Raw genomic sequence first — 57,671 nt, 5'->3', positions numbered from 1 at the left:
TGAGGTTCAAAGTACCAAAGAAAACGGTAATGATGGTACACAGAATATATGGGATAGCGTACTTCTCAATGGGCTTGGCAAAAGCAAGTAATCTAAAATATGTCTTCATTCAAGGCACTAATACAAAAGGTCAAAGGTAAGAAAAAGTGCTATAGCTGAAAGTAAAGAATCCATTATATAAACGTAATGATGGCATTGCCGTGATTTATTTGCCTCCTACTGCATAAATATCTATTTTCCTTCCTAACTTAGTCGCAAAAAAAAGAGCTTATCATGCAGATTAATGTCGCTGCTCGTCTACAGCACACCCAAGAATATTTTTTTTCCAAGAAACTGCGGGAAATTGACGCGCTCAACAAGGCTGGGCATCAGGTAATCAACCTGGGTATTGGCAGCCCCGACCTACCTCCCCATCCAAGGGTTATTGAAACCTTGAGCCACTATGCTTCCCTAGACAATAGTCATGGCTACCAAAACTACAAGGGCATTCCGGCATTGAGGACTGCCATCGCCGAATGGTACGGCAGGTACTACAAGGTATCTTTGGATCCCGAGACCGAAATATTGCCACTCATGGGATCTAAAGAGGGCATCATGCATATCTGCATGACCTACCTGCAAGAAGGAGACGAGGCACTCATTCCCAATCCCGGTTATCCCACCTATCGCTCCGCTGTACAGCTGAGTGGGGCCACACCAATAAGCTATTCGCTAAATGCCGAGAACGATTGGCTGCCCAATTTGGCTGAACTGGAAAAAAGAGATCTGTCTAAAGTAAAGTTGATGTGGATCAACTACCCGCACATGCCCACGGGAGCGGAAGCAAATGACGATTTTTTTGATCAACTGATCGCCTTTGGCTTGAAGTACAACATCTTGATTTGCCATGACAACCCGTATAGCTTTATTTTGACAGAACGTCCAAGAAGCCTCCTTTCCAGGCCCTTTGCCAAGGAGTGCGTCATTGAGCTCAACTCTTTGAGCAAATCGAGCAATATGGCCGGCTGGCGCATTGGCATGTTATCTGCACACGCAGATCGGATAAATGAAATCCTACGTTTCAAAAGCAACATGGACTCAGGCATGTTCTTGCCTTTGCAAATGGCTGCTGCCACGGCACTGGAACTAGGTCCCGACTGGTATAGCTCTCTGCACGAAATCTACCTCCTGAGGAGACAAAAAGCAGAAGAGCTTCTGAATGTACTGCACTGCACCTACAGCACCAAACAGGTGGGCTTGTTTCTATGGGCGCATATTCCGGATGATTATGCGAATGCCTACGAGCTCAGCGATCATATACTGCAACAGGCAAAGGTATTCATTACTCCCGGCGGAATTTTTGGCTCGGAAGGAGATAAATATATCAGGATAAGCCTTTGCGCCAAAGAACCCATTTTTGAACAAGCTATCAACAGAATAAAGGACATACAGTAAATGAACATCGCCATAATAGGAACCGGACTCATTGGCGGATCCCTAGCCATCAGCTTAAAGGAAAAAGGTTTCCCCGCCAAAATAATTGGCGTAGACAAGAGTGAACAGCACCTGAAAAAGGCCCTGGAGAAAGGTTTTATAGACCAGGGAATGCCCCTGAAGGAGGCCATTGCCAATGCTCGGGTCATTATACTCACCGTTCCCGTAGATGTCATCCAAAGCCTACTCCCTCAGATACTAGACCAAGTAGACACACAGGTGGTAATGGAAATGGGATCTACCAAGGAGCATATCTTGGAACATGTCAAAGACCACCCGAAACGTGGGAGGCTGGTAGCCATGCACCCTATGGCCGGTACGGAATATTCGGGACCTGATGCAGCCATTCCCAATCTCTTTAAGGGCAAGGTAATGATCTATTGCGACGCGACAGACAGTGATGAGGATGCCTTTGAGGTGGCCGAAAGCATCGTCGAACAGTTGGAGGCACGCACCATCTTCATGAACGCCAAGGAACACGATACCCATACTGCCTATGTGTCGCATATCTCCCACATCACCTCATTTGCGCTTGCATTGACGGTGTTGGAGAAGGAGAAATCGCAGGGAAGAATTTTTGAACTAGCGAGTTCCGGCTTTGAATCTACCGTAAGGTTGGCCAAAAGCTCTGCGGATATGTGGGTGCCGATCTTTCGGCAGAACAAGGAAAATATACTAGAAGTATTGGAAGAACACATCAAACAACTACAGCATTTCCATGATGCCATAGAGGGAGGCGATACCAGCACGATGAATAAGCTGATAAAAAAATCCAACAAGATAAGGCGTATATTGAAATAAACGCCCTTAGCCCCTGTTCAGCAGGTTTACCTCCATGCAAGCATAGAGGGCAGCGGTCTCTGTCCTCAATCTCGTAGGTCCCAAATGGATGGCCTGAGCCCCAGACTTCAAGGCCAAATCTATTTCAGCTGCGCTGAAATCTCCTTCTGGACCGATGAGTATGGTAGCGGCCTGCCCGGGAACCAATAGCTTGGACAAGGTGGATTTGCTCCCTTCTGCGCAATGTGCGATGAACAGCTCACTGCCTTCATGCTGGGCCAGAAAATCCTTTATTTTAACGGTTTCGTTGAGCAAGGGATGGTAGGCTGTCATGGATTGCTTCATGGCCGCCGTGATGACCTTGTCCAGCCGCTCTAGTTTCACTTCTTTCCGTTCGGAGTGATCGCATAGGATCGGGGTAATCTCATCAATCCCTATTTCGGTAGCCTTTTCCAGAAACCATTCCAGGCGATCTATATTTTTCGTGGGGGCAATAGCAATATGAAGGCGATGGTTTCGCTTGCCGTAGGCTGGCGTCACCTGTAAGAGTTCTACTTCGGTATGCTTGTTATGCACAAGAGCAATGCGCGACCTGATCAGATTTCCTTTACCGTCTATAAGATGTATTTCATCTCCTGCTGACAAACGAAGTACCCGGGTAGCATGCCGGCTCTCTTCTTCATTCAGCACATATCTTTTGCTATCTAGGTCTATTTGTGGAGTATAAAACAGATGCACTTTTACCCTTGTCAATCATTATCTTCCTTATCCTTATCTTCTTTTGGGTTCCACTCTAGCCGCACATATTCAATATTTTGCTGAGTTTTCTTAAGGATAGTAAAAATATAGTTATTCAATTCCTTATGCTCTCCCACATCTGGAATCTTGTCAAAGACATTGATCACCAAACCCGAAACACTATCGTACTCTGGGCTTAATGGCAGTTCCTCTGGCAAATACTCATTTACATCGTGCACACTTGCCGAGGCGTCCACTATATATTCATGGTCGGAAGCCTTTTCTACAATAGGCTTTTCCTCATCGTATTCATCCTGAATTTCGCCTACGAGTTCTTCCACGATATCCTCTAGCGTGACCATACCAGCGGTGCCGCCAAATTCGTCCAGCACAATGGCAATCTGAATCCTTTTGAGCTGAAACTCGCCCATCAGATCGTTGATTTTCTTGTTCTCCGCAATGAAATAGGGCTTTCTAATGATGGTCTTCATGTTGAAATCCTTATTCTTCACCATAAGCGGCAAGATATCCTTGGCATGAATAATGCCCACAATCTTGTCTATCGTCTCATCATATACCGGGATACGGCTATACCCCTCGCTGATAATGGTATCCAGCAATTCTTCCTTGGTACTGTTTATCTCCACTCCCACCATCTTGGTACGGGGCACCATGATGTTCTTCACTACGCGCTCGTTGAAATCGAACACGTTCTTGATAAGCTCATGCTCTGCGATATTTAGCACTCCACTTTCCTTTCCTTGGTCCAACAAATATTGCAGTTCCTCGGATGTATGGGTGGTCTCGGTAGGATGAGTGGAAAATCCCAGCATCTTGATAATGACATTGGCAAAGCCATTGAGCACCCATATAAAGGGGCGAAACAATAGGTAGATGAACCGCAGGGGCATAGCGATGATCATGGTCGTATTTACCGGCCTTTGAATGGCGATGGATTTGGGGGCCAACTCGCCAAATACGATATGCATGATGGTAATGATCACGAAAGCAAGCACATGCCCCAAATTGGTTGCCAGCTTGCCTTCCAACACTACCCCAAAAAGCCCAAATAGCTTTTCGATAATCTCGGTCATGACCGACTCGCCGACCCATCCCAGTCCCAGGGAAGCCAAGGTAATGCCCAGTTGGGTAGCGGCAAGATAGGCATCCATATGCTGTATTATATGTTTAGCAATGTTTGCTACCGCGCTCCCCGTTTTTGCCTTCAATTCTATTTGCGAGGCTCTCACCTTCACAATAGCAAATTCGGCAGCTACAAAGAACCCATTCAGCAATACCAAAAATATAGTTACAAAAACCTGGAATGCCATTTTTGGGGATTATCTACTTTTCAAAAGTTTCATTATAAAGACTGATACTGTCTTTGACGGCACTGAAAGCGGTCTCTTTTCCCATCAACCTATCCACTGTGACGTTCTTTCCTTCCAAAGCCTTATAATCTTGGAAAAAGCGTACAATCTCTTTCATCGTATGGGGAGGAAGTTCAGATAGGTCATTGATATAGTTTACAGACATATCATTCTTTGCTACCGCAATTATTTTATCGTCCTGCTCGCCTCCGTCAATCATCTGCATCACGCCAATCACCTTGGCCTCTATTAAAGTCATGGGAACTACATCCACAGAACAGATAACGAGAATATCCAGAGGGTCATTATCATCACAATAGGTCCTAGGAATGAATCCATAGTTGGCAGGATACATCACGGAAGAGAAAAGCACTCTATCCAGTTTGATCAAGCCGCTATCTTTGTCTAACTCATACTTTGCTTTTGATCCTTTTGGAATCTCAATGATGGCATTTACGGTTGATGGAATATCGTCGCCGGGCGACACACTGTGCCAAGGGTTACTTTTGGTCATTGGTATAATCTAATTTATTTATTTTTTTCTTCTCTATAATTTTTTTTATTTCTCGCTGTCCTTTTTCTTAAAGAATTTCTTGATAACAGCAATCGCTATGGGAGCTGTAGCTATGACAATAAAGCCAATAACAATATATTCAATATATTCAACAATCTGTGGAAACTCGCGCCCCAAAAAATAGCCTAGAAGCGTGAGTAAAGACACCCATAGTATACACCCAAGAATGTTGTAAAGCACGAAACGCTTAAAATCTAAGCGGACTATGCCAGCAAATATCGGTGCAAATGTACGTATTATTGGCATAAATCTGCCCAAAATCAATGCAGTGCCACCATATTTGTTATAGAACTCTTCTGCCATCACGATGTACTTGCGTTTGAAAAACCAGCTATCGTCTCGTTTGAACAGCATGGGTCCAGCTTTCATTCCAAAATAATAACCTACAAAATTGCCTGCGGTACCCGCTATTATTAATCCACCGCAAAGCGTATAAATACTCACGTCCATCATGCCGCTAGCAACAAAAAGCCCCGCCAAGAAAAGCAGGTAGTCGCCCGGTAGAAAGAAACCGAAGAAAAGACCTGTTTCTGCAAAGACAATGAATAAAACTAGGTAAAACCCTCCAGAACGGATTAGGTTTTCTGCATCTAGGTATTCGAATATATTAGCTAATAGCTCGTGCATATAGTATGATGGGAGACAATGCTTCCAAGCAAAGCCCCGGATTAATTCTTTTGGAAGGACTAATATAGGTAATATTTAACATCCATATTCTGTTTTGAAAAAATAGGTTGAGACAAGGATAGAAATAAAGCGGGAAAGATGCGTTCTCAGCATCCTTCCCGCCTTGTTATAACCCTTTAAGAAATACTGAATCAGTAAACTTTAATTGTCTTTATTTGCCAAAGCCTTGATAGCATAGTTGGCAAATTCATCTTCTGGGTCGAGTTCAAGCAACCTGGTAAAGATTTTCTTTGCCTTTTCCTGATCTGTATTCAAGTACTTATAGCCAATATAGCCATAGGCTTCTACCAATTGTGCCTTGGTAGCAGCATCCAGCTCCTTACCTTCATTCTGCTTTTCCGTCAGCTCGGCAAACTTCTCATAATGGGGGACACTTAATCCTTCTTGATTTTCCGTATCATCGCCGTTCTTTGCCATATCGATCAGGCCATTTACACGAGCACGGAAAAAATACGCTATTACATTACTGCCTTCTTCCGACTCCTTGTTTACCACGTCAAAAGCCTTGTCTGCTTTATGCAAAAGCTCAACTTCCTTTTCCGGATCGCCATCAGGGAGTGTTTGGTAATAGAACATGTAAGATAGGCCTGCATAAAAATCAGCTAAAACTTCATCTCGGAAATCCTTGGTCTGACCTGCCACATAATATAAAGGAGCACTTAGTTTATAATACTTCCTTCCATAGTATCCTTTAGCTATTTCTTCCAGATCGTAGGCTAGCGTAGGTTCCTTTGCCAAAGCTAGTTTTAGATCAGCGAATGCAGTTGTATCTACATTGACCGTATCTGCCTTAATTTTTGAAAGGCCAAGAATATAATAATCTTGTGCAATAATACGGCTGGTATCTACCTTGCTGATAAAGCTGTTCAAATTCCCAATACCTTCCGTATAGTGCCCTTGCTCGTAATTGGCATAGCCCAAATAACGCAAGATCCTTGGATTCACCTTATCTATCTTGGCCATTTCTGCTGCTTGCTCTTCTACAGCAGTATAATCCTTGGACAGGATAAGGAAATCCGCGTAGCGCATACGGGAATCAAGAGAGTAATCCGTACGATCCATATAGCCTTTATAGGCCTCTACCCCCTTCTTCATAAGTTCCTGGTAAGATGGCTCCTTAATACGGTTCCTGTCATTGTAAATAGCATTTTGATAATATGTTTCTGCCAGCTCACGATATGCAGGTGCAAAATCAGGATGCTCTTGGGTGATGGTAGTCAAATCTGGAATCACCACATCATATGCCTGAGACCTTCTACTAATGGTAGCCATTTTGACACGTGCTATCAAAAGTCCCTCATCTAAGCTATATGCTTCCTGATAATTCATATAAGCATTGTTGAGGTCGCTCAAACCCAAATAAGCGTCACCCAAAGCCAAATAAACATATGGATCCACCTTTTTCGGGTTTGACTCTTTAGCCTTGGTCAGGTAGCCCAAAGCCTTGTCATATTTTCCTTCATCGAGATAGGCCCTGCCTATATATAGCAGCTCCAGGTAATCTTTTTTCTTAATCTTTGATTCTACCTCGTTAAACTTAGACGCCGCACCCGTACTATCGCCTTTGGCCAATAGTGCAGCACCCAAGCCAACCGTATTCAAATTGATCTTGGGGTCTGCCGCAATACCTTGTTCAAATATCACCTGAGCAGAGTCTGGGTTTTCAGACAACAAATAAGCTTTCCCTAAATAGAAATAATTCTCACCCTTGTTCGCTTGGTTTTTCACCAAGGTACTCAAGATCCCCTTTGCCTTTGCATATTGCTCTTCATTGATCGCCTCTTGGGCATCCTTTAGACTCTGGGCCATCGCGCCAGAAGCCAGCAAAGCAATAGCAAAACCTAATCCAGTTGCTCTGTTTATCACTTTCATTTGTTTCTGTTTTATTTAAAGTCTAAATATTAATTTCTAATTATCAATTCCCTTGAAGGGATACTATCTGGCAGCAAGCCAGACTTGAGCACTACCTTCTGCCCACGCTCGTCATATAGGAAGGCTGCGAAGCCCATACCTACGGCATTTTTCCCTTGTACATTAACCAAGTACAGTTTCCTTTTAAAAGGATACAAATTCAAAGCCAAATTTGATTGCGACGGCTTATAATATACGGTACTATCTTTGCTCGCCTGTTTCAATCCCACTACTTGCACATTCTCCATTACAGTCCTCATCTCATCAGACGGCTGATACAACCAATTAAGCCCCATCACGCCATAAGCATTTTTGTGTCCCTCCACATACTTTAGCAATTCCAAAGTGCCATTTACAGCGTAAACCCCCTCTCGGTTGTTTATTGAATCGATCCCTGCCAACTCCATAAAATACCTTAATGCGCTCGAATTCTTATGATCAAAAACTAGTATTTTACCTTGTCTCTTACCTTTTACCATGTCTATCACATCTGTATCTGTCAACATGGAATCGGGATTGGCCTTACTTGTCACTATGGCTAAGGCATCCGTTGCGAAAGAAGACACTCTTGGCGTAATCTTCCTAGCCCTAAACATAGAGTCTTCCGTCGTTGTCAATTCCCTCGTTATCACTGCCAGCTGCGCATCACCCCTCCTAAGCCCATTAATCACTTCCATTTCCGGCATTGAAACGATATCAAGTCCTGTATTGCGATAAACGCCCTTAAACACGTTCGCTTCGTCCTCTATTATCGGAAAAACCGTCTCGTCGCAAAGCAACTCCGCACTTCCTGATAAAATACCCTGTGCATTTCCTTGCGAACCTTCGTTCGAAGATTGATTGCTGCAAGCATGTAAACCAAACATGCCAGCCAGTACGACGAGTAGGAATGGCGCTCGCTTCATTTTATAATGGCTAAAATTACAAAAAAAACAATAAATCAAAGCAAAAACAGAAAAACAAGCTACAAAATCTTTCCATCGCCTATGATTTTGAAAGACGCAAGAATCGGATAAAGGCATAGACAATCAGCAGAATACCAAATACAGTGCGCCAAAGGGGATCAATATTCAATGGTATGGATCGCCAAAACAACAACAGGAGGCCAAAGATCAGGTAAAAGATAAACATGAATAGCCCTAAAATGGACAGAAATCGCTTTTGAGGCGATTTCTGTCTTCTATTACCAACTTGGAATCTCTTTGACATCAACAGAATATCAGATTTATTGTCCCTGAAGGTTAAGCCTTATAGGCAATGAATAGGAAACGCGAACAGGGCGGCCATTTTGAACACCTGGCTTCCATTTTCCGGATTTCTTCAACATGCGCACAGCTTCATCTCCCGTTCCATACTTCAAATCCCTTAATACTTTGATGTCCGTAAGGCTTCCGTCACGTTCAACAACAAACTGTACGATAACTTGCCCGTTTACGCCATTTTCCTTAGCAGCTTGGGGATAGTTATAGTTTGCACCTATCCACTTATAGAATGCTTCCAAACTTCCACCCGGAGGAACTGGCTGAATTTCTACTGATTGAAAATCCACCAGTGTATTGCCACTTCCTGCTTCCGTAATCTGTGCATCCTTTGGACCTTCACCCACAGGCACATCGATAGCAATATTGGCAGTAGGGTCACCTTTTACGGTCTTTGGACCAGGGGTCGCTACTTTCAGTTCCTCTTGCGTAGGAGGCTCTTCGTCCCTTACTTTTTCCGCAGGCACCACTTTTGGTGGAGGCATACGTACTTGGTCAACTCGTGGTGGAGGTGGCTCCACGGGAGGAGGAGGGGGAGGAGTACTTTCATCTACTGGAGGTGGCTCAGAAAGCACCACTTCTGTTTCTATCAACTCCTGCGGAGGTGGCGGCGCATCGTCCTTACCTTTAAGGTACTTGGCTATGATGGGACTCACCATAAGTAGGACGAAAATCCCAACGCCCAAAAAAAGTGCCCTTGTTGTCAGTTTGGAAGAAACATTGCGCAAGTCATATGCACCATAAGCTTTATTTCTTCCTTCAAAGACAACGTCAAGCCACTCTTTGTTGAAAATATCTAATTTAGAACCTAACATTATTTCCTTTTTTAATTACCTAGTAAATTCCGTCACGCTTTAGCAATTCAGTATCGGCACTTCCTATATCACCAATCATATATTGCGTAGCGTTTACGATTTTCATTTCATCCAAAATATCCACCAAATTGCGATAGGTAGACACTTCGCTAGGTCGAATTACAACGATCAAACCTTTACCGGTGGACTGCTGCACTTGTTTCAACTTTTCCAAAAGCACCGGTCTGATGCCCTCTTTGCCATAACCCGTAACAGTAGGCCCATCTATCGGATTATCCAATAAGCCGTGATACCAGGCTAACTTGTTGTTTTTTCCCAATACCAAGGTTAATGTCCTATTGTCGGCAACATCAAGGTTATCATCTTTGTTCTCCTTGTCTTTATCTGGCATATTCACATCCATAGCATGGGGCTTGGACAATGAAGTGGTCAACATAAAGAACGTGATGAGGAGAAACGCAAGGTCAACCATTGCTGTCAAATCGACTTTTGGTTGCGCTTTACCGCCTGTATTTAATTCTGCCATTTCTTATGTTTTTCTAAGAGATTAATAATTCTCACCTCTAAGGTTCGTAATCAAACTAAACTTGTTCAGCTTCTGATCCTGTAGGATATCTATTATCTTTTTGATAGCTGGATACTGTTCGTTTGCATCCCCTTTTATGGCTACACGCATCTCCTCATCCTTGCTTTCCTTGTAGGCATACCTAGCCTCTTTTATAAGGACGGACAGCTCAGAAGGGTTATTCCCAACAGAGTCCGTAGGAATGCCCTTTTGGAGTCCTGGTCTAGTTCTTTCTGCCGAATTCATATCTATGATCTGCTTCAAGTTAGCCACAGGAACACCGAAGTTGTCCATCAAGGAAAATCTCTTCTTCTCTTCGGCCGTAAAACCGACGCCAAATTTCTCAGAGATCCGCTCCAGAAAACGTTCCCTTACATTCGGATCGCTTATCCCAAAGAAAGCCTTGCCGCCATCGCCAACAGTGATGGTACCCAAATTGGTATCGGGTACTTTTATCTGTACCGTGGAGGCCGGGGTATCTACTGGTAAAGCTTCCGGCTGACGTGCCGTCGCGGTAGAGATAAAAAACGAAAGAAGGATGAATGACACATCGCACATGGCCGTCATATCTATACTGGGCGCCGCTCTTTTTACTTTTATCTTTGGCATTTTCTTTACCTTCTATTTGTTAAAATTTCTATTTCTTATCTATTAGATGAAAATATATGAGCGATTCCATAAACTGCTCATATATTTTTTCTATTTCTACTACTTATGTGTAGCTGCATAGGTCTGAACGATGGAGAAACCAGCCTCATCAATTGAATAGGTCAGTTTATCAATCTTAGACGTAAAGAAGTTGTAGGAAACAATAGCCAAGGTAGAGGTAAAGATACCCGTAGCTGTATTGATCAATGCTTCAGAGATACCATTTGCCAATTGGGCTTGATCGGGAGCCCCGCCAGTAGCCAATGCCGAGAAGGCCTTGATCATACCTGTTACTGTTCCCAATAGACCTGTCAACGTACCGATAGATACCAAGGTAGCGATAATCGTCAGGTTTTTTTCCAACATAGGCATTTCCAGTGCAGTTGCTTCTTCAATTTCCTTTTGGATAGCTAATACAGAGTGCTCTTTGTCCAAAGTTTCGTCTACAGAGGCCTCTTTGTATTTTCTAAGGCCAGCCTTGATTACATTCGCTACAGATCCTTCTTGCTTGTCGCATTCGGCAATAGCAGAATCGATATTCCCTGTGCTGAGCAATCCTTGAATCTTCTTAACGAACTTGTCCACATTGCCTTTGCCTGCCGCCCTGCTGATTACAAATGCTCTTTCAATAGAGAAAACGATAACCATCAACAACAGCCCTAACAACACAGGAACGACGACCCCTGCCTTGTATACCATGCCGAAGTAATTGCCTGAAAGTGGATGGCCATTTTCTGGATCTCCACCTTCAAAATTCGCTGGATTTCCCATAACGAACTTGAAGACTAATGCCCCGACAATGAAACAAATGATTACTGCTAAACCTGCAAAAATGTTAGATCCGCTAGAGCTACTTTCTTTTTTAGCTGGTGTTGGTTTTGGTGCGTTTGCCATTTTTTTTTGAATTTGATTTTTAGTTTTTATGATTTTATTAATTGTACAAATTTAACTGTGTCGCACTATTATTAGCAACAATCACGAGAGCAAATTTAGGATTTTTGAATTTAAAACAAACAGTTGTTCAATTTTTATTACAACACTTTTAATATATACCATAGCTTATCTACAGCAGCTCCTACTAATGGCCTTACTCTTTTATTCGTCTCTTATGTGAATATTTTACAATAAAAACCATTTTTTCTTTTAATTGCAAATACCTATTCCGAAAATGCGAGCTTAAACCTACAATAAAAATACGCCAACATATAAAAAATCAATATAAATAGGCCTCACAAGTTTTTATTTATGAACATTTTATCTTAGTGTAAGATAAACACCAAGCTTCTTATGTAAAGAAATTATTATTTTTCTCTATCTACCTGAATTGTTACCAGACTTGACATTGCAAATAGGCCGATTTTTATCAGTTTCGGCAAAAAACATGTTGCTTTAGCCTCCCGCCAGCTTCACTTTATATCCATCTGCCTGCAAAATATCCTTGATTTTGTTCCGAAAATCACCTTGGATCAGAATATCACCTTCTTTAACACTTCCCCCAACACCGCAATGCTGCTTGAGCTTTTTCGCCAATTGAGCAATATCGAAATCTGTTCCAATAAAGCCTGTTATCAAGGTAACTTTTTTTCCTCCGCGCTGCTTCTTATCCAGCATGATTTTTAACTGCTGCTTTTCTGGCGGTAGTGATTCCTGCACTTCCTCGTTATTTTCGTCCTCATAATTAAAATTTTCATTGGTTGAATACACAACTCCACTAAAACGTTGCTTCTTCTGCTTTGACATATTGATATATAACTATTTAAACACACATTTATTGCCATCAACAGACAACTTTTAATGAATGGGGTAAAACTTCGATCAACAATTCCTCTCCATATTCATATGGCTCTCCATCCAAATGCACAGGCTCATTATTTGTTCTACGTATCAGAATACGCTTGGCTTTTATTATCTCTACATATTCCGATTGATCGGCCGTCCTACTGAAAAGGTGAAATATCAATATCGGAAATTGATACAATGGAAATTGCTTAATGATGCAGACATCCAGCAAACCATCCCGCAGGGAGGCCTTGGGACTCACATAGGCATTATTACCGTATTGGGGAGAATTGGCAATACTAATCATAAACGCCTCTCTCGATATGACGGCACCATCGGTCTCAATCGTGTACTGCTTGGGCTTATATTTGTTGATTTCGGATAGTACGACCTTCATGTATTCCAATGCACCTCGGTTCTTCTTCTCCGCAAATCTATTGCTGATCAATGCATCGAATCCTACTCCCGCCATATTAAAAAAAGCCCTGCCGTTCACCTGCCCGCTATCTATACTTCCTACCTTGCCACTTGCTATTCGTTGGATAGCCTTTATGGGATCTATCGGAATTTTAAGAAACCGTGCCAAACCGTTTCCAGAGCCTAAAGGAACAATCCCCAGAGGGATGTCGCTATTTAAAACGCCACTGGCAACTTCGTTTATAGTGCCATCGCCCCCAACGGCCACCACCATATCTACCTTATTCTCTACGGCCGCCTTTGCCAGTTCAATACCGTGCGATACGTACTCGGTGAAGGAGAAATACGATTCAAAATCTCTTGGATCAAGATACTGCTCCACCAGTAGTTGAAAATCGGTTTTATCCTTGCCCCCAGCAATCGGATTTATGATAAATTGGATACGACGCTTCGGCATAATATATAGATTGTAGTGTTATGAAATCCCTCCATTGCAAAATACAAAATTAAAGCTTTCCAAAATTCTTTTATTAGAAAATGTATCGTACTTTTGTGCAGTTTTGTGGAATGATTTGCGAGCCGCTGCTTCATCAATAGGCAGGCAAGATTGCAACCACAGTAAAAAAGTGCTAAAAATAGATATTTTTTTCCACTAATCTGGTTGGCCTTCCATTCATTTAATGAAGTATCTGCTCCGTTAATTTGCTTCATGAATTATATAACTTATACATTAGCTGCTGGGTACTTTCGCAAGATATTAACGGTGTATCCACAACGTATTTTTAACAACACAAACGCTTTATATGCCGTACTTATTCACATCAGAATCGGTCTCTGAAGGGCATCCGGATAAAATTGCCGATCAGATATCAGACGCCTTGATAGACAATTTTCTCGCTTGGGATGAAGATGCCAAAGTAGCCGTAGAAACGTTGGTCACTACTGGCCAAGTAGTTCTTGCCGGGGAGGTTAAATCCAATATATACCTGGACGTACAAAAGATAACACGCTCTGTCATCGAACGAATTGGCTATACCAAATCAGCTTATATGTTCGAAGCCAATTCCTGCGGTATACTGTCGGCCATCCACGAACAGTCTGCCGACATCAATCAAGGGGTAGACCGCAAGGAAAAGCAGGAACAGGGAGCGGGCGACCAAGGCATCATGTTTGGCTATGCCAGCAACGAAACCCCAGAGTACATGCCATTGGCACTTAGCCTATCCCACAAGTTGTTGCAGGAGCTTGCTGCACTGCGACGGGAATGTAAGGATATCATCTACCTTAGACCCGATGCCAAAGCACAAGTAACGCTAAAATACAATGACGACCATACACCTCAAAAAATAGACACCATCGTTATTTCCACACAGCACGATGATTTTGACGAGGAAGAAACGATGCTGCAAAAGATCAACAGGGACATCATCGACATTTTGGTTCCCAGGGTGAAGGCGAAATTGAGTCCCGAAGTCCAAGCACTATTTGGAGATGATATCACTTACCATATAAACCCCACGGGCAAATTCGTCATCGGAGGACCGCACGGAGATACGGGCCTCACAGGAAGAAAGATCATCGTGGACACTTATGGAGGCAAAGGGGGCCACGGGGGCGGAGCCTTTTCCGGAAAGGATCCTTCAAAAGTGGATCGCTCGGCGGCCTATGCTACTCGCCACATTGCCAAAAACCTAGTAGCTGCAGGGGTGAGCGATGAGATACTCGTACAGATCTCATACGCCATTGGTGTAAAGGATCCGATGGGAATATATGTCAACACCTATGGTAAAAGCAAGGTGGACCTATCAGACGGAGAGATTGCGGAAAAACTGAAGGATATTTTCGATATGACCCCCTATGGCATAGAAAAAAGGTTAAAATTGAGGCAGCCCATATACTATGAGACTGCGGCTTATGGACACATGGGAAGAAAACCTGAACTCAAAACAAAGGTTTTCGAAAATACCACTGGAGAAACCAAGACAATACAGGTAGAGTTGTTCACCTGGGAAAAACTGGATTATGTAGACCAGATCAGGGAAGCATTCCACATTGAACCGAAATAAATAATTAGGTCAGGGGCGCAACAAGTTCAACTCTTTGCGCCCTCGATTCTACTTCTCACCCACACACATAATGCCCATTGCTTATTGTTCCCTTTTTCTATAGCTTTGCAGGCTATGAGAAAATTTTCAGGGTACATTCTCACCCCAATACATTATATATACTTCGTAATATGCCTGTTAGTGTTCCATCCCATACAGTGGCTATCGCTCAAACTGGGAGGATACAGCGCTCACAAAAGGTCAGTAGATATACTCAATTGGTTTTTGACCAGCACCTATTATGTGCTGGGCAATACGGTTTCCTTCAGCAATGACCAAAACCTACCTACAGACCGATCTATTATTTTTATTGCAAACCATCAGAGCATGTACGACATTCCTCCTCTGATTTATTTTTTACGGAAATACCACGCAAAATTCATCTCCAAGATCGAACTAGCGAAAGGGATTCCCAGCATTTCTTTTAACCTAAAGCATGGAGGTGCAGCCAATATAGACAGAAAAGACCCTAAACAATCCATTTCTGAAATCCTGAAATTGGCAAAAAACATGAAAGAAAAAAGCTGGTCGGCAATCATTTTCCCCGAAGGGACACGTTCCAAGACTGGCCTCATCAAACCCTTTGCCGTTGGGGGCATAGCCACTATCCTGAAGAAGGTTCCCAATGCCCTGGTAGTCCCAGTTGCGATAAACAATTCCTGGAAAATGGTCCGATACGGCAATTATCCCTTGAACACCTTCATCCACATGAGCTGGAAGGTATTACAACCTATAGAGCCTGCTGGACAGGCAGCAGAAGAAGTGGTCCTACTTGCGGAAGAGCGTATCAAGGACTGTCTGAAGGTAATGGGAAATAAAAAGGGGTAATTATTTGACACGCCTGCCTTTCCAACTATATTTACCGATATTCCCCATTATTCCAATATAGACCATGTAAACAACATGCAGGATGGTCAAAAGAGGCAGTAAGGACATTAGAGATTTCCTTTTTGCAAAACTTGCCAAAGGAGCAATGAAATAGTATTCGGCTAGGCACTTCATAGTCAGCAAGCCGAGCAACCACAACAAAGCGCTTGATCGGAATAGGGACCATGCCATCAGCACGAACAAAAGTAAGTTGTAGGTCCAAATTCCCACGCCAAGCAATACTACCCATTTATTCTTGTATCGGGTACTTTTGGAAGCCCATCTTCGACGTTGGCTAATAAAGCTAGCGAGGTTCTCCTTCGCCTCCGTATATACTACGGCATCCCTCGATTTACAGAACCCAATGCCATCGGGATATTTCTCGGCTACTTTATGTAGGAAAAGCTCGTCATCTCCACTGGCCAAATCGTCTATTCCATTAAATCCCCCCAGCTCATAGAAAACCGATCGTTCATAGGCCATGTTGGCTCCATTACATGTTGACGGCCGTTTCAACCCTATCGTCGATGCACCAAGTCCGATTAGGTAAAGGAATTCCAATGTTTGTAGCCTTTCGAACAAGCTTTTCTCCCGAAAACAAACAACGGGAGCGGATATCAATTTAAATTTTTTGCACTCGTACATTTCCACGATGGTGGATATCCACCTTGGCCCCATATGGCAATCTGCATCTGTCGCCACAATCAACTGCCCCCTTGCCTGCCCAATGCCAACGGAAATAGCCTTCTTTTTATAGGAATTTAGGGGTTCCTTTTCATTAAGCCGAATTAGTTTAATTCCCTGATTTTTGAAGCGTTCGATAATTTCTGCCGTATTATCTGTCGAGTGGTCATCAATAATGATAATCTCCAACAGTTCCCTTGGATAGTCTTGGTTCAATAAGCACGCTATGGTCTCTCCAATATGCCCTTCTTCATTTCTAGCGGCTATGAGCACGCTCACAAGAGTTGAGCACGCTTTCCCTCCACCTTCTTTTACTGTGTCAATGCCCTTCCATCCCTTGTGGAAACACACCAATGTAATAAGATAACAGAAAGACAGAAAAAGCGCAAAACTACCTATTAGTACTAGCAAAGAAATTTATTTTAAAGACAAAGCCTGCTCCCAAAATAGCGGGCAAAATCAAGTTAACGAACCAAATAAAGGCTACTATGGCCATCACGGTCACTTCTTGATCCGTGATAAAACCAAAAATATAGCTAGCGGTGAGGCTCCTCACTCCCACATCGAGCAAATCTAAGGATGGCAAGGCAGATTGTATAAAAAACAATAAAAAAATAGTCGTCAGTACGTATAGCTTGTTGATGTCCGGTATAAGTACCATGAAAAGAATGAAATACTGCGAGGAAAAAACTACATACCGACAAACCGAATACAAGAGCACAGTAGCTAATTCCCTTTTACTGTAACGCTCCAATAAAGTCAAAAATCTATTGATTTTTTTCATAAAAGGGAATCTCTGCAAATATTTTTCAATCAATCGCACGTGGAAATAGAGCAATGGAAAGAAAGCAGCCGCCAAGGAACTGGCAAGTGCCACCAATAAGGCTATCCATCCCTTTGCACCCAAATTAGCAATGAGAAACCAAGCGCAAGCTATGGCACCTAAGAAATTTGTCACGACAAACTGAGCTAGTGCTCCCACTCCCATGGCTACTACGCCGAAAATTCGTTTGCGGGGAGATAGGAACATAACTCTCCCGCCGTATTCCCCGAGCCTATTGGGTGTAAAGATCGCCATACTCAACCCGCAAAACACCGATTGTATCGACTTCCAAAAAGAAAGATGTTCTACTTTTTGACATAAATATTGCCATTTGGCACATTCGAGCAGCCAGTTCACCAGCATCAAAATCAGCATGCCCGACAAAATAAGCACCCTATTCCACCCATTCAGATCGTTTATTAAGTCTTTGAATGGCTTCAATGAGCTGTTGTTGTGCAGCTTCTTGTAGACAAAATATAGCACAAGTACCACAATAGCTATCTTGGCTAAGATATTCAATGTATTCTTGACACGTATGTTCAATGTTCCCTTGTGCTATTTTCTGGCAATGTTACAAAAAATAAAATAATTGGGTGGACAGGAATAAAAGTGTACTATTGTAATATGGCAACTCCAGAGCAGGAACGCATCATTTTAGGAATTGACCCAGGCACCCAAATATTGGGTTATGGCATTATAAAGGAGCGCGGAAAGAACCTTTCGCTACTTAGTATGGGCGTAATACGACTGGCCCATTTGAGCGATCATGCATTGAAGTTACAACGTATCTTTGAAAAAACAAGTGCGCTCATTGAGCAGTATCATCCAGATTGCATGGCATTGGAAGATCCTTTTTACGGCAAGAATGTACAGGTAATATTAAAGTTGGGAAGGGCACAAGGAGTCGCTATGGCAGCAGCTCTAGCAAAAAACATCCCCATCGCCGAATATGCTCCCAGAAAAATCAAGCAATCGGTTACGGGCAATGGCAATGCCACCAAGGAAAAAGTGGCGGCCATGTTGAAACAACTGCTGCGATTTGAAGAATCCCCCCAGTTTTTGGATGCCACGGACGGGCTGGCCGTAGCGGTATGCCATGCTTTTCAATTTGGACAAATTGCCATCACCACAAGTGGCAAGCAAAAAAAAGCAAAAAAAGGCTACTCAGACTGGTCGGCATTTGTCAAAGACAACGTGAACCGTATTGCTTAGCATTGGATCAATGGCTAGTCACTTCTTCCAAAGCTTTCCTAATTTTTTCGGCATGGATACTCAGTTTCTCATGACTCAACTTCAATTTTTCCTTGGAAAAATTCATGTCTCCTATTTCGTTGAGGGGTACCAAATGGATATGTACGTGCGGAACTTCCAGCCCTACTACGGCCACTCCTACCTTTTTGCAGGGGAATGCCTTTTTTAGACCTAGGGCAACAATTTTGGCAAAGGTCCATAAGCCCATATAACTCACGTCGTCCATATCGAATATATAGTCGACTTCCTTCTTAGGGATCACCAGCACGTGTCCTTCGGTAAGTGGGCTTATATCTAAAAAGGCTAAAAAATCATTGGACTCTGCCACTTTGTGGGCAGGAATATCACCTGAAACAATCTTCGAAAAAATAGTGGACATAGTTCTTTTGTTAATTGATATGTTTACGAAAAGCTATTGCATTCCCTTTCTCTACTTCTGAGCCAAAAGACGGAACTATTAGGGTAAAATTAGAATAATATTTCAATATCTTACATAAAAAAGCGGATGTAATAGGCAAGCCGCACTTCTACTAAACTATGAACGGCTATGGCAAACCGTCCATAGCCGTTCATATATCTACCTAGAAATCTCCAATATTTCTAGCTCTATTTTCCCCGCGGGGACATCTATCGTTGCCTTTTCTCCCACAGATTTCCCGAGCAGCCCCTGAGCAATGGGCGATTTCACGGAGATTTTCCCCGCCTTCAGGTCCGCCTCCGTCTCCGAGACCAATTGATAAGACATAATAGCTCCATTTTTTACATTTTTTAGCTTAACGATGGAAAGAGCCAACACTTTCGAAGTGTCGAGCTTCGATTCGTCTATCAATCGAGCAGAGGCAAGAACAGATTCCAATTTGGCAATTTTTGCTTCATGTAAGCCTTGAGCTTCCTTTGCTGCATCATACTCTGCATTTTCAGATAAGTCACCCTTGTCTCTCGCTTCAGCAATAGCCCTCGCTATGCCTGCCCTACCTTCTGTTTTCAGGTATTGAAGCTCCTCTTTCAGTTTATCAAGTCCTTCTTGAGTATAATACGTTACTTCTGCCATAATAAATTATCCTTTTTTAATTAATTTCTAAGTTAAAAAAATAGACAAGACCATATCTGCTATCCGCAGATATGGTCTTGTCATATACGACGAAGTTACGTCCTTTTTTTGAAAATAAAAAATTTCAAAAACTAATCTTGGCTATTCCGTTCATCCACAAACTTATACCCAAGTCCCCTCACAGTTTGAAGGAATAAGGGCTTATCTGGATTATTTTCTATTTTTTTCCTCAAACGAACGATATGCATATCTAGCGTGCGCGTATTCACGTTACTGCTATAGCCCCATACCACCTGCATCAATTCATCTCTTCCGATAACCTTCCCGACGTGCTGTAGAAAGTACAACAATATCCTATTTTCCAATATGGTAAGTTCTATTTTCTTGTCTCCTTTTGTCAAGGTATGAATATTTGGATGATGTTGTATATCACCGAAAACCAATGTGTCATTGCCATTGGAATTGTAATATTTCACCTTGCTTTCCAACAGCGCAATCAATACGTCCATATTGAAAGGCTTGGTAATATAATCGGAAACACCGAAGGAATAGGCTTCGATTTTATCTATGTCTTGAGACTTGGCGGTCATCATAATGATGAGGTTGCTGAACCCAGCCTTTCTTACAGATGCACAAACCTCGCTTCCTTGTGTTCCAGGCAGCATCCAGTCCAAAAGCACGATGTATGGCTTCTGCTCCAAGATAATCTTTTCCGCCTCATCGCCGTTGCCTGTCTCTATCACCTCATAACCTTCAGATTGCAGCCTATCTCCTATCAGGAATCGCAGGTTCTCATCATCTTCTACAATCAGTATTTTTACTTGCTTTTGCATCTTTTCATTATTTTTTTCTAAGAATAGGGTAGTTCCACCATAAAAACGGATCCTTCTCCAAGGCGGCTTTTGACCGTTATGTTCCCATTCATAAACTGTATTAGCTCTCTACAAAATGCCAAACCAATTCCCACGCTGCCTTGCTGGTTGTACTGGCTCTTTACCCTATAAAACTTTTCAAAGATATTGTTGAGTTCATCGGAAGGTATACCAATGCCTTCATCCACAAACTTAAAAAATAATTGTCTTTTATTTCTAAAAATCACGATATCAAGTTTTTTGTTATCAGGTCTGGAATATTTATAGGCATTGTCTATAAGGTTTTGAAATACACTCCCCAGCAATACCCTATCAGACACAAAGTATTTCACGTCTTCAATACTGTAAGAAATCTGAAAATCGGGGTACTTTATCTTGTACGAATCTACCAATGCATAACAGAATTCCTCCAGATCTATTCTTTCCAGCTTTAATTTTATAGACTTATTCTCAATTTGGGTAAATGACAAAAGAGTATTCAACAAATTGTTCAGCTTGTCTGCTTCTTCCCCCAATATACGTCCATAGTGCTGTCTTGCTCTTTCCGTGAGCTCTTTGGAGCTAGCAATGTTGTTACCCGCTATTTTGATCACACTTACCGGGGTCTTAAACTCATGGCTCAAATTATTTACAAAATCATATTGAAGCTGAAAAAGCCTGTGGTTGAAATTGAGATTGCGGTAAATTAACACTGCCAGTGAACCCAAAATAACAAACAAGAGGCATATGGACAAGGCTATTGGGCCAAACCTCCTATTGATTTCGCCAGAGAGGTATTCCTTGTTGGCAGAATAATACAATTTGTATGCGGCCAAAGCCCCTGGCAAGGCACTCTCTGTGGTAAGCAAAGAAGGATCTGTATCCAATGACTCGTAAAAAAGCGGCTTTATCTCAATCTTTTCATACAGTTCGTGGTGATTATTAACCAAGGGCAGGCGTTTGGGGTCTATGTAGTACGAAAACAGATCCTGTTCATAATAAGACGATACCAAATCGGCATCTCCAGATATCATATTTTTATAAACGATAACCTCCTCACGTCTGGGAATGTTCAGGAATGTGATCCTGCCAGGCACTATACTGTAGAACACTTCATTAATTTCATCGTTGTTGATGCTGCGAGAAGTATCCGCTCTCCTTGTGAAAGCCGAAAACCTTGCGGACATATTGTTGAGCACGTCGGCGGTCTCGAGATCCAACTTATTATGCTGTCCTTGCTTGTATAAAACCCTACCCCTGGCCGATACGTTTTCTCCAAATTGGTAAACAGCCTTAAGCCTCATATCCAAACGGGGGCCGCTCAACGATTGTTCTTTTCTTGATACGGATCCTATCTGAATATCATAAAAGACAATACGCCGCACGAAACGATATTTAGCTAAGACACTATCGCAATATGCTTTTGCACCAGCAGAGTCCAAATATCCCTGATAAAACGAAATCTCCGGAATCCGGTTAGAGAATAAATCATTGTATTCCTGAAGATTACGATCCAACACATCTGCTTTTTTACTAACAAATTCGTTTTCTACCGCATTTTGCACAAATCTGTAGGCAACCACCAATCCCAGCACCATGGTAATCAGGGCGAGACCGATAAAGGTGCTAAGCAACAAAAAGTTCTTTTTGTAATGATAATTGATAGACTTAGACATCGCCTTATTACCTCTATTTTCTAGTGTAAACCGTCTTATAAAGGAAATCTTCCAACTTACTATAGAAAGCTATCCTATTTTGTTCTTTGTTGAAAAAATGTCCTTCTTCTTCTCGCAGCATATAGGTAATGGGGGCATTTCTCGCTTTCAATTCCCGTACAAATTGGTTTGTTTCATTCACATTGCTCCTTTCGTCTTTTCCTCCTTGGGCAATGAAAACCGGTATATTGATTTGACTGGCATGGAATATAGGCGATGCCTCCTTAAAATAGGAAGCGTCTTCCACAGGATCGCCAATAATCTCATAATACATCTGTAAAAAATGTTTAAAGTAGGGCGGTATTTCCTTGAGGTAGGTAAACAGGTTGGTAATACCCGAGTACGAGACAGCCGCAGCATATAGGTCGCCATGAAAACAAGCACCATATAATGCAGAGTATCCTCCAAAACTAAATCCATATATGGCGATACGTTTGGGATCTGCAATTTTCTGCTCGATCAATGTGCGCACTCCGTCTTCAATATCATTTTGTATTTTCCCACCCCATTCCAGGAATCCCGCCGACCAGAACTTTTTGCCAAATCCCGTAGAGCCCCTGTAATTCATCTGGAATACGGCATACCCCCTACTGGCTAAAAACTGAACCTCGCTATTGTAGCCCCATACATTTCTCCCGGCTGGTCCATTGTGTGGTATGACTACCACAGGTAGGTTCTGTCTTCCCTTCCCTCTTGGTAAGGTTAAATAGGCATCAATCTGTAGGCCATCCCTAGTTTTGTACCGAAAAGGCTCCATTTTGCTGAGCTTTTGCTTTGAAAGGCTGGTGTTTACGTCGGCTAGTTTCCGCAAGGCCTTGTTACCAGCATCATAAAAGTAATAGCTGCCGGGATCACTATCCGAAAACGAACGAACTACAAACTTCATATCGGCAGTATCTTGATCGACAATCTTGATTGGTGAGTTTTCCAACTTGCGCTCTATATCTTCCAATATGGAAGACATTCTGCTAGAAAAAGTCTTCCGTTTCGGTTTTTCCAGATCATAGGATGCATATAATAGCTCTCCATTTTTTTTCGAGAACCCTGCTTCCGAAATATCCACATCGGGATGACCGAAAATTTCGTTAATCTCCTTGCCATTTGTCAGATCTATCTCCACCAGTGAGGTCTTATCCCTACTGAGATTGGAAAATGCATAGATATGGTCAGGCTCTGAGCCTACGAAAGACAGCGGTTTTATGGTGGTATGGAAACTATTGGTAAACAGCTTTTTAAACTGACTATCGTTGCTCTTTCTATAAAGAAGGGTTTCGTTCACGCCATCACTTTCAATGGCTAGCCGCACATTCCCCTTGTTATCCAAAAACCATTTGCTCACGTTTCCAGGGTTTTTTGCTATCAGCTCTAGCTTACTACTACGTAGATCCAATCGATAGGCATCGAAGACGGATTTGTCCCTTTTATTTATGGCGAGATAGAGATAGCCTTCAATAGGCTTACTTGTGGGAAGCCAACGCAGCCGGACATCCGAAGACTCTATTAATGTTCGCACTTGCTTAGTTATCCGGTTGACGACAAATACCTCCAGGCTATCCATTGCTAAGCGTTGCTTGTAAAAGACAAGTTCTTCTCCATTGGCCCAAAAGCAATTCTGAACATCCTTGTCCAAAATATCCGTGATGCGGATAGCTTCTTGGTCGTCTGCCCCCATAACATAAATATTCTGCTTGCCCTTGTAGTCTTGCAAAAAGGAAATGAACGTCCCGTTGGGCGACACCTGAAAATTGCTTTTTTCCGGTCGCTTGAAAAACTCTTCTAAAGGAATCACCTTCTCCTCGCTATGCCGCAAACAGGCCGTCTGTAGCGCCATAATGATAAGGCCACACATAAAACCTATTTTCTTCCTCAAATTCATCCAATCTTCCGTTTTCAATCTTTCGGATAAAACTAATGAAACATCCTTGATGTGGCAAAAGCCCGATAGTAACAATTAGGATATTTTCCTTATTTTAGCCCTATGTTCATCTTAAATATTACTTGTTTAGTAGACAACAGCATATCAGAGGAATTCCTCAATTGGCTCATCAATGATTATATGCCTTCCATAAAAAAGGGTAACAATGTTGATGCAGTTAAAATAATCAAGATTTTGGACTCCCCCAATGAAGGCCAAACATACACCCTCCAGTTGCATGCCCAGAATGAGTCTTCTTTTTCGCACTTTAGAGACATTCAATTACCCCTATTGCAGCATAAAATGCAGGTAGAACATCTAGGCAAGCTATTTCTTTTTGACAGCCTAATGGAAGTCATCGCTTAATCTTGGTGCCTTTGTTCATACAAATCTTGATATTTTGAATCATATTTCAGCCTAGGTGTCAGGTAATACAGCAAAATCAATCTAGAATAGCGGTAATTAATTGGGGAACTTGCTATAATAATCACAAAAAGGGCGATGGCATATAAAGTCGGTGATTCACTCCGCGTAAGAAAATATATTAAAGCACCTCCACCTACTACTTCTGCTACGCTCATGGCATAGCTTACGTACATGGCAGCATAAAAATAGCCGGGTTCTATTTCAAATTGCAGTCCGCAATAAGCACATACTTCGTTTGTCCGTTGCTTATGAAAGCTATAAGCGCTTCCAGTGAATACCCTTCCAATTCTACATTGAGGGCACCTGCATTCCAGCATGGCCCTAAACTTACCTCTTCGCATAATGAGCTTTTCTTCATGGAACAGATGCAGCTCGGGGTATTAATGCAGTCTAATGGGATTTTCCTCTTCCGTCTTTTCTTTCCGGTACTTTTTATACCACAGATATCCCAGAACAGCTACAGCAATATAAGGCATTGCCAATAAAAACAAAATGCCATTATTAAGTCCTTTTCCCTGCGTATTCTCGCCTTGTACAGATTGCTCTGCATTCAAGGTACACATAGAACATTGTGCCCCAGCGTATTCTGTTCCGATGCTTATTAAAACTGAAACTATCACTAATACAGTAAATACTCGCACGAGAATCCTAAACTTATCGCTATGCTTCACTATCATTACAGCCCTTTCCTTTAAAAATTATAATAAGGTGCCATCATCAAATATACGATTACCCCCGTAACTGTTACATAGAGCCAAATCGGATAACTCCATCTCACTAATTTACGATGTTTTGCCACATTCATTTTCAGCCCACTGTAAAAACTGAATAAAATAAGCGGAAGCACTAATGCTGCCAAAACAATATGGGTAATTAATATAAAAAAATAAACCGGCCTTACAAATCCGACTCCACCATAAACTTGCTGTGGTACCGCGGAATGAAAGATAATATAACATACTAAAAAAAGGGAACTCAACAAGAAGGTGACAATGTTCAGCATCTTGTGGACCTTTACGTCATGTTTATATTTAATAAAATAAAAAGAGGTCATAAGCAAAATGCTACATGTCCCGTTTATAAAAGCATTTACCAAGGGCAAGCTGGTCACCCATATGGGAAAATCCCAGCTTACAATTTTACTTTGCAGAAGCACTACTACGGCAAATACAAATATCGACACCGCCCATACCAAGCGGAATACTGTTTTGTCACTCATCTTTATTTACGCTAATATTCCTAATTTCTTCCGTAAGCAATAATTTAATCTCATCAAATAGGCGATCGACCTCCTTTGTCGATGTGACGTCATAGAAGCCCCTTATCCGCTGGTGGCTGTCGAGTAATACCAAATTGGGACTTTCTATAAATCCATCTTCTCCGTTGGGCAATACATCCACCAAAAATTGATTTTGGGCTAGAGAGGTGATCGCTTCCGAGTTCCAGCCATACAACCATACCCAATGCTCGCCCCGATAATCCAATCCCGACCTATATCGTAACAGATTTTCTGGGCGGTCACGCTCAGAATCTATATCAATGGAAACAAAGCTAACCATCCCATTTTTGATGAAACGGGAGGCAAGCATTTTGATGACACCGTTCATCTTATCTGCCAGACTTCTGTTTTCCAAAGAGAAGAACCCAACTACACAAACACCTGAGTCCAGCGAAAACAGGTAATTTGCCCCGTCTGGCAAGCTATTCATACGGAAACTATCTACAGTGTGAAACACCGTGTCGGGTATTTCTTTGCCTCTTTTTGTATGAAAAGTACCCGCTAGTTCCTTTTTTCCATATTTTGGCAACGGCTTGTAGCTGTTCTTTCCCTTATCCTGTAGCAAATAATAACAAAATCCTGGTAATGCCAAAATGATTACCAGGATCAGTATTTTTTTTACAGAAAACTTCTGCCGTCTCTCCATCAAACTAAATCCTCTTGGCTATGAGCGAAAACCAATCAGTCTAATTGATCTGATGGTTCAAATGAAGCTGCAAATAGTTTCCTTCCACCAATAAGAGGACAATAAAATAGGCTATAAAGATAAAGCCCACCGTTGTCGTAATGATGAAAGCAGTCTTCTCAAACTTAAGGTGCATAAAATAGGAGACGATGTAATAGGCTTTGACTAAGGTAAGGCCTATATATACGATATTTACAAAAAGTCCTCTTTGCAAAAAGCCCTTTTCCACAAGAACCAAAGCGATAAAAAACTCCAAGCAAGTAAGTGCTAACAAATAGAAGAAAACACGCCAAATGGTCTTCTTATTCATTGTTTCATGTTCTCCATGCTCTTCGTGGTGTGTATTTTCAGAACTCATAACTGTATATTTTTATAAATTGCTTAAACTAAATAAAAGAAAGTAAATACGAATACCCATACCAAATCCACAAAGTGCCAGTATAGGCCAACTTTTTCTACCATCAAATAGGTACCCCGCCTTTCAAATACGTTGGCCAAGGTCATGCAAAGGATAATGATATTGATAAGCACACCGGTGGTCACGTGAAAACCGTGAAACCCCGTAATGGTGAAAAACAAATTGGCAAACTGCAAGGCTCCTACCCGTTCTATTCCTTCATAGTGATCGGGAATGCTGGCAAACCAGTAACCTTCATGATGCAAGTGAGACCACTCCAATGCCTGGCATCCCAAAAACATCAGACCACCGATGATAGTTGCTATCATCCATCCCACTACTTCATTCTTCGCTTTACGGTGTCCTGCATCCACTGCCAGCACCATGGTTACCGAGCTCATGATAAGTATAAAGGTCATGATACCTACGAAAACAAGCGGCGCACCCTCATCAGTTATGAAAGGGATGGATTGAAATACTTCATCGGCTAACGGCCACGTCACATGCGCAAAGCGCTGCGCGCCATAATAAACCAAAAATGCCGAAAAGGTAAAGGCATCTGAGACCAGGAAGAACCACATCATGATCTTTCCGTACTCTAAGGCAAAAGGAGATTTACCACCACTCCAAGCGCCTGTCTTTACTTTGTCCAATTGGGATACAGTCGTACTCATTTAATTAGTTTTATTGATTCAAAAGTAAGAAAACATATATATATATCCATAGAATATCCAGAAAATGCCAAAAGATAGAGGCAAGTTCCATTCTAAAGGTATTCTTAATCAAAGCCTTCTTCGGGTCAATTTTGAACAAGGCATTCAGCAGCACGATCACTGCAGCTAGAATGTGAAGCTGGTGTGCCCAAACAAATACATAGATAAATGATTGGGACGCATTGTTATTAATAAATACTACGCCACTAGTGGCCAAGTGCATCCAAGCAAGGTATTGCAAAACCAGAAACGCACAACCCAAAGCGATTGTCACAATCAAATATAGACGCTGCTTCATAAAGTTGGCCGCCAACGATGCCTTGTAAGCCAAGTGCATAAAGAGGCTACTGATTACAATGACCAAGGTGCTATAGATGAAAGTTGTAGGCAACAAGGTTTTCAACCCTCTATCTGGACTGCCAGCGCTGTAAACTATAAAACCACTTGACCAAGCTGCAAAAATCATAAAAGTCACAACAAGAAACACATACATGGAAAACTTTTTAGCTTTCAACCGAGACATGTACTCTTTATCACTTTCACTATTTGGATGAACCATTATCATATTCTTACAAAATCAAACAACATCACGAGTTGCAGTACAGGCAATATAAAAAACGAAGTGAACATCACTTTCCTTGCGGAAGGAATATCCTGTTTTAACACCAAAACGAAAGCAAACCACGCAAATACAGCACAAAGCACTACTACAAATACAGCATACACCAAACCCGCAAACCCCAATATATAAGGCAAAAGTGCGGTAGGAATTAGCAAAAGCGCTGTGATCAACACAAACCAGGCACTTACTGTATCCCGCTTCGTCGTAGGCAATAAACGAAAACCGGCTCTTCTATAATCTTCATCTACTACCCAAGCGATACTCCAAAAATGTGGAAATTGCCAAACGAACTGAACAGCAAAAAGCACCAAAGGTATTTCGTTGATAAAAGGCTGCTCAAACGCGGCAAAATATCCAATGAGCGGCGGAAGCGCGCCCGGAAAAGCACCGATAAATACCGCTATCGGCGATATCCTTTTCATCGGTGTATACACAAAAGCATACAACAAGATGGAAAAAACAGACAATACTCCTGTTAGGAAATTCAACCTCAATAAAAGCAATGTACCAAACAGCCCCATAAGCAAGCTCAATACCAAAGCTTGTCCAGTAGTCATTCTGCCAGACGGAAGAGGCCTGCTTGCTGTCCTAACCATCAACTTATCAAGGTCTTTTTCAATTATCTCGTTAAAGCCATTGGCAGAGCCTGTCACTAAAAAGCCCCCGATCGTCAACATGGCCCAATTGATCCAATTGATATCCCCCTGCCATTTACTTCCGATGAGGAAGGAAATAGAGGCTGAGAAAACAACTGTCAACGTTAATCGTATTTTGACCAGCTGTTTTAAATCATTTATAAAATCCTTCACCTTTTACCCATTATTGTCCTATGTACTGCCTCGTTTTACCCGTCAGTAGGAGTAAATAGAACTGAACTGCAAACAAAACACATGCAATAACCAAATGCACCGTTTGCATATAAGCCGGAAAACCGAAATACACCAACACAAAACCACTTAATAACTGCAATAGCACTAATGCCATTGCAAAGTTTACCCATCTACTTTGCTCGCTCGCATGTGCATACCGCGAACGCACAATGAAAAAGAACGCCATGTTTACGAGGACTACAGCGACAGCCAAATACCTATGCCAATTGAACATATGGTCGAGCATGGTAGTCCAAATCGACCTGTTCTGTTCGTTGATGGCTATCATGTCTATTTGCTCTCTCACATCTGTGCCAATTACAATTTGAACAACAGAAAGGGATAACGCGAGCATACAAATCCATCTTACGTAATTACTATCCAAATTGAGCAGCAACTTGCTCTCGCGGTGCACCCTTGCATGAAAGTACGTATATATACTTATGCACAAAATAAGCAAAGCGAGCAACATATGAACCGTTATCACCCAAGGCATTAAATTGGTAGATACGACAATCGCGCCCAACCACGCCTGTAGGAAGACAACAAAAAGGTTTATCACACTACACACAAATATCCTTGTATGGGTCTTTACGTAAATCCAAGAAAAAACCACACAAAGTAGCAGGAAGACACCTGTTATTACTCCAATCAAACGATTAACATACTCGGTCCAGGTCTTGGCGGCATTGAACTCCTCATGTATAAGTATGCTCTTATCATTTCGAATTCTGTCTGCCAAATCTTTGAAGCCAATTGCTTCTAGCAATTTCGAGAAACGCTCGTTCTTTTTTGCCCGACTGTCAATGTACGTTTGCTCATAGCCTTCCGGCAATTGAGACTTATCTGTTGGTGGAATATATTGATTGAAACACTTTGGCCAGTCTGGGCATCCCATACCAGAGCCGGTACTTCTCACCACTCCACCTGCCACAATCACCAACAAGAGGGATAAAATCGCCAAACGATTGACCAATATAAACCTCTTCTCTGCCGGCAAATAGATACTCACAACAACATTCTATATAAAAAAAAGCAACTGCAAGGCTTTGCCGTACAGTTACCTTGAATCTAACAATCACTAATGACTATATTCACTACGCTCTATCCCATGCTCTTTATCCCAATCGCGCTGAATCTTTTCAGCGGTCGTATCACCATCAAAATCATGTGGCAGATTAGAGGACATGGTAGCCGAGAAAGGTACCGTTTGCGGAATAAAGTCTGTGTCATGTCCTGGCTTACTGTAGTCATAAGGCCAGCGGTAAACCGTAGGTATTTCACCTGGCCAATTGCCATGCAGATGTTCTACAGGAGTTGTCCATTCCAATGTATTGGCCTGCCAAGGGTTTTGGGTAGCTTTTTTTCCGAAAAATATCGAATAGAAAAAGTTAAACAAAAACGCAACCTGACCTAAGCCTGCTATAATAGCTGCCCAAGTTACAAACACGTTCACTGACAACCATTCTTGCATGAAAGGGAAACTAGTAAACGAATAATACCTACGAGGTACACCATCTATACCCATAAAGTGCATTGGGAAGAACACTAAGTAAGCTCCCACGAAAGTGAACCAAAAATGCAAATAGCCTAATTTATCGTCCATCATACGACCAAACATCTTGGGGAACCAGTGGTACACACCACATAGCATACCGCAAATCGAAGCAGATCCCATTACAAGGTGGAAGTGAGCCACAACGAAATACGTATCGTGCAAGGATATATCCAACGCAGAGTTACCCAAGAAAATACCAGTCAATCCGCCAGTGATGAAGAAAGAGACCAAACCGATCGCAAAAAGCATGGCGGGAGTAAATCTCAGGTTACCTCTCCAAAGTGTAGCCAAATAGTTAAATGTTTTTACTGCCGATGGCACGGCAATGATTAACGTCGTTATCATAAAGACACCTCCCAAGAAAGGATTCATCCCCGTGACGAACATATGGTGACCCCATACAATGAAAGAGAGCACCGTAATTCCCACCAAAGAATATACCATCGCATGATAACCAAAGATCGGCTTACGCGCATTAGTGGCGATCACCTCAGAGGTAAGTCCCAATGCTGGCATCAACACGATATATACCTCTGGGTGTCCCAAGAACCAGAAAAGATGCTGGAATAAGATAGGGCTACCACCCTCGTTGGGCAATGCCTGTCCAGCTATATAAATATCAGACAAATAAAAACTAGTTCCCATGCCACGGTCAAATACTAGAAGAACGACCGCTGAGACCAAAACAGGGAAGGATAATAAACCGACAATGGCGGTAAGAAACAAAGCCCAAATAGTAAGGGGCATTCTCCAAAGGCTCATACCTTTGGTACGCATATTAAGAACCGTACTGATATAGTTAATCCCCCCAACTACCTGCGAGGCTATGAACAGGGTCATACTAACCAACCAAAGAGTCATACCCGTTCCTGATCCAGGAATAGCCTGGGGAAGTGCCGAAAGCGGAGGGTAGATGGTCCAACCAGCGGAGGCAGGTCCACTTTCGACGAAAAAGGAAGATATCATCACTATACAAGCAGTGAAGAAAAACCAGTAGGATAGCATATTCATAAACGGAGATGCCATATCTCTAGCTCCCAATTGCAGTGGAATAAGCAAGTTACTAAAAGTTCCGCTAAGGCCCGCAGTGAGCACAAAGAACACCATTATAGTCCCATGGATGGTTACCAAAGAAAGGAAGAAATCGGGTTTGATACGTCCTCCTTCGGCCCATTTACCTAAAAAAGCTTCCAATATTGGGAAATCCGTATCAGGCCAGGCCAATTGTATACGAAAAAGGATAGATAGAAACATGGCGAAAAAAGCCATGATAATCCCTGTTATAAGAAATTGCTTTGCAATCATCTTGTGATCTTGACTAAAAATATATTTAGTCAAAAATGTTTCATGATGGTGTTCATGACCATGATGATCTGCCGAATGTGGAATTGTTATAGTTGACATAAACTCGTTGTAATTCTTTATTATTTATTAAACGCCACTTGCTGAATATCCTTACTATCCGAATTTGACTGTGCAGCCTGAAACGCCTTTTGTGCAGTTTCATCGAAAAAAGGATTGAGTCCTGCTACATAATCCTCATATTCCTGTTGAGAGACTACAATGACCTTCTTCTGCATGTTATAATGCCCACTACCGCAAATCTTATTGCAAAGCATGACATAATCAAAATCGGGATTATTGCGTTTATTCCTCATCTCACGTGTAGTGACCGTTGGTGTCATTTGAAAATGAGTGGCCATCCCAGGTACTGCATTTATCTGTACACGCATCTCGGGTATAAGGAAACTATGCAAAATATCTTTGGAATTAATCGTAAAATGAACGGGCTTGTTAACAGGAATTACAATGTCTGACGACAACAAGTCATCGTGACTTGCTTTATCTGAATAATCAAGTCCCAAAAGATTACTAGGATTGATCAATTTAAAATGATGATTACCCAGTTTATTGTCCTCTCCAGCATACCTTACAGTCCAGGCAAACTGCTCGCCAGTTACTTCTATCTGAATAGAGCTTTCAACTACATCTTCAGGTACATTGGTAATGCTTCTCCATGTAAAGAAGCCGAATAGCACCAGGACAGTTAAGACAACTGCTGGCGTGATAGTCCACAATTTTTCGATAAAGTTATTATGTGGATAATAAAATGCCTTTCTTTTTGGGTTATAGCGATAAACAAAAGAAAAGATCATCAAAAGCGCCTGAGTTAACACGAAAACTATGGTGGTGATAACAGTGGTGGTCACAAACATATTGTCCAATAGTGCCCCGTGTTCTGAAGCTGCCCATTTAAAGGCGATACCTCCGTGGTGTACATACGACCAATAAGCGCCGTACATCCCCAAGATTAAGCTAATAAGGAATAGCACCGCATGGACTTTATTCCAGTTGATTCCTTCACGCTTTCCCTGAATATTGCGAGAAAGATCGTACACACGTAAAATCTTTCCTATAACACCTACAGCAACACATAGAAGTACGAATAAAAGTACATAATAGAAAAAGTTGTTATATACTTGAGCAGGAATGCCCTCTGCTTCCGCATTGGCAGCATCTTGCGACTGAGCCGCAGCAGTAGTTCCTGCGGGGACTTCAGAAGCCACCGCGTTTCCAGTAGTAGTAGCGGCCGCGCCTGTGGAATCATTTTGCTCTTGCAGTTCAGAACTTGAAATAATTCCCTCACTTGCTGCCGTATCCACTGCTGTAGTATCTTGCGCCAATGCTGGGTTTTGCCAAAGCAAGCTAACTGCTACAAGAGCTGAAAACAGCACCTTACAATTAATATATCTGTTTAATCTCATTTTTATAATACAGTTATTCGTCATTCTCATTCTTAAAAAAACCACCAATTAAATCTGATGGTGCAAACTCTCCTCAATAAAAGGATGGTTTTTCGGTGCCAATGGATGCTTGGCCAATTTCGACAACATCAAGAAGGCACAAAGACCAACAAATCCAATAGCCGTCCCGATTTCCGTTATGCCGAAACCGCGATGATCCTCTACCGTTCCAGGCATCACCATGATATAATAATCTAACCAGTGACCTGCCAACAACAGGATACACATAAATAACATGATACTTTCCTTACGCTTTGCGTCTCTATCAACCAGGACTAGCAATGGACATACAAAGTTAATAATTAAAGACAGCCAAAACCAAGGTTTATATTCCGGTTCCCACCTCTTGTAAAAATACACCGTTTCTTCTGGCATATTGGCGTACCAAATGAGTATAAACTGAGCGAACCATACGTAAGTCCAAAAGATGGAAAAACCGAATATAAACTTACCCAAGTCATGCAAGTGATTCTCATTAACCCATGAAATATAACCGGCTCTCTTCAACAAGATAATTGTTAGGGTAATTGCACACAAAGCACTCACCCACATGGCAGCAAAATTATACCAGCCGAACATCGTAGAAAACCAATGTGCTTCCAAAGACATAATCGTATCAAATGCCCAGATGGGAGTTGTGAAACCAAAAATCACCAAAAATAGGGCGGAATACTTGAAACTTTTCCTATAAGAGCTTAAGCCACCGTTCAAATCTTCTTGATAAGAAAACTTCGCAAGCGTAAGAGCTAGAATACTATACGTTCCTAGAAAAATCACTTGTCTTGCCAGAAACGCGGGAGCATTCAAGAAAACGGATTTTCCAGCAATGAGAGCATCATAATGAGGACTATCAGGATCCGTCAATCCTTCGTGATGCCAATGATGGTATAGATTGTGAGTAAATAAACCTGCGGCAATTATGACAATCAAAATAATGGCCGCAATAGGCAAAGTACTTGCAAATGCTTGAGGTATGCGAATAAGTCCTGAAGACCATCCCGCTTGGGCCACATATTGGATGGCCATAAAACAAGCACTGGCAGCACAAACCCCCGTGAAATAATAGCCCATCAACAGCAAGTTGGCAAAAGTGCGTTCGGCACCATTTACCATAAAGCCATAAGCGATAGCGATGATACCTACGACAATAGCTACTAGACTAAAAGTCTTGGCCTTGCCTGTAAATTCAAAGCGCTCGTCGAAATTATATGTAGTGTGACCGTGAGTTCCCATTTGATATATAAATATTTGATACTACTATTTCTTTTGCAATTCATGAACATACATCACTACCTTCCATCTCTCATCTGGAGAGAGCTGGGAAGCATGAGAGCCCATCAAATTTAATCCATAATATATGGTATGGTATATCTTACCATCCGATAAGTCCTTCATTGCTCCACCACGAGATGATGTACCGGTAGCATATGAAGGAGGTGGCGGAAACTTCTCCATGTTTACGATAGTTCCATCGCCATGTCCTTCTGGCCCGTGGCAGGGAGAACAAAAGGATTTGTAGAGCATCGCTCCATGCTTCAAATTGTCCTCGTTCCTTTCCAAAGGATTCTTCACTTCAGCACCAGCAGCCTCGTAGCCTTCCGGCGTATTAGGATAATTATCAAACCTTATAAATCCTACAGGTGTGGTTCCGGCAGGCGGAACCTGAGCCGTGGCACCGTTCAAAAAATTATCGTTGGGTTGATCAGGGTTATAGCCAATCGGGTCGTACATGTTCCTGGAAAATTCCCAACCGGTACTCCTTGTGGTCTTATTACCGCAAGAAGAAACGAGGGCAGAAAATACGACAGCAGCGAATGCAGCCCCAAACAATTTTGTCTTATTCATAGCTAACATACTTCCTTTCATTATGCAATACATCTACCGCACCTGCGTCTTTTAATAAGCTTTCAATTTCTTCGTGATTCGAATTTTCCTTCGCATCGATGGCTACTACAAAGCGATCGTCTGTAGCTCTCAAGTCCATTACACGTGGAGCGCGTCCTGGAAATAAATGGTTTCTAAAATAATAAGTAGCCACCATCCCCAAAGCACAAAACAGAATGGTCAATTCAAACGTAACAGGCACCCAGTCTGGCAAGGCCGCGGCAGGCTTACCCCCTATGATCATGGGCCAATCCTTATATTGCGTATAATAGAGCAAGCTGATACCTGACAATGTGCCAGTAAGCCCAAATATGAAGGCAGCTATAGGCAAGCGTGATGGCGGAACACCCAACTTAGCCTCGATACCGTGGATAGGCATAGGTGTATAGACATCATATATGCTAATATTCGCCTTTTGCAATTTATCAATGCCATCCATCAAATCATCTGGATGTTCAAAACTGCCCAAAATATATTTCGTATTACTCATCGCTATTATTTTGATAATTCCTTAATTTCCTCTTCAGAAACCGTATCGAATTTCTCTAGGGACTTTTGTAAAAATGCTACTTGTTCCGGATCTTGATGTCCTTCCTTCGCCAATTTCAATTTTTGCTGATAGCTTGGTCCGTTGAGCAATAACTTCACTTCCGCAATGGCTATGCCTGGCAATACTCTAAGGAATAACAAGAACAAGGTAAAAAACAATCCAATAGATCCAACGAATATGCCAACATCAGTCCATGTAGGATAGAACATCGCCCAACTTGAGGGAAGGTAATCACGGTGCAACGAGGTGACAATAATCACGAAACGCTCGAACCACATACCAATATTCACTACAATAGACAACACCCAGGAAATAGGGATGCTGGTACGAATTTTCTTGAACCAAAATAACTGCGGAGATATCACATTACAGGTCATCATCGCCCAATAGGCCCACCAATAAGGACCAGCAATACGATTTTCAAAGGCATACATTTCATATTCAGAACCTGAATACCAAGCGATAAATAGCTCGGTCAAATATGCAACTCCCACAATAGAACCCGTTGTCATGATAATCTTATTCATGGATTCAATATGGAACATGGTAATATAGTTCTCGAAATTCAAGACTTTGCGCATGATGAGCAAAAGCGTTTGTACCATCGCAAATCCGGAGAAGATAGCACCAGCCACAAAATAAGGTGGAAAGATGGTGGTATGCCATCCAGGGATGACCGACGTGGCAAAGTCAAAGGATACGATCGTGTGCACCGAGAGTACCAGAGGGGTAGAAATACCTGCCAAAATCAAAGATACAATCTCAAATCGTTGCCAAGTCTTTACAGAGCCATTCCAACCAAAGGAAAATATCGAATAAATTCTTCTTCTAAGTCCAGTAGCTCTATCGCGCACTGTAGCGATATCTGGCAGTAATCCTGTATACCAGAACACCAATGAAACCGTAAAATAGGTCGAGATAGCGAAGGCGTCCCATACCAGGGGAGAATTGAAGTTCACCCAAAGAGAGCCAAATTGATTGGGCAAAGGGAAAATCCAGTATGCCAACCAAGGTCGACCCATGTGAGCTACCACGTAGGTAGCCGCACAAATTACGGCAAAAATTGTCATTGCCTCTGCCGAACGGTTGATGGAATTACGCCAGTTTTGACGGAAAAGAAGGAGCACGGCTGAAATCAAGGTTCCCGCGTGACCTATACCTACCCACCAAACGAAGTCGGTAATATCCCAGGCCCAGCCCACGGTCTTATTCAAACCCCAAGCCCCTATACCGAACCAAAAAGTATAGCTTACGCTGAATAACCACAGTAATGCTCCCAACACAGCCAATGTAAAGCCAATCCACCAGGCTTTATTGGGCTTGTTCTCTACAGGTACGAGAATGTCATTTGTCACCTTGGCATAGGTAATATTCTGCCCGGTCACTAATGGTTCTCTGATTATGGATTCGTTGTGCGATGACATATATCTATTATTTCAATTAATCAATTAGGCTTCCAATGTATTTCTAACTTTTGTCATATAACCTACGTTTGGCTGAACATTGATTTCTTCCAACACATAGTAAACACGTTCGTTCTTCAACGCTTTTGATACTTCAGAATTCGGATCGTTCAAATCTCCAAAGATGATGGCATTTGCTGAGCAGGCAGACCCACAGGCCATAACAATATCGCCATCCTTTAGTGGCCTCTTTTCCATCTTGGCTTTCAGCTTACCCGCCTGTATACGTTGAATACACATAGAGCACTTCTCCATTACACCACGAGTACGTGAGGTCACATCTGGGTTTAGTACCAATTGCGTAAACTCATTATTTAAATAGTTGTCAAACCTGGAGTCATTCCAGTAATTGAACCAGTTGAAACGACGCACTTTGTACGGACAGTTATTAGCGCAATAGCGTGTACCAAAACACCTGTTGTAGGCCATATGGTTAAGCCCTTCGTTAGAGTGTACAGTAGCCAATACGGGACAAACCGTTTCACAAGGGGCATGATCGCAATGCTGACACATCATAGGTTGGTGAACCACGGACACATCATCCAGATCCTCTCCAGAGAGGGAAGCTAATTCTTTCTCCTTCGTAACCTCATTTCCTTCTACGTTGAAGCTGTAATACCGATCCACGCGCATCCAGTGCATTTCCCTTCTACGCCTCACTTCATCTCTACCCACTACAGGAATGTTGTTTTCCAAGTTACATGCCACTATACATGAACCACAACCCGTGCACGCATTCAAATCGATGGCCAATACCCATTTATGTCCTGGCGACTCGTATTTATTCCACAAATCGTATGTCTTGTGTTTAGTGCCATGATTGCCACTTCCGTGGGCAGGGTCATGCAAATAATCCTTAAAGCTAGTTTCGCGGACTACATTACGCCCTTCTATCGTATGGTGCGTCTGTGTTTGCGCCAAAATATAGCTATCGCCAGTTTTCTCAATCTTTGCCGTTGTATACAATACTTGCGCTCCATCTACAATTTTGGCAAAAGGATAAGCATTTTTGCCGATGTTATTGCCTGCTTTTCCTACCTTGGAACGGCCATACCCTACTGCTATGGATACAGTACCTTGAGCTTGGCCTGGCTGAAGCAACACGGGCAACTCTACAGTATAGCCATTCTCTCCTGTTACCTTAAGAACGTCATTTTCCACGATACCCAATGACTTGGCATAGGCAGGAGATATGGCTACATAATTATCCCAGGTAACCTTTGAAATAGGATCGGGCAATTCATGCAAGAGTGCGTTGTTGCCTTGCTTACCATCTCTTAAGGCAATACTTTGATAAAGCTGAACTTCTACGTCCTTAGCAAAGGATTTACTAAAGCTCAGAGCCTGTTGAGCAATGGAGTTTATATCCCCATTGAAAGAATAAGCTTGAGCAGCTACCTCTCCTTTATACTCAAAGCCCGTCTGAAGCATATCATCCCAGCTTCTTCCCGTTCCTGCAAGGATATTTTGTTCCCAATAAGCCCTCAAATAATCGTAATAATCCTGCTCGGATCCTGACCAGATTAACAAGCTTTGCTCATATTGCCTGGTATTGTAAACAGGATTGATAGTTGGCTGAACAATGGTATAATAACCTGTCAAAGCATTACCATCACCCCAAGACTCCAGATAGCTATGATTGGGTGCCAAAATGTCCATGTATACCGATGTTTCGTCCTCTCTGTCTGAGAATGAAATTTTGGTCTTAATCTTTTCCAATGCATCGGCCAATTTCTTACTGTCGTAATAGTCATAGGCAGGATTGGTGTTCAAGAAAAATGCTACGCCAACATTTCCAGCTTTGGCCTCATTCAAAAACGACTCAAAATCTGTATCATTACCTTTGTATTGGTAAGATGCATTATCGAGATCTATGGTATTGCCGTAATTCTCTAGCGCCACGTTGATCGCATTAACGAGTGACTGAACAGCTACGTTATTGCTACCTGCAACTACGACGGATTTTCCTTTTGCCTGCAAAAGCTCCTTTGAAGCCAAAGCGACCACTTTTTGTGCTTTGGCATTATCAGATCCTATTGCTCCAGCTACATTGTTACCAGTTATCGCGTTATATAAAGCAATCAAAACAGGCACTTCTTCTGAAACTTTGATAGGAATTCTCGCGTCCGCGTTCGAACCAGTCAAGCTCATTCCACTTTCAAATTGGATTAAACGAGACATCTTGCCGTTTTCCAAGGATTTATAATCCCTTTTTGAGATGAACTGCTGGGTATATTCTTCTCCAGAGAGCCAAGTACCGATGAAATCGGCACTCACGCTGACTATCACCTCTGCCTTATCAAAACGATAGTGTGGGATTACCGCCTTACCGAAAGAGTTTTGATTTGCCTTAATGATACCCGCATAAGACACAGAATCTATTTCTACCAATTTCGTGGTAGGGTATTTGGCAGTGAACTGCGCAATGAGCGATAATGCAGTTGGACTATTAAGAGTAGATGAAACGATTCTAATTTGCTTACCAGATGCATTGGCCTCGTCCAACGCGGCAATGACTGCCTTGTCAACTTTAGCCCAACCAGTTTCCCTGCCACCTATTTTAGGATCTTTAAGCTTATTAGTATCATATAAATCAAGTACAGAAGCCTGTGTTGCAGCATCGGTACCACAGTTGAGCAATTTTGCCGCTGGATTAGCCTCGATCAAGATTGGTCTTCCTTCTCTTGTTTTCACCAAGACGCTTTGACCGTTATAACTGGAGGCATAGTAATTAGGGATACCAGGAGTAACTTCTTCTGGCTTAATCAAATAAGGAATCGACTTATGAACAGGTGTATTCTGACAGGCAGCCAAACTGACTGCACCAATTCCAAAACCGAGTTTTTTCAAAAAGTCGCGACGCGGTGTCTTCTTTTCAAGACCTGGTCCTTCTAATACGTTCTCTATAGGAAGGGGTTCAGCAAACTCACTCTTGCTGTTTTCAACGAAAGCAGGTGTTTGTTGCAACTCCTCCAAACCTTTCCAATATTTTTTGTTGCTATCCATTTAAGCTATATATCTAAGATGCGTATTTTCTTTACTAAGTTCTATTAATAGTGGCACTTACCACATTCCAGTCCGCCTAATGATGCAGCAGTAATCTTGTCGCCTTCCTTCAGTTTATCATGTGCGGCAACAAGCTTATCATAGTAAGCATTATCCTTATGGTTCACTTCTGTTTCACGGTGGCAGTTCACGCACCATTTCATCGTCAATGGGGAAAATTGATATACTTCGTCCATTGTCTCGATAGGTCCATGACAATTCTGACATTCCAAGCCAGCCACTGATACGTGCTGCGAATGGTTGAAATAAGCAAAATCTGGAAGATTATGAATTCTGATCCATTGAATAGGCCTTTGATCTGGACCATAGTTTTGACCATCCCAATCTAAGGCGTCATAAATTTTTTGGATCTCTGGAGAAGTTTCTCCATTGTATTTATCGCTAGCTGTCACATATTTATGGCAGTTCATACATACGTTGGCAGATGGGATAGAGGCATTCTTAGACTTAAATGCTCCCGAGTGACAATACTGACATTCAATTTGGTTGATACCTGCATGCAACTGATGCGAGAACTTGATGGGCTGTACAGGTTGATACCCTTGGTGCACACCTACATCCCAAAGCGTCTTCCATCCAGCAGAACCTAAGAAAACGACCAACATGAGCACAGCAAAAAACACTAACCTTTTGTTCTTTGAGAGCACTTTCACCTTGTCCATGAGGGTTGGTCCTTTAGGCTCCTCCTCTTCATCAACTATTTCGATCTCTTTATTTACGATAATTCGTTCCAAAGTACGAATCACACGGTTCAAGGCAAAGATGACAAGCAAGGCAATTACAATGACGATTCCCAAGCCCACCAACATGAAGCCGCTCACATCGTTATTGTTTGCAGCACCACCTTCGGCAGTAGCCGATGCGGCAGGGGCCTGGCCAGCATCATCGATATAGGCCAGTATACTACGGATTTGGTCATCGGACAAGTCAGGGAAAGGCGTCATAGCCACTCGATTGTGTCCTTCAAAGAGAGCCACAGCCTGCTCGTCTCCAGAAGCCACCAAGGCCTGCGAGTTCTTAATCCATTTAAGCAACCATTCCTCGCTATAACGGTCATTAACGCCTTTAAGAGCTGGACCTACCATATCCGAATTAATGGCGTGACACGATGTACACTTTTGCTTAAACAGCGATTCCCCTTCCTTAACATCCTGAGCGCTGGCTGTTCCTATTGTCAGGCCAGTGGCCATAATCAACATTAAGGACTTGACAACACTTCTAAAAAGTAACGATATGTTTCTCATATTGAGAGCTTTATACTATTTAATTTGTAATGTAACCTTTTGAGCAATACAAACATGTAGGGTACACACCTGTATTTTTCCGTCCACAAAAGTATCATTTATTACATTATCCCTGACAATATTGTGACTTTAAAAATCAATTTATAACCATTCTAAATTGAACTGAAAAATGGCTTGGTAGCAAATTAAAACGTGTTTTTTTCTCCAAATGGATTTTGTTTAGTGATCATAAACAGGAAGCAAATTTGCCTCATAAGTTTCCGCCTACTTGCTTCTCTAAAATCTATTTATTAAACACGGCAGTATTGTGTTTCATCTCTGCCAAGGAGCATCATTACTTTACAAATTTTTTCTGTCTCCACGCCTTGCACTAGCTATCAATAAAAAAACCCATTGTCTATTCGATAATGGGCTTTCCTATATAAAATGGCTCGCCTTATTGCTTGAGCAACCACGCAAAAATAAGAGGGGCAACGATTGTGGCATCAGATTCGACAATAAATTTGGGTGTGTCTATATCCAATTTGCCCCAAGTAATCTTTTCATTTGGTACGGCACCCGAATAGGAACCATAAGATGTGGTGGAGTCAGAAATCTGACAGAAATACCCCCAAAAAGGAATATTCTGCATCTCCATATCCTGGTATAGCATGGGCACCACGCAAATGGGAAAATCTCCGGCAATACCGCCACCTATCTGAAAAAAGCCTATGGACTGCTTAGCGCTTTCTTTTACGTACCAATCTGCCAAATAAGCCATATACTCTATACCACTTTTTACGGTGGAGGCCTTTAGCTCATTTTTGATCACATAGGAGGCAAAAATATTGCCCATGGTACTGTCTTCCCATCCAGGAACTACAATAGGCAGGTTTTTTTCGGCTGCTGCAAGCATCCAAGAATTCTTCGGATCTATTTCATAATATTGTTCCAAAACACCACTCAGGAGCATCTTGTACATGTATTCATGCGGGAAATAGCGTTCACCTGCCGCTTCGGCATCGGCCCATATCTTATGAATATGCTGTTGTAAGCGACGAAAAGCCTCCTCCTCCGGAATACAGGTATCAGTCACTCGATTATAATGATTTTCCAATAAATCCCATTCTTCTTGCGGACTAAGATCTCTATAATGAGGCACTCGCTTATAATGCGAATGTGCCACCAAATTCATAATATCCTCTTCCAAGTTAGCTCCAGTGCAACTAATAATGGCAATTTTGTCCTGTCTGATCATTTCGGCCAATGATATGCCCAATTCGGCTGTGCTCATGGCCCCGGCCAAGGTCACCATCATTTTACCACCATTTGCCAAATGCTCTTCATAGCCTTTAGCCGCATCCATCAGGGCTGCAGCATTGAAATGTAAATAGTTTTTTTCTATAAATTGGGAAACCGGCCCTCTTTCTGTACTCATTTCAATTAAGTTAAAAATTTAACAGTTGCAAAGATAGGAATTTAATTGTTCGCCATGAGGCTAAAATTCCAATTGCATGAGAACACAACAGCCTCTTATGCATGAGGTAAAAAGAAAACATCATTACAATTTATGTTGAAAAACCTATATATTAGCCCTCGAAATGAAACACGTAAAGCTCCCTATCTTTATCTTATTATTAAGTTCATTTGCCTACAATTCGGCCTTTGCCTGGGGCATGACAGGCCACCGTATAGTTGGCGAAATTGCCCAAAGGAACTTGAACCGAAAGGCACAAAAAGCCATAAAAGCCATCCTAGGTAGTGAAGATCTAGCTATGTGCGCCAATTGGGCAGACTTTATTAAGTCAGACCCGACGTACAATTACCTGGCCAGCTGGCATTATATCAACTTCCAACAAGGCCTCAGCAAAGAAGCTTTCGACCTCGCCATACAAGCGGATACCCTTCCCAATGCCCACAATAAACTACTGTTCTTGGCGGATGAACTACAACATAACAACTCCTTGGATTTAGAAACCAAAAGGATGTATTTGAGACTCCTTGTACACATCGTAGGAGACATCCATCAACCAATGCATACCGGCAGACGAGAGGATTTAGGCGGAAATGAGGTGAAAGTCTTCTGGTTTGGACAAAGCAGTAATCTTCACCAAGTTTGGGATGAGAAGCTAATCGATTACCAGCAACTCAGCTACACAGAATACGCTACTTACTTAAACCACTGCAGCAAGCAAGAAATAAAAAACCTGCAGGCAGCACCCGTAGAACAATGGCTCTATGAGTCCTACCAAATCTCGGAGACGCTGTACCAAACTGTTCAACCCGAAGAGAAATTGAGCTATAGATACAATTTCGAGCATGTGGACGAACTGAACCAAAGTTTGCTAAATGGCGGCATTAGGTTAGCTGGACTTCTAAACAAGCTGTTTAGCTAATAGGACAGGCGTTTCAATTCCAATACTAGCCTCAAAAACGATAGATTTTCTCTGGGCATACCACCGCATCCATTGGTACATCATGATCTCCTACCAGCAATAGCTCGTCCATCACAGGGAATAATGAAACACCTACCTTCAATGTATCCTTTCTGCAACTTGCCAAAAAACGGTCGTAAAAACCTTTACCATATCCTAGTCGATGCCCCAAACTGTCAAAGGCCAGCAGCGGCACCAATACCATATCTATAAGCGATACCGGCACGGCATCACCCAGATGTTCGGTCGCTAACTCTGGTATCCCCCAATGATTTGTCGTCAATGACGTCCCATCAAGGAGCAAATGGTGCTCCAACGAACAGTCATCCATTACCTTTGGGATCACCAGACGCAAGTGGGGATGCTCTATTCGTAGCCAAGAGATAAAGGGAAACAAATCTGGCTCCATAAATTTAGCTATGGGCAAAAACAAGTGCAGGTAGGCCAATTGACCATAAGGCAGTACCTGAAGTTGCCGTATGAGCTTCGTGTTCAACGCCGTGTACTCGTCCGAAGTCAAGTTCATGCGTTTCTGCTTGTAAAGTTTCCGAGCTGTATATTTATCCAATGGCATTGGGCAAGGTACACAAATGTTCATAAACAAAAAACGGCCTTGGAGAGAGCTCCCCAAGACCGCCTAATCAACCTAAACCTAAAAACTTAATCAAAAAAACTATTGTTTAACACGTTCCAAATACGCACCGGTACGTGTGTCTACTTTTACCTTATCGCCTATGTTAATGAACAAAGGCACTCTAATTTCTACTCCTGTCTCTACCGTAGCGCTCTTAAGTGCATTCGTAGATGTATCTCCCTTTACAGCTGGCTCTGTATAAGTGATCTCCAGCTCCACTGTCGTGGGTGCCTGCGCCATAAGAGGTTCGTCGCTCTCAAAAGCCACCAAAACGTTCATACCTTCCTTCAAAAACTGTGCCGAATCGCCAAACAGGCTTTTAGGGATATTATACTGATCAAAGGTGTTATTATCCATTACGACAAAAAAGTCACCTTCTTCGTATAGGTATTGATAATCATTCGTTTCCACACGGGCAATTTCCACCTCTTCGTCTGTACGGAAACGGTATTCGACCAATTTCCCTGTTTTCACGTTTCGCATCTTGGCCTGGTAAAAGGCTCTTAAATTGCCAGGAGTACGGTGTATGTATTCGTCTACACTAACCAACTCACCATTAAAACGAAGGATGTTACCGGATTTTACTTCAGAAGCTTTTGCCATAATTCTTTAAATCAAAAAAACACAAACATCAAGTCTGCCATTTTGTGGCTGCAAATTTCGTTATTTCCCCCAACATTTGCAAGTCCGCCTTAAACACAAACGCAAGGATAGCAAGACAGCCAGAAGAAAACAGCAAGTTATTTATAATCAGAAATATGCAAAAGACTAGCACAAAAATCGTACTCATGTGACTGATTGGAACACACAACTACTAAGCGATTATCGGTAAATTTGCCGATCATTTCCCTATACCAGTCAAATCCATTTTTATCCAAATTGGAAGTGGGCTCATCCAAAAACAAGGCGGGCGTGTCAGAGCAAAAAGCAAGAGCCAGTTTGGTTCGCTGCTTCATGCCCGATGAGAAATAGCGAATCTCCTTATTGGCAGAGTTCGTCAAACCCAACAAATCAATTAAAGTATCTGTATTTAATCCACTCACCATTTTCTTAAACTTAAAATGAAAGTGTATCAGCTCTTGCAATGTAAACTCCTCTATAAGTTCCATATAGGGAGAGGCGAATGAAACATAATGATAGAAGCGGGAGGCTTCAATCTCCTTTCCCGCCATTGAATAACTCACCTTGCCTTGAGATACTTCTAGACTCGACAACAGTACTTGGAGCAATGTCGATTTACCAGAACCATTATTACCCAATATTGCGTAACTATGTCCTTGCAGAAAGTCAAAGTTGAGTCCTCGAAATATCCATTCTCGGTTAAACCTTCTCCCGACATTGTCCAGTTTAATCGTCAAGTTCATGCGCTACGCGATCAATTGGCTACATCCCCACTTTTCCCTGCCCGAATCCTTTCATCACCCCTCTGTTGGAATTACGGACAAAGTCCAAAATTTCGTCTCTGATTTCTGTGGGCTGACATTCTGTTTCAATGATATCCAATGCCTTTGTCAGGTTGTTGTTTTTCACGAACATGGTTCTATAGATATCCTGTATCTCATATATTTGCTCAGACGAGAAGCCTCTTCTCCTGAGACCTACGGAATTTATTCCTACATACGATAAAGGTTCCCGCGCTGCTTTGACAAACGGAGGTACATCCTTTCGTACCAACGAACCGCCAGCCACAAAGGCATGGGAGCCTATATGGCAGAATTGATGTATAGCGACCATACCTGCGAGGACAACGTAGTCTCCAACGGTAATATGTCCCGCCAAAGTGCTACTATTAGAAAAAATGCAGTTGTCGCCCACGATGCAATCGTGGGCTATATGACTATAAGCTTGTATGAGACAATTCTTGCCCACAACCGTTTTATAGCGGTCCTTTGTACCCCTGTTTATTGTGACACATTCCCGCACTGTCGTATTGTCACCTATTTCTGCGGTGGTCTCCTCTCCAGCATATTTAAGATCTTGAGGGGCACCACTGATAACAGCTCCCGGAAATATACGACAATTTTTCCCTATGCGTGCCCCGTCCATAATAACGACATTGGAGCCTATCCACGTCCCTTCCTCGATCACTACATCTTTATGAATAGTCACAAAGGGCTCGATAACCACGTTATCTGCTATTTTTGCCTGTGGGTGTATATATGCCAATGGCTGTATCATATTGCTATCTTTAATCTAGATTCTTTACTTTTACTATTTGGGCCATAAGCTCTGCTTCCACGACCACCTTTTCTCCTACCATTCCTACGCCTTTCATCTGTGCGATACCGCGCCTAATGGGTTGCATCAAATTACATTGAAAGATGATTGTATCGCCAGGAGTTACCTGGGCTTTAAATCGCGCATTCTCTATCTTGAGAAAGAGCGTGAGCCAATTTTCCGGATCTGGAACAGTATTTAGTACCAAGATGCCTCCTGTCTGCGCCATTGCTTCTATTTGGTACACACCCGGAAAAACAGGTGAACCAGGGAAATGCCCCATAAACAGATCCTCGTTCATAGTGACATTTTTGAGTCCTACAACGTGATTTTTGCTCAATTCCAAAATCTTGTCCACTAAGAGCAAAGGCTGCCTGTGCGGCAATATCTGCATGATCTGCTTAGTGTCATATACGGGAGTCATATTGGGATCATACACCTTGATATATTTTTTACTTTTCTCCCTTTTCATTTGAGCTTTAATCTTTTTAGCAAAAGCGACATTTGCCGCATGTCCTGGTCTCGCCGCCATAATATGGCCTTTCAAGGGCCTTCCAACGAGAGCCAAATCGCCTATCATATCGAGCAGCTTATGCCTTGCGGGCTCGTTCTGATGCCTGAGCTCTATATTGTCCAGTATTCCCTCTTTGGCAACGGAAATGTCTTCCCTGTTGAACAACTTGGCTAAATGCTTAAGCTCCTCACTTTTTACTTCCTTATCGACTACGACAATTGCATTATTCAGGTCACCTCCTTGTATCAGTCCGTGTTTAAGGAGCATTTCCAATTCATGCAAGAAGCAAAAGGTACGCGAAGAGGCAATTTCTTTCTTGAATTCACCGATATTTGAGATTGCTGCATGCTGGCTTCCCAAGACGGGAGAGTTGTAATCAATCATACAGGTGAGCCTATAGCCGTCAAGTGGCATCGCCACCATTTCCACTCTCCGATCTGCTTCAGAATAATGTATATTATGAGGTATCTCATAGTACTCTCTATCAGCGGCCTGGTCTTCATAACCTGCCTTCTCAATAGCTTGTGTATACAAAATGGCGCTGCCGTCCATAATAGGTACCTCTGGCCCGTCTATCTCTATCAACACATTGTCTATTTCCATTCCCACCAATGAAGCAAGCAAATGCTCCACAGTAGAGACGCTGGCTCCGTTTTGGCTAATGGTGGTCCCTCTTGAAGTATCGGTCACATTATCGACATCCGCTTCTATCACAGGCTGCCCCTTGACGTCTACACGTTTAAATTTGTAACCGTGATTTTCGGGAGCAGGCTTGAACACAAGTGTAGCTGGTTTTCCTGTATGCAAGCCAACGCCTGACAAAGTAAACTCTGTTTTTAAGGTCCTTTGTTTTGAATTCATTTTATTCTCTTAAACTATATTTCATGGGCAACTGATGCCCTATTTTTCTATTTATTTATTCCGCTCCGACTTGCGCTCTAGGTTTTCCACCCGCTTTTCCAGTTCGGGCAGATGAGATGCCACGACTTGCATGCGCATGTTCTTTTGGAATGACACTGCGGGAGTACCTGCCCATTTCTTATTTTCATCGACAATGGAACGATTTATTCCCGATTGTGCCTGTACTTGAGATCCATCGGCAATACTGATATGCCCAGCAATGCCCACCTGTCCTCCAAGTACCACGCCCTGGCCAACTTTCGTGCTACCGCTGATGCCCGTTTGAGCCGCAATGACCGTATTGTCTCCTATCTCCACATTATGGGCCAATTGGATCAAATTATCCAGCTTAACGCCATCGCCTATCACAGTACTTCCCATTGTAGCTCTGTCTATGGTGGTATTGGCACCCACTTCTACCTTATTGCCCAACACGACATTGCCTATTTGGCTCACTTTTTTATAAGCTCCATCCTCCTGCAGGGCGAAACCGAAACCATCACTTCCAATGACGCTGCCGGCATGTACTATCACCTTTTCTCCGAAGACACAATCGTGATAAACCTTCACACCGGGATAGAGCACGCAGTCATTACCAATACGCACCGCGTCACCTACGTACACATGTGGATAAATATGAGAATTATCCCCTATCACCGCATCCCTGCCGATATAAGCGAAGGCCCCGATATAGACGTTTTCGCCAATAGTGGCAGTTGGATGTATGAAATGAGGGTCTTCTCTTCCTACCCGATGCAAACGCAAAGCATTGTATTGCTCCAGCAATACCGAAAATGCCGAATAGGCATTTTTCACTCTTACCAATGTGGCTTCTACGGGTTTGGCTAACTCCAGATCCTCGTTGACTATCACGATGGATGCTCCTGTACTGTAAAGAAAATGCTCGTATTTGGGATTAGCCAAAAAAGAAAGTCCACCCTTCGATGCTTCTTCGATTTTCTCCAGGCGAGATATGGTGGCGGACGCATCGCCCTCGATACGCCCATTCAACAATTCGCCAATTTGTTTTGCAGAAAATTGCATTTGCAAATCTATCTCTTAATTATGTTAAACAAAATCTAATTTTCCCAAAGTGCGAAAGCCACGCTTTTGCTCATTTAAATCAACTCCTTAGGATAAGCTATCATGTATTTTTGAACCTTTTTCGAGAGCGCCTCCAAGTTAGATAAGTCCGATGCTTTTGTAATGTCGCGTATGCTCCCATCTTTCATCAATATATTGATATTGCCTCCCCCCACAGTATAGGCACTATTCACCACAGATTGGGTAAACACAAAATAGCTAATCACCTGTTCAGGAACATCGAACAAGGCCATTGCCCTGCCTCTCAAATCTGCGATACGCACCTCATCGGCAGGAGCTGAACTCAGCTCTACGTGATACAGCTTCCGCTGCATAAAGCGCTGACAGAGCATGGCAAGTACCTTATCGTTATGGCCAGCCCACACTTTTATGGAAGCCAACACGTCGGTATCATCCAATTGCGTGAACCAATGTAGGTGTATCTCATTGGACAAAAATTCCTCCTGACTAATTTGGTGTTCCAAGAAATGAGCCAATGCCGGGGTGCCAAACAAATATTCACCGCCCAAAAGCACTTCCCTTGCACGTTGCAATATTTTGATGAGCATTTGCTCGGCGCTAAGAACCGTTTTGTGCAAATATACCTGCCAAAACATCAGTCTCCTGGCAATCAAAAACTTTTCAATGGAATAAATTCCCTTTTCCTCCACCACCAACTCGTTGTTTGCCACCGTAAGCATACGGATGATCCTATCGAAACTAATGACCCCTTCGGATACCCCAGTAAAAAAACTGTCCCGATTTAGGTAGTCCATCCGATCTGTATCGAGCTGGCTGGAGACTAACTGATGCAGAAACTTCTTATGGTATTTGTCCTTGAAGATAGCTATCGCCAGATCTAATTTCCCGCCCATATCGCGATTCATCTCATCCATTATTAACGACGAAATATGCTCGTGCGATACACCCGTAACCAATGTGCTCTCCAGCGAATGCGAGAACGGCCCGTGACCTATATCGTGCAGAAGAATGGCAATAGCGGCAGATTCCTCCTCCTCGCTACTGATATCAATCCCTTTACTTTTCAATGTATCCAATGCAAGGCACATCAAATGCATGGCTCCCAAAGCATGCTGAAAGCGTGTGTGCAAAGCACCCGGATAGACTAAATGTGTTAAGCTGACTTGCTTTATATAACGCAAACGCTGAAAATACCGATGCTGAATAAGGTCGAAAACCAAGTCTGTGGGCACAGTGACAAAGCCATATACCGGGTCATTGATGATCTTTCTTTTATTCAGCATTATATAAACAACTCTTTAACAATCGACGGCAAATTTGCTATTTTTTGATTTAATTAACACCAAATCATCCAATTATTAGTAAATGAAGGAATGATTCCCGCCATAATCCATTTGAACACCACTAAAAAGTGAACACGACAAATCTATAACTCTGAAACAATTCTACCTGTTAATAATTGTTAAACACAGCAAAACAGGCAGATAAAAACGATTTATTGCGATTTAGATTTCTCCTGCGAAGACGAATTGAGCTGGCCCTTCCAAAAATATATCATGAAAAACAGTACCACTTCTCTCAAAGCTCACTTTCAAGTTCCCTCCCCTTGCTTTTACTGGTACCATTAGTGATCCAGTCTCCCCTCTATCCACTGCCATAGCGATAGCGACGGCCGTCACACCCGTACCACAAGCCAAGGTCTCGTCCTCTACGCCACGTTCATATGTACGCACGGCATAGCCCGTTCCTTGAGGCTCCACAAAGTTGACATTGATACCTTCTGCCTTATATACGTCGTTGTAGCGCACTTTCCGCCCTTCTTTAACAACATCGTAAGTATCAAGATCATCAACGAGCCGCACATAATGCGGCGAACCGGTATTAAGCACATAGTCATCGCCTTCTCTAGCAACGCTATTTACATCTATCATCTTTAGGCGCACCCATGTTCCATCCTTACTGAGCGATGCCTCATGTTCGCCATCTACGGCAATGAATCGCGTATTGTCTTCTATGATGCCCATATCATGGGCAAAAGCAACGATGCAGCGGCCTCCATTACCGCACATACTGCCCTCCCTACCATCCGCATTGTAATAGACCATTTTAAAATCATACCCTTCGGCGTTTTCCAACAACATCAAGCCATCGGACCCAACACCGAAACGCCTATCGCACCACTGCGCTATTCGTTCGTGATTGGTTCGCTCAAATTGCAAGTCACGGTTATCTATAACGATAAAATCGTTCCCTGCACCTTGGTATTTATAGAACTTAATGGGCATACTGCGTCATGAAATAAAAAGCCAAAAATAAGAAAAACCTTTCTATCTAAGGCAATGCGCGCGAAAGCAATTGACAGCACCACCTTAACGCCTGCCTGTCCGCTTAAAAAACAGGTTAATTGACTGAAGGGCATGTTCTATTCGTTTGGGGCCAATTCCGGATATTAGTTCATAATCTGCGCCCAATTCCTCTAGCTCCCGCTTCCATATTTCCAGAAAATAAGGTCTTTCTTCCGGGAAATCACGTAAAGGGTCGTCTTCCCAAGGCAGGTCGATATCCATCAGCAGATAAAAATCATATTTATGTGTATTGAGTTCTGCCTTTACTTCATTGGGGGTATCACCAAACAAGTGATCGCACCATATCTTGACCGTTAAGAACATGGTGTCACACACCATTATGCCCTTGTTCACAAACGGGACAAGGGCTCTTTCCAATGCCAACTGACCATAAAAAATATTCACTTCATCCTGCAAGGTGTATTTCCTATTCAGGTTCCGACAATACTCCCTGGCATACTCTGGTACAGCTACTGTATTGAAATGCTGTGCCACTGCCTGCGAAACCGTCGATTTACCCGTAGACTCGGGGCCTACAACAGCAATTTTCAAGAATGGCTTTCTTTCCATGTTTTTCTCCAATCCTTATAACCCAGCCATGCAATATAGCTAAGCATGGCATAAAGAAGTGCCGTCAAATAATATCCTTTGTACACAAATAAGGGTATATACAGAATATCTACTACCACCCACATCAACCAATTTTGCAACACCTTCCTTGTCATCAGAAACTGGGCCACAAAACTAATACTTGCAAGCGTTCCGTCTACATAAGCCACATCAGTATCGGTAAAATGAGCCAAAAAAGACCCTAACAAGAACGCGCCAACGGCCGTTATCAGCAAAATGAGTCCTATTTTTGATCTTGAAAAACTGACGATAGGTTCTTTGTGCTCCTGTTTTCTCTTCAGCCAATAATACCACCCATAAATTGCCGTAAAAAGATAATAGCCTTGAAGGGCCATTTCACCATACAACCTCCCTTCATAGAACAAGATGGCATAAGCCAGTACGCTGATTATGCTAATGGGCCAATTGAGAATATGCTGCTTTGCAGCCAAATAAATACAAGCAAAAGCGGAAACAACGGCAAGCCACTCGAGCCAGCTCGTGGCCATAAATTGTTCAAAAACCACGTCACACCACTCGCAAAAATTCATTTCGTAGGTAAATATATAGAAAAAACGTTCTTTACACGATTTTTGCTAATTTTGGCGGGTACATGCTGTCAAGATTGGCATCAAAGATTAGCATGCTAAGAATCATCAAACAACATTAATATTGCTATTATACTACAATGGGAAGAGCATTTGAGTTTAGAAAAGAAAGGAAGTTTAAACGTTGGGCTAAGATGGCCGTCCAGTTCACTCGCTTAGGCAAAGAAATTGCCATGTCAGTAAAGGAAGGCGGGCCACATCCAGAATCAAATTCCCGCTTGCGCACTGCCATACAGAACGCCAAGGCAGTGAATATGCCCAAGGACAGAATAGAAGCAGCCATTAAGCGCGCTTCGGAAAAAGACGCCGCAGGCTACGAAGAACATGTTTATGAAGGTTATGCCCCGCACGGTGTGCCTGTATTGATAGAAACCGCAACGGACAACACCAACCGCACAGTGGCCAATATAAGGAGCTACTTCAGTAAAGCTGGCGGATCGCTCGGAAAGACGGGTTCTCTAGATTTTATTTTCCAGCGCAAATCGATCTTTCGCTTTGCCGCTACGGACAACTTGGATCTGGAAGAACTGGAACTTGAACTTATAGATGGCGGGCTGGAAGAACTCTATGTAGAAGAGGACGAAGAAGGCAACGACGTAGTGGTAGTTCAAACCTCTTTCGAAGATTTCGGGAATATGCAAAAATTGTTGGAAGACAAGGGAATTGAAGTAAAAAGTGCCAAACTGGAACGTATCAGCTTGTCTCAAACAGAAATTTCCGAGGAAGCAGCAGCCGATGTTTTGAAGCTCATCGACAAGATTGAGGAAGACGATGATGTGCAAGCTGTATATCACAACATGGCATAATTTGAGTTTTGAGCTATGAGTTGCCCCTTATGCAACTCGCAGCTCGCAACCCACAACTAGATAATGACTTTTGAAGAATTTTTTCTCAAGAAAAAGATAGACCTTTCCTCGTTGGAGAGGAGTGATCCTTCTTTGTACAAAGAATTCAGGAGTCATTTTACCCTAATGGGCGAAAAGAGCTTTGACCACAGCAAGAAGTTCTGGTTCAACAAACTGCGCAAGCAGTATGTCCTTAGGGAAGATACGGTGGCCGCTTCCCAACCGAAAGGTCTCCACACAACGACTCCCAACCTCAACGACGATAAGGCTGATGTCAGCAAAGACGCTCCACAAGCTCCGAAACCAGCTGGGTTCAAACCTCGCTTCAAAGGGACCTCGTTGCCAAAACCAGCCGATCCCGATACTACGGAACCCATTATTGAAAAAGGGGAAACAAGCGCAAAACCTTCGGGCTTTAAACCCCGTTTCAATGCTGCCAAATTAAAGAAAGCAGATACAAAAGATGATGCTACTGATCAACATCCATTAACACCACCAGAAGACGCGCTTGCCGATAAAGACAAGGCAGAATCTTCAACAGAGGAAAGTCCAGAAAAGCCCTTAATGGGCAAGAAGCCAACGGGATTCACCCCGAGATTTAAAGCGGGAGTAACAAAGAAAACGGAGCCGCCCAGTGAGGAAAATGCCGCTTCCAAGCCAGAGGAAGCCAAGCCACTCGGCTTCAAGCCTCGCTTTAAGGCAGGGGTCACAAAGACCGAAAAGCATATAGAGGAAAACCAAGGAACCGACAAGCCCGAAGAGGATAAACCGACGGCGAAGCAAACACAGGAAACGCCTGCCAAACCGCTCGGCTTCAAGCCTCGGTTCAAGAGCGCAGGGAAAGGCCAGTCACCCGATGCTGCAGACAGCGAACAAGAACAAAAGTCCAAAGAAGACAATAGCGAGGGGGAGCAAGCGTCAAAAGACGACACGCCCAAATCAAAGCCTGTGGGTTTCACGCCCAGATTTAAGAAGAAAAATGACTAGTAACTGAACTGGAGATAATTGATATTCTTTTCGTTAGCCAAGTACTTCCTCTCATAGTAGGTTTTGATAGAAAGCACCTCGTTTACAATTTCCGATCGATATAAATCTTCTGTCTTTTTCAATAGATGTAAATCGAGTTCCAGTATTTTTTCCAGCGTGTAGGCATGAAGCCCGTCATTATCCGTTTTCAAGTTGACGGTACCTCCGGGCTTCAGGATTTGCTTGTATCTCTCTAAGAATGCGGGCGCTGTCAACCTTTTCTTTTCACGGCTTATTTGCGGCTGTGGGTCGGGGAAAGTAATCCAGATTTCATCTACTTCTCCACTGGAAAAATAGTCCAATATGTTTTCAATTTGAATCCGTAGAAAAGCGACATTTTGAATCCCTTCTTCCAAGGCTGTCTTCGCACCACGCCATATCCTATTTCCCTTATAATCTATTCCAATAAAGTTCTTTTCAGGAAATAACTTAGCAAGATTCACGCTATATTCTCCTTTGCCGCATGCCAATTCCAGTACAATGGGTTTGTCCTTGCCAAAGTGAGCCGCGGCCCACTGCCCTTTCATCACTTTTCCTTCATCAAGTTGCAATACGTTGGCAAAGGTTGCCACCTCGGCAAACTTTCTCAGTTTATCTTTTCCCATGCTAATTAATCAAGGCGACAAAAATACGCTTCTGCCCACAACTCCCGAAATTGATTTTTACATTAGCATAGTGGCAATTATTTCCAACGCCAATCTCCGGATATTCTAAGCGGCTCCTCCAGGTTGTTGCGTATCAGCATTTCCTTTACTTCGGCATCCGTTTGCCTCCTCACAGGGATTTCCGGCGCGTCGGCAAGCGCAAAGGCCAGCATCGAGCTATATCGTACAGTATTGGTCATTCCAGCCTTATCCACTAGGTCGAAAGTGTCGCAATCAGCATGGTAGCAATTTAGCACAGATTGCTCCAAATGGCCGTCGCTACCTCCTCCAGTGGGTATTCCTTGCAACATAAAGGGCTGATGATCACTATGAAGGCCCACCCCAAAGCGAAAACCATTCTTGAAGGAGGCATCAATCTTCTGCACCTGAGAACCTATATAGGAAAAGAGAGCCTTGCTTCCTTCCATACTGGAACTGAATCCCTTTGGATCATTAGTCATATCATAGTTGAGCATATACTTCACCTGGTCAATACTGCCATCGGCTATTGCTTGCTCTACATAAGCCTTTGAGCCCAACAGGCCTTCCTCCTCGCCCATGAACAGCACAAACTCTAAGGTTCTTTCAGGCTGCAATTTCAATTTTTTGATGGTACGGGCTATATCTATTACAGCAAAGGAACCTATCCCGTTATCTATAGCACCTGTTGCCAGATCCCAACTATCCAAATGTCCCCCAACCACTACCTTTTCTTCTGGATATTTACTTCCTTTGATTGAAGCGATGACATTTCTTGCCGTTATCATGCCAGACGTATTTGTCATTTTGATGGATGCAAACTCAGGATGCTCTTCCAGCGCCTGCTTTAGCTCCAAACCATCTTCACGGCCAATACAAACCGCGGGAATGGGGATCAATTTTCCAGTGACAGAAGCCGTGCCCGTCAACAAAATTCCTCCCGGAGCAGCATTGATCAATATAATCCCTTTTGCGCCATACTTTATGGCTAGGGCGGTCTTCTCTGAGCGATGCAATGACTTGGTCCCTTCAGGTGAGCCAGGCAATACACCTAAAAACGCCAATACAATCATATCTTTGGCTTTTCCTGGGTTAGACAGGTAGTCTGCCTCTACACCATTGCCCATATCTACAATCTCGGCTTCTACTTGGGAACTTACTGGCGAATGCGCCAGAGTAACCGCTTTAAAAGGCAGCATATTGTTGTTTTCTTCGCCAATCAGTACCTCTAGCGTCCCTCTACTCCAGCTTTCGGCGGTAAAAGGTTGAAAACGGACATCATCGAATCCATAGGATTTTAAGAGGTCGAAAGCATATTGCTCTGCCTTTTTCCCATTTTCCGATCCAGTAAGCCTATGCCCAATTTTTTTACTTGCGTCACCTAACGTCTGGTATGCTTTTGAGTTTTTTGTTACTTCTTTGTTTATTTGATCAAATGTGGCAGCCCATTCTGGCTTTCCTTGCCCAAGGGAAATGTGGAAAGCAAGCCCAAGGAACAATGTGGTAAAGGTATTTTTCATTTTCATAGCCAAACCTATAAAATTACTGGCAAAATGCAAAGAAAAGAGGCGTAAAATGAAAATTAAAGACTATTCAGAAAACCAATTTATTATGGCCCTTTACCGTCTTTTACTGGATCGATAGCCCATGATGATAGGTTTGCAAGCCGTAACTTATACCAAAATCCCGTTCGAGCCCTTTGAGCATTTACTTATTCCTAAATTAATTATATAGAATTAATTAAACATATCACTACTGACCGACAAAAAATAATTTAAGGAGCTGCCATATCTGGCAAGCTCCTTTTTTCATATTTTGGTTTTACGACAAACTAAAAATATGAGTGATAAAAATACAGAAAAGAAATTAGTCGGTCAGCCAATCTTCAAACAATTATTAGGTTTTATTCCAAGGAACAAATTTGAGATGCTTGTGAGCAAGCACCGGTCTGACCGCTATTACAAGACCTTTGATTCATGGACACAACTCATGACGATGCTGTTCGGAATATTCAGCCGATGTGATTCTATGGG

At 42.6% G+C, this 57,671-nt stretch carries 60 protein-coding genes (1 of these 60 running past the window's edge); 10 read left to right on the top strand and 50 right to left on the bottom strand.

All coding sequences use genetic code 11. The features are described from left to right. Window positions 1–109, bottom strand: the start of a protein-coding gene (locus tag A37S_RS0113935; protein ID WP_028297527.1) for an ABC transporter ATP-binding protein. The gene continues 1,715 nt to the left of window position 1, outside the view; 109 of the gene's 1,824 nt are visible here — the first part of the coding sequence; the start codon lies at window positions 107–109; its stop codon lies off the left edge, out of view. 164 nt (window positions 110–273) lie between these two features. Here A37S_RS0113935 and A37S_RS0113930 point away from each other — a divergent pair, with 164 nt between their 5' ends. Both A37S_RS0113930 and A37S_RS0113925 read left to right on the top strand, forming a co-directional pair. Next, on the top strand, window positions 274–1,434 hold the full coding sequence (locus A37S_RS0113930) for a pyridoxal phosphate-dependent aminotransferase (protein ID WP_028297526.1): 1,161 nt from the start codon (window positions 274–276) through the stop codon (window positions 1,432–1,434). Beyond that, window positions 1,435–2,274, top strand: coding sequence for a prephenate dehydrogenase (locus tag A37S_RS0113925; protein WP_028297525.1), 840 nt, complete (start codon window positions 1,435–1,437; stop codon window positions 2,272–2,274). It begins immediately after the preceding gene. A 6-nt stretch (window positions 2,275–2,280) separates the two neighbouring features. Here A37S_RS0113925 and A37S_RS0113920 read toward each other — a convergent pair whose 3' ends face one another. From A37S_RS0113920 to A37S_RS0113860, 12 genes are all read right to left on the bottom strand, one after another. Next, window positions 2,281–3,006, bottom strand: a complete 726-nt coding sequence (locus tag A37S_RS0113920; protein ID WP_342663601.1) for a 16S rRNA (uracil(1498)-N(3))-methyltransferase — start codon at window positions 3,004–3,006, stop codon at window positions 2,281–2,283. Continuing rightward, complete coding sequence (locus A37S_RS0113915) at window positions 3,003–4,322, bottom strand: hemolysin family protein (protein WP_028297523.1); 1,320 nt, start codon at window positions 4,320–4,322, stop codon at window positions 3,003–3,005. The genes A37S_RS0113920 and A37S_RS0113915 overlap by 4 nt, the downstream gene beginning before the upstream one ends. A gap of 13 nt (window positions 4,323–4,335) precedes the next feature. Then, window positions 4,336–4,875, bottom strand: a complete 540-nt coding sequence (locus tag A37S_RS0113910) for an inorganic diphosphatase (protein ID WP_028297522.1) — start codon at window positions 4,873–4,875, stop codon at window positions 4,336–4,338. A 45-nt stretch (window positions 4,876–4,920) separates the two neighbouring features. After that, window positions 4,921–5,562, bottom strand: coding sequence for a DedA family protein (locus A37S_RS0113905; protein ID WP_028297521.1), 642 nt, complete (start codon window positions 5,560–5,562; stop codon window positions 4,921–4,923). A gap of 201 nt (window positions 5,563–5,763) precedes the next feature. Beyond that, window positions 5,764–7,494 (bottom strand): tetratricopeptide repeat protein, encoded by a 1,731-nt coding sequence (locus A37S_RS0113900; RefSeq protein WP_157278663.1) that lies wholly within the window; start codon window positions 7,492–7,494, stop codon window positions 5,764–5,766. A gap of 29 nt (window positions 7,495–7,523) precedes the next feature. Continuing rightward, window positions 7,524–8,438, bottom strand: coding sequence for a PstS family phosphate ABC transporter substrate-binding protein (locus A37S_RS0113895; protein WP_028297519.1), 915 nt, complete (start codon window positions 8,436–8,438; stop codon window positions 7,524–7,526). A gap of 320 nt (window positions 8,439–8,758) precedes the next feature. Further along, a complete protein-coding gene (locus tag A37S_RS0113885) occupies window positions 8,759–9,607 on the bottom strand; it encodes an energy transducer TonB (protein WP_028297517.1) in 849 nt (282 codons plus the stop codon). Between the two features lie 19 nt (window positions 9,608–9,626). Further along, window positions 9,627–10,133 (bottom strand): ExbD/TolR family protein, encoded by a 507-nt coding sequence (locus A37S_RS0113880; protein WP_028297516.1) that lies wholly within the window; start codon window positions 10,131–10,133, stop codon window positions 9,627–9,629. Window positions 10,134–10,154: 21 nt separating this feature from the next. Beyond that, entirely contained in the window at window positions 10,155–10,781 is a 627-nt protein-coding gene (locus A37S_RS0113875; protein ID WP_028297515.1) for an ExbD/TolR family protein, read from the bottom strand. Between the two features lie 99 nt (window positions 10,782–10,880). Next, entirely contained in the window at window positions 10,881–11,591 is a 711-nt protein-coding gene (locus A37S_RS0113870) for a MotA/TolQ/ExbB proton channel family protein (protein ID WP_245586390.1), read from the bottom strand. 618 nt (window positions 11,592–12,209) lie between these two features. Next, window positions 12,210–12,560: a translation initiation factor gene (locus A37S_RS0113865; protein ID WP_028297513.1), complete on the bottom strand. Its 351-nt coding sequence runs from the start codon at window positions 12,558–12,560 to the stop codon at window positions 12,210–12,212. Between the two features lie 37 nt (window positions 12,561–12,597). Continuing rightward, window positions 12,598–13,473, bottom strand: coding sequence for a diacylglycerol/lipid kinase family protein (locus A37S_RS0113860; protein ID WP_028297512.1), 876 nt, complete (start codon window positions 13,471–13,473; stop codon window positions 12,598–12,600). Window positions 13,474–13,819: 346 nt separating this feature from the next. On the opposite strand from A37S_RS0113860, the gene metK reads away from it, so the two are divergent. Further along, entirely contained in the window at window positions 13,820–15,082 is a 1,263-nt protein-coding gene (metK, locus tag A37S_RS0113855; protein WP_028297511.1) for a methionine adenosyltransferase, read from the top strand. 114 nt (window positions 15,083–15,196) lie between these two features. Next, the gene (locus A37S_RS0113850) at window positions 15,197–15,949 is read left to right on the top strand and encodes a lysophospholipid acyltransferase family protein (RefSeq protein ID WP_028297510.1); all 753 of its coding nucleotides are present in this window, start codon (window positions 15,197–15,199) and stop codon (window positions 15,947–15,949) included. Here the strand turns inward: A37S_RS0113850 and A37S_RS0113845 are convergent, their stop codons facing one another. Together A37S_RS0113845 and A37S_RS0113840 are read right to left on the bottom strand one after the other, a co-directional pair. Further along, window positions 15,950–17,083, bottom strand: coding sequence for a glycosyltransferase family 2 protein (locus A37S_RS0113845; protein ID WP_245586389.1), 1,134 nt, complete (start codon window positions 17,081–17,083; stop codon window positions 15,950–15,952). It abuts the gene before it with no gap. Continuing rightward, the gene (locus tag A37S_RS0113840) at window positions 17,064–18,014 is read right to left on the bottom strand and encodes a lysylphosphatidylglycerol synthase domain-containing protein (RefSeq protein WP_245586388.1); all 951 of its coding nucleotides are present in this window, start codon (window positions 18,012–18,014) and stop codon (window positions 17,064–17,066) included. The genes A37S_RS0113845 and A37S_RS0113840 overlap by 20 nt, the downstream gene beginning before the upstream one ends. A 105-nt stretch (window positions 18,015–18,119) precedes the next feature. Here A37S_RS0113840 and ruvC point away from each other — a divergent pair, with 105 nt between their 5' ends. After that, window positions 18,120–18,707 carry a crossover junction endodeoxyribonuclease RuvC gene (ruvC, locus tag A37S_RS0113835; RefSeq protein WP_028297507.1) on the top strand — a complete coding sequence of 196 codons (588 nt, stop codon included), beginning with the start codon at window positions 18,120–18,122 and terminating at the stop codon, window positions 18,705–18,707. A gap of 7 nt (window positions 18,708–18,714) precedes the next feature. Here the strand turns inward: ruvC and A37S_RS0113830 are convergent, their stop codons facing one another. The 5 genes from A37S_RS0113830 to A37S_RS0113810 all read right to left on the bottom strand — a co-directional run bounded on the left by A37S_RS0113830 (window position 18,715) and on the right by A37S_RS0113810 (window position 24,239). Next, window positions 18,715–19,125, bottom strand: coding sequence for an HIT family protein (locus A37S_RS0113830; RefSeq protein ID WP_028297506.1), 411 nt, complete (start codon window positions 19,123–19,125; stop codon window positions 18,715–18,717). A 198-nt stretch (window positions 19,126–19,323) separates the two neighbouring features. Then, window positions 19,324–19,797: a transcription elongation factor GreA gene (greA, locus tag A37S_RS0113825; protein ID WP_028297505.1), complete on the bottom strand. Its 474-nt coding sequence runs from the start codon at window positions 19,795–19,797 to the stop codon at window positions 19,324–19,326. A 131-nt stretch (window positions 19,798–19,928) separates the two neighbouring features. Further along, window positions 19,929–20,630 (bottom strand): response regulator transcription factor, encoded by a 702-nt coding sequence (locus A37S_RS0113820; protein WP_028297504.1) that lies wholly within the window; start codon window positions 20,628–20,630, stop codon window positions 19,929–19,931. Window positions 20,631–20,647: 17 nt separating this feature from the next. Next, on the bottom strand, window positions 20,648–22,324 hold the full coding sequence (locus A37S_RS0113815) for a sensor histidine kinase (RefSeq protein ID WP_028297503.1): 1,677 nt from the start codon (window positions 22,322–22,324) through the stop codon (window positions 20,648–20,650). A 13-nt stretch (window positions 22,325–22,337) separates the two neighbouring features. After that, window positions 22,338–24,239 (bottom strand): S9 family peptidase, encoded by a 1,902-nt coding sequence (locus tag A37S_RS0113810; protein ID WP_028297502.1) that lies wholly within the window; start codon window positions 24,237–24,239, stop codon window positions 22,338–22,340. A gap of 102 nt (window positions 24,240–24,341) precedes the next feature. Here A37S_RS0113810 and A37S_RS0113805 point away from each other — a divergent pair, with 102 nt between their 5' ends. Next, window positions 24,342–24,644 carry a DUF4286 family protein gene (locus tag A37S_RS0113805; RefSeq protein ID WP_028297501.1) on the top strand — a complete coding sequence of 101 codons (303 nt, stop codon included), beginning with the start codon at window positions 24,342–24,344 and terminating at the stop codon, window positions 24,642–24,644. Here A37S_RS0113805 and A37S_RS0113800 read toward each other — a convergent pair. The 18 genes from A37S_RS0113800 to A37S_RS0113715 all read right to left on the bottom strand — a co-directional run bounded on the left by A37S_RS0113800 (window position 24,641) and on the right by A37S_RS0113715 (window position 43,255). Then, on the bottom strand, window positions 24,641–25,045 hold the full coding sequence (locus A37S_RS0113800) for a hypothetical protein (protein WP_028297500.1): 405 nt from the start codon (window positions 25,043–25,045) through the stop codon (window positions 24,641–24,643). The genes A37S_RS0113805 and A37S_RS0113800 overlap by 4 nt on opposite strands. Window positions 25,046–25,084: 39 nt before the next feature. Next, window positions 25,085–25,267 (bottom strand): hypothetical protein, encoded by a 183-nt coding sequence (locus tag A37S_RS28005; protein WP_245586387.1) that lies wholly within the window; start codon window positions 25,265–25,267, stop codon window positions 25,085–25,087. 128 nt (window positions 25,268–25,395) lie between these two features. Continuing rightward, window positions 25,396–25,923 carry a DUF420 domain-containing protein gene (locus A37S_RS0113790; RefSeq protein ID WP_028297498.1) on the bottom strand — a complete coding sequence of 176 codons (528 nt, stop codon included), beginning with the start codon at window positions 25,921–25,923 and terminating at the stop codon, window positions 25,396–25,398. Further along, the gene (locus A37S_RS0113785; RefSeq protein WP_036602551.1) at window positions 25,916–26,629 is read right to left on the bottom strand and encodes an SCO family protein; all 714 of its coding nucleotides are present in this window, start codon (window positions 26,627–26,629) and stop codon (window positions 25,916–25,918) included. The genes A37S_RS0113790 and A37S_RS0113785 overlap by 8 nt, the downstream gene beginning before the upstream one ends. A 40-nt stretch (window positions 26,630–26,669) precedes the next feature. Continuing rightward, window positions 26,670–27,026 (bottom strand): cytochrome C oxidase subunit IV family protein, encoded by a 357-nt coding sequence (locus tag A37S_RS0113780; protein ID WP_028297496.1) that lies wholly within the window; start codon window positions 27,024–27,026, stop codon window positions 26,670–26,672. Window positions 27,027–27,049: 23 nt separating this feature from the next. Further along, the gene (locus tag A37S_RS0113775) at window positions 27,050–27,739 is read right to left on the bottom strand and encodes a cytochrome c oxidase subunit 3 (protein WP_028297495.1); all 690 of its coding nucleotides are present in this window, start codon (window positions 27,737–27,739) and stop codon (window positions 27,050–27,052) included. A gap of 10 nt (window positions 27,740–27,749) precedes the next feature. Continuing rightward, entirely contained in the window at window positions 27,750–28,337 is a 588-nt protein-coding gene (locus A37S_RS0113770; RefSeq protein WP_245586386.1) for a cytochrome c oxidase subunit 3, read from the bottom strand. Between the two features lie 2 nt (window positions 28,338–28,339). Beyond that, window positions 28,340–29,209, bottom strand: coding sequence for a heme o synthase (gene cyoE, locus A37S_RS0113765; protein WP_028297493.1), 870 nt, complete (start codon window positions 29,207–29,209; stop codon window positions 28,340–28,342). Window positions 29,210–29,219: 10 nt separating this feature from the next. Continuing rightward, entirely contained in the window at window positions 29,220–30,281 is a 1,062-nt protein-coding gene (locus tag A37S_RS0113760) for a COX15/CtaA family protein (protein WP_245586385.1), read from the bottom strand. 69 nt (window positions 30,282–30,350) lie between these two features. Then, a complete protein-coding gene (locus tag A37S_RS0113755) occupies window positions 30,351–32,231 on the bottom strand; it encodes a cytochrome c oxidase subunit I (protein WP_028297491.1) in 1,881 nt (626 codons plus the stop codon). A 20-nt stretch (window positions 32,232–32,251) separates the two neighbouring features. After that, complete coding sequence (locus A37S_RS0113750) at window positions 32,252–33,592, bottom strand: cytochrome c oxidase subunit II (RefSeq protein ID WP_051293187.1); 1,341 nt, start codon at window positions 33,590–33,592, stop codon at window positions 32,252–32,254. A 48-nt stretch (window positions 33,593–33,640) separates the two neighbouring features. After that, complete coding sequence (locus tag A37S_RS0113745) at window positions 33,641–34,864, bottom strand: hypothetical protein (protein WP_028297489.1); 1,224 nt, start codon at window positions 34,862–34,864, stop codon at window positions 33,641–33,643. 24 nt (window positions 34,865–34,888) lie between these two features. Beyond that, the gene (locus A37S_RS0113740) at window positions 34,889–35,485 is read right to left on the bottom strand and encodes a c-type cytochrome (RefSeq protein ID WP_245586384.1); all 597 of its coding nucleotides are present in this window, start codon (window positions 35,483–35,485) and stop codon (window positions 34,889–34,891) included. Further along, window positions 35,469–36,005 (bottom strand): DUF3341 domain-containing protein, encoded by a 537-nt coding sequence (locus A37S_RS0113735; protein WP_028297487.1) that lies wholly within the window; start codon window positions 36,003–36,005, stop codon window positions 35,469–35,471. The genes A37S_RS0113740 and A37S_RS0113735 overlap by 17 nt, the downstream gene beginning before the upstream one ends. A gap of 5 nt (window positions 36,006–36,010) precedes the next feature. Next, window positions 36,011–37,489, bottom strand: coding sequence for an NrfD/PsrC family molybdoenzyme membrane anchor subunit (nrfD, locus tag A37S_RS0113730; protein ID WP_028297486.1), 1,479 nt, complete (start codon window positions 37,487–37,489; stop codon window positions 36,011–36,013). A 24-nt stretch (window positions 37,490–37,513) separates the two neighbouring features. Next, window positions 37,514–40,534, bottom strand: a complete 3,021-nt coding sequence (locus A37S_RS0113725) for a TAT-variant-translocated molybdopterin oxidoreductase (RefSeq protein ID WP_028297485.1) — start codon at window positions 40,532–40,534, stop codon at window positions 37,514–37,516. A gap of 44 nt (window positions 40,535–40,578) precedes the next feature. Then, window positions 40,579–41,838, bottom strand: a complete 1,260-nt coding sequence (locus tag A37S_RS0113720; protein WP_028297484.1) for a cytochrome c3 family protein — start codon at window positions 41,836–41,838, stop codon at window positions 40,579–40,581. Window positions 41,839–42,274: 436 nt separating this feature from the next. Beyond that, a complete protein-coding gene (locus A37S_RS0113715; protein ID WP_028297483.1) occupies window positions 42,275–43,255 on the bottom strand; it encodes a deoxyhypusine synthase family protein in 981 nt (326 codons plus the stop codon). Window positions 43,256–43,418: 163 nt separating this feature from the next. Here A37S_RS0113715 and A37S_RS0113710 point away from each other — a divergent pair, with 163 nt between their 5' ends. After that, window positions 43,419–44,213, top strand: coding sequence for a S1/P1 nuclease (locus A37S_RS0113710; protein ID WP_028297482.1), 795 nt, complete (start codon window positions 43,419–43,421; stop codon window positions 44,211–44,213). Between the two features lie 31 nt (window positions 44,214–44,244). On the opposite strand, the gene A37S_RS0113705 is transcribed toward A37S_RS0113710, so the two are convergent. From A37S_RS0113705 to pnuC, 10 genes are all read right to left on the bottom strand, one after another. Then, a complete protein-coding gene (locus tag A37S_RS0113705) occupies window positions 44,245–44,826 on the bottom strand; it encodes a 5-formyltetrahydrofolate cyclo-ligase (RefSeq protein WP_036602545.1) in 582 nt (193 codons plus the stop codon). Window positions 44,827–44,925: 99 nt separating this feature from the next. Beyond that, complete coding sequence (gene efp / locus A37S_RS0113700; protein ID WP_028297480.1) at window positions 44,926–45,489, bottom strand: elongation factor P; 564 nt, start codon at window positions 45,487–45,489, stop codon at window positions 44,926–44,928. Between the two features lie 137 nt (window positions 45,490–45,626). Next, on the bottom strand, window positions 45,627–46,250 hold the full coding sequence (locus A37S_RS0113695; protein WP_342663600.1) for an ABC transporter ATP-binding protein: 624 nt from the start codon (window positions 46,248–46,250) through the stop codon (window positions 45,627–45,629). Between the two features lie 19 nt (window positions 46,251–46,269). Continuing rightward, the gene (gene lpxA / locus A37S_RS0113690) at window positions 46,270–47,064 is read right to left on the bottom strand and encodes an acyl-ACP--UDP-N-acetylglucosamine O-acyltransferase (protein ID WP_028297478.1); all 795 of its coding nucleotides are present in this window, start codon (window positions 47,062–47,064) and stop codon (window positions 46,270–46,272) included. Between the two features lie 10 nt (window positions 47,065–47,074). Beyond that, window positions 47,075–48,478: a bifunctional UDP-3-O-[3-hydroxymyristoyl] N-acetylglucosamine deacetylase/3-hydroxyacyl-ACP dehydratase gene (locus tag A37S_RS0113685; RefSeq protein WP_028297477.1), complete on the bottom strand. Its 1,404-nt coding sequence runs from the start codon at window positions 48,476–48,478 to the stop codon at window positions 47,075–47,077. Between the two features lie 51 nt (window positions 48,479–48,529). Then, a complete protein-coding gene (lpxD, locus tag A37S_RS0113680) occupies window positions 48,530–49,561 on the bottom strand; it encodes a UDP-3-O-(3-hydroxymyristoyl)glucosamine N-acyltransferase (RefSeq protein ID WP_028297476.1) in 1,032 nt (343 codons plus the stop codon). Window positions 49,562–49,635: 74 nt separating this feature from the next. Further along, entirely contained in the window at window positions 49,636–50,865 is a 1,230-nt protein-coding gene (locus A37S_RS0113675; RefSeq protein WP_169719501.1) for an HD domain-containing protein, read from the bottom strand. A gap of 222 nt (window positions 50,866–51,087) precedes the next feature. Further along, window positions 51,088–51,867 (bottom strand): diaminopimelate epimerase, encoded by a 780-nt coding sequence (gene dapF, locus A37S_RS0113670; RefSeq protein WP_028297474.1) that lies wholly within the window; start codon window positions 51,865–51,867, stop codon window positions 51,088–51,090. An 84-nt stretch (window positions 51,868–51,951) separates the two neighbouring features. Beyond that, complete coding sequence (locus A37S_RS0113665) at window positions 51,952–52,497, bottom strand: AAA family ATPase (RefSeq protein WP_028297473.1); 546 nt, start codon at window positions 52,495–52,497, stop codon at window positions 51,952–51,954. Continuing rightward, complete coding sequence (gene pnuC, locus A37S_RS0113660; protein ID WP_051293185.1) at window positions 52,476–53,087, bottom strand: nicotinamide riboside transporter PnuC; 612 nt, start codon at window positions 53,085–53,087, stop codon at window positions 52,476–52,478. Before pnuC ends, A37S_RS0113665 begins: the two co-directional genes overlap by 22 nt. 137 nt (window positions 53,088–53,224) lie before the next feature. Between pnuC and A37S_RS0113655 the strand changes: the two genes are divergently transcribed. Both A37S_RS0113655 and A37S_RS24750 read left to right on the top strand, forming a co-directional pair. Beyond that, a complete protein-coding gene (locus A37S_RS0113655) occupies window positions 53,225–53,950 on the top strand; it encodes a YebC/PmpR family DNA-binding transcriptional regulator (protein ID WP_028297471.1) in 726 nt (241 codons plus the stop codon). Window positions 53,951–54,013: 63 nt separating this feature from the next. Beyond that, complete coding sequence (locus A37S_RS24750) at window positions 54,014–54,976, top strand: hypothetical protein (protein ID WP_036602541.1); 963 nt, start codon at window positions 54,014–54,016, stop codon at window positions 54,974–54,976. Here A37S_RS24750 and trmB read toward each other — a convergent pair. Together trmB and A37S_RS0113640 are read right to left on the bottom strand one after the other, a co-directional pair. Further along, entirely contained in the window at window positions 54,973–55,620 is a 648-nt protein-coding gene (gene trmB, locus A37S_RS0113645; RefSeq protein ID WP_028297470.1) for a tRNA (guanosine(46)-N7)-methyltransferase TrmB, read from the bottom strand. The two genes, A37S_RS24750 and trmB, sit on opposite strands and share 4 nt — an antisense overlap. Window positions 55,621–55,697: 77 nt before the next feature. Next, complete coding sequence (locus A37S_RS0113640; protein WP_245586383.1) at window positions 55,698–57,164, bottom strand: M28 family peptidase; 1,467 nt, start codon at window positions 57,162–57,164, stop codon at window positions 55,698–55,700. Window positions 57,165–57,477: 313 nt separating this feature from the next. On the opposite strand from A37S_RS0113640, the gene A37S_RS24745 reads away from it, so the two are divergent. Beyond that, a partial coding sequence (locus tag A37S_RS24745) for a DUF4372 domain-containing protein (RefSeq protein WP_036602274.1) occupies window positions 57,478–57,671 on the top strand: 194 nt, incomplete at its 3' end.

Source organism: Olivibacter sitiensis DSM 17696, assembly GCF_000427965.1.
GTDB classification, from domain to species: domain Bacteria; phylum Bacteroidota; class Bacteroidia; order Sphingobacteriales; family Sphingobacteriaceae; genus Olivibacter; species Olivibacter sitiensis.
Note: the sequence above shows the minus strand (reverse complement) of the source record. Positions and strands in the feature narration are given on the sequence as shown.

Coding starts and splice junctions, on each gene's coding strand:
- A37S_RS0113755 (WP_028297491.1), bottom strand. CDS start 32,231: ATGTCAACTATAACAATTCCACATTCGGCAGATCATCATGGTCATGAA.
- greA (WP_028297505.1), bottom strand. CDS start 19,797: ATGGCAGAAGTAACGTATTATACTCAAGAAGGACTTGATAAACTGAAA.
- A37S_RS0113775 (WP_028297495.1), bottom strand. CDS start 27,739: ATGAGTACGACTGTATCCCAATTGGACAAAGTAAAGACAGGCGCTTGG.
- A37S_RS0113725 (WP_028297485.1), bottom strand. CDS start 40,534: ATGGATAGCAACAAAAAATATTGGAAAGGTTTGGAGGAGTTGCAACAA.
- ruvC (WP_028297507.1), top strand. CDS start 18,120: ATGGCAACTCCAGAGCAGGAACGCATCATTTTAGGAATTGACCCAGGC.
- A37S_RS0113805 (WP_028297501.1), top strand. CDS start 24,342: ATGTTCATCTTAAATATTACTTGTTTAGTAGACAACAGCATATCAGAG.
- A37S_RS0113640 (WP_245586383.1), bottom strand. CDS start 57,164: ATGAAAATGAAAAATACCTTTACCACATTGTTCCTTGGGCTTGCTTTC.
- efp (WP_028297480.1), bottom strand. CDS start 45,489: ATGGCAAAAGCTTCTGAAGTAAAATCCGGTAACATCCTTCGTTTTAAT.
- A37S_RS0113810 (WP_028297502.1), bottom strand. CDS start 24,239: ATGAATTTGAGGAAGAAAATAGGTTTTATGTGTGGCCTTATCATTATG.
- nrfD (WP_028297486.1), bottom strand. CDS start 37,489: ATGTCATCGCACAACGAATCCATAATCAGAGAACCATTAGTGACCGGG.
- A37S_RS0113695 (WP_342663600.1), bottom strand. CDS start 46,250: ATGAACTTGACGATTAAACTGGACAATGTCGGGAGAAGGTTTAACCGA.
- dapF (WP_028297474.1), bottom strand. CDS start 51,867: ATGCCCATTAAGTTCTATAAATACCAAGGTGCAGGGAACGATTTTATC.
- A37S_RS0113875 (WP_028297515.1), bottom strand. CDS start 10,781: ATGCCAAAGATAAAAGTAAAAAGAGCGGCGCCCAGTATAGATATGACG.
- metK (WP_028297511.1), top strand. CDS start 13,820: ATGCCGTACTTATTCACATCAGAATCGGTCTCTGAAGGGCATCCGGAT.
- A37S_RS0113780 (WP_028297496.1), bottom strand. CDS start 27,026: ATGAGTTCTGAAAATACACACCACGAAGAGCATGGAGAACATGAAACA.
- A37S_RS0113815 (WP_028297503.1), bottom strand. CDS start 22,324: ATGTCTAAGTCTATCAATTATCATTACAAAAAGAACTTTTTGTTGCTT.
- lpxA (WP_028297478.1), bottom strand. CDS start 47,064: ATGATACAGCCATTGGCATATATACACCCACAGGCAAAAATAGCAGAT.
- A37S_RS0113770 (WP_245586386.1), bottom strand. CDS start 28,337: ATGGTTCATCCAAATAGTGAAAGTGATAAAGAGTACATGTCTCGGTTG.
- A37S_RS0113895 (WP_028297519.1), bottom strand. CDS start 8,438: ATGAAGCGAGCGCCATTCCTACTCGTCGTACTGGCTGGCATGTTTGGT.
- A37S_RS0113880 (WP_028297516.1), bottom strand. CDS start 10,133: ATGGCAGAATTAAATACAGGCGGTAAAGCGCAACCAAAAGTCGATTTG.
- A37S_RS0113705 (WP_036602545.1), bottom strand. CDS start 44,826: ATGCCATTGGATAAATATACAGCTCGGAAACTTTACAAGCAGAAACGC.
- A37S_RS0113745 (WP_028297489.1), bottom strand. CDS start 34,864: ATGGGAACTCACGGTCACACTACATATAATTTCGACGAGCGCTTTGAA.
- A37S_RS0113720 (WP_028297484.1), bottom strand. CDS start 41,838: ATGAGAAACATATCGTTACTTTTTAGAAGTGTTGTCAAGTCCTTAATG.
- A37S_RS0113740 (WP_245586384.1), bottom strand. CDS start 35,485: ATGTTAGCTATGAATAAGACAAAATTGTTTGGGGCTGCATTCGCTGCT.
- A37S_RS0113665 (WP_028297473.1), bottom strand. CDS start 52,497: ATGGAAAGAAAGCCATTCTTGAAAATTGCTGTTGTAGGCCCCGAGTCT.
- pnuC (WP_051293185.1), bottom strand. CDS start 53,087: ATGAATTTTTGCGAGTGGTGTGACGTGGTTTTTGAACAATTTATGGCC.
- A37S_RS0113850 (WP_028297510.1), top strand. CDS start 15,197: ATGAGAAAATTTTCAGGGTACATTCTCACCCCAATACATTATATATAC.
- A37S_RS0113930 (WP_028297526.1), top strand. CDS start 274: ATGCAGATTAATGTCGCTGCTCGTCTACAGCACACCCAAGAATATTTT.
- A37S_RS0113820 (WP_028297504.1), bottom strand. CDS start 20,630: ATGCAAAAGCAAGTAAAAATACTGATTGTAGAAGATGATGAGAACCTG.
- A37S_RS0113785 (WP_036602551.1), bottom strand. CDS start 26,629: ATGGAGAGACGGCAGAAGTTTTCTGTAAAAAAAATACTGATCCTGGTA.
- A37S_RS0113860 (WP_028297512.1), bottom strand. CDS start 13,473: ATGCCGAAGCGTCGTATCCAATTTATCATAAATCCGATTGCTGGGGGC.
- A37S_RS0113870 (WP_245586390.1), bottom strand. CDS start 11,591: ATGGGAAATCCAGCGAATTTTGAAGGTGGAGATCCAGAAAATGGCCAT.
- A37S_RS0113675 (WP_169719501.1), bottom strand. CDS start 50,865: ATGCTGAATAAAAGAAAGATCATCAATGACCCGGTATATGGCTTTGTC.
- A37S_RS28005 (WP_245586387.1), bottom strand. CDS start 25,267: ATGTGTACCTTGAATGCAGAGCAATCTGTACAAGGCGAGAATACGCAG.
- A37S_RS0113685 (WP_028297477.1), bottom strand. CDS start 48,478: ATGAATTCAAAACAAAGGACCTTAAAAACAGAGTTTACTTTGTCAGGC.
- A37S_RS0113905 (WP_028297521.1), bottom strand. CDS start 5,562: ATGCACGAGCTATTAGCTAATATATTCGAATACCTAGATGCAGAAAAC.
- A37S_RS0113830 (WP_028297506.1), bottom strand. CDS start 19,125: ATGTCCACTATTTTTTCGAAGATTGTTTCAGGTGATATTCCTGCCCAC.
- A37S_RS0113710 (WP_028297482.1), top strand. CDS start 43,419: ATGAAACACGTAAAGCTCCCTATCTTTATCTTATTATTAAGTTCATTT.
- A37S_RS24750 (WP_036602541.1), top strand. CDS start 54,014: ATGACTTTTGAAGAATTTTTTCTCAAGAAAAAGATAGACCTTTCCTCG.
- lpxD (WP_028297476.1), bottom strand. CDS start 49,561: ATGCAATTTTCTGCAAAACAAATTGGCGAATTGTTGAATGGGCGTATC.
- A37S_RS0113790 (WP_028297498.1), bottom strand. CDS start 25,923: ATGAGTGACAAAACAGTATTCCGCTTGGTATGGGCGGTGTCGATATTT.
- A37S_RS0113915 (WP_028297523.1), bottom strand. CDS start 4,322: ATGGCATTCCAGGTTTTTGTAACTATATTTTTGGTATTGCTGAATGGG.
- A37S_RS0113735 (WP_028297487.1), bottom strand. CDS start 36,005: ATGAGTAATACGAAATATATTTTGGGCAGTTTTGAACATCCAGATGAT.
- trmB (WP_028297470.1), bottom strand. CDS start 55,620: ATGGGAAAAGATAAACTGAGAAAGTTTGCCGAGGTGGCAACCTTTGCC.
- A37S_RS0113655 (WP_028297471.1), top strand. CDS start 53,225: ATGGGAAGAGCATTTGAGTTTAGAAAAGAAAGGAAGTTTAAACGTTGG.
- A37S_RS0113750 (WP_051293187.1), bottom strand. CDS start 33,592: ATGAGATTAAACAGATATATTAATTGTAAGGTGCTGTTTTCAGCTCTT.
- A37S_RS0113865 (WP_028297513.1), bottom strand. CDS start 12,560: ATGTCAAAGCAGAAGAAGCAACGTTTTAGTGGAGTTGTGTATTCAACC.
- A37S_RS0113885 (WP_028297517.1), bottom strand. CDS start 9,607: ATGTTAGGTTCTAAATTAGATATTTTCAACAAAGAGTGGCTTGACGTT.
- A37S_RS0113715 (WP_028297483.1), bottom strand. CDS start 43,255: ATGAGTACAGAAAGAGGGCCGGTTTCCCAATTTATAGAAAAAAACTAT.
- A37S_RS0113800 (WP_028297500.1), bottom strand. CDS start 25,045: ATGCGAAGAGGTAAGTTTAGGGCCATGCTGGAATGCAGGTGCCCTCAA.
- A37S_RS0113910 (WP_028297522.1), bottom strand. CDS start 4,875: ATGACCAAAAGTAACCCTTGGCACAGTGTGTCGCCCGGCGACGATATT.
- A37S_RS0113925 (WP_028297525.1), top strand. CDS start 1,435: ATGAACATCGCCATAATAGGAACCGGACTCATTGGCGGATCCCTAGCC.
- A37S_RS0113900 (WP_157278663.1), bottom strand. CDS start 7,494: ATGAAAGTGATAAACAGAGCAACTGGATTAGGTTTTGCTATTGCTTTG.